49 protein-coding genes, 1 other RNA gene and 3 pseudogenes are annotated in these 50,257 nt (G+C 65.1%); 25 read left to right on the plus strand and 28 right to left on the minus strand.

Annotated features, from left to right (window positions below; all coding sequences use genetic code 11):
• Window positions 1-27: 27 nt before the first annotated feature.
• From V8324_RS06660 to V8324_RS06685, 6 genes are all read right to left on the minus strand, one after another.
• Window positions 28-585: a F0F1 ATP synthase subunit B gene (locus V8324_RS06660; RefSeq protein ID WP_336419147.1), complete on the minus strand. Its 558-nt coding sequence runs from the start codon at window positions 583-585 to the stop codon at window positions 28-30.
• Between the two features lie 4 nt (window positions 586-589).
• Window positions 590-1,111 carry a F0F1 ATP synthase subunit B' gene (locus V8324_RS06665; protein WP_336419148.1) on the minus strand — a complete coding sequence of 174 codons (522 nt, stop codon included), beginning with the start codon at window positions 1,109-1,111 and terminating at the stop codon, window positions 590-592.
• An 86-nt stretch (window positions 1,112-1,197) separates the two neighbouring features.
• Window positions 1,198-1,434 carry a F0F1 ATP synthase subunit C gene (locus V8324_RS06670; protein WP_336419149.1) on the minus strand — a complete coding sequence of 79 codons (237 nt, stop codon included), beginning with the start codon at window positions 1,432-1,434 and terminating at the stop codon, window positions 1,198-1,200.
• An 86-nt stretch (window positions 1,435-1,520) separates the two neighbouring features.
• The gene (locus V8324_RS06675) at window positions 1,521-2,279 is read right to left on the minus strand and encodes a F0F1 ATP synthase subunit A (RefSeq protein WP_336419150.1); all 759 of its coding nucleotides are present in this window, start codon (window positions 2,277-2,279) and stop codon (window positions 1,521-1,523) included.
• The gene (locus V8324_RS06680) at window positions 2,269-2,610 is read right to left on the minus strand and encodes an AtpZ/AtpI family protein (RefSeq protein ID WP_336419151.1); all 342 of its coding nucleotides are present in this window, start codon (window positions 2,608-2,610) and stop codon (window positions 2,269-2,271) included. The genes V8324_RS06675 and V8324_RS06680 overlap by 11 nt, the downstream gene beginning before the upstream one ends.
• Window positions 2,611-2,811: 201 nt before the next feature.
• Window positions 2,812-3,225: a universal stress protein gene (locus V8324_RS06685; RefSeq protein ID WP_336419152.1), complete on the minus strand. Its 414-nt coding sequence runs from the start codon at window positions 3,223-3,225 to the stop codon at window positions 2,812-2,814.
• A 176-nt stretch (window positions 3,226-3,401) separates the two neighbouring features.
• Between V8324_RS06685 and V8324_RS06690 the strand changes: the two genes are divergently transcribed.
• Together V8324_RS06690 and V8324_RS06695 are read left to right on the plus strand one after the other, a co-directional pair.
• Window positions 3,402-3,749 (plus strand): ArsR/SmtB family transcription factor, encoded by a 348-nt coding sequence (locus V8324_RS06690; RefSeq protein WP_336419153.1) that lies wholly within the window; start codon window positions 3,402-3,404, stop codon window positions 3,747-3,749.
• Complete coding sequence (locus V8324_RS06695) at window positions 3,739-4,713, plus strand: glycosyltransferase family 61 protein (RefSeq protein ID WP_336419154.1); 975 nt, start codon at window positions 3,739-3,741, stop codon at window positions 4,711-4,713. The genes V8324_RS06690 and V8324_RS06695 overlap by 11 nt, the downstream gene beginning before the upstream one ends.
• Before the next feature lie 8 nt (window positions 4,714-4,721).
• On the opposite strand, the gene V8324_RS06700 is transcribed toward V8324_RS06695, so the two are convergent.
• Window positions 4,722-5,603 carry a LysR family transcriptional regulator gene (locus tag V8324_RS06700; protein ID WP_336419155.1) on the minus strand — a complete coding sequence of 294 codons (882 nt, stop codon included), beginning with the start codon at window positions 5,601-5,603 and terminating at the stop codon, window positions 4,722-4,724.
• Between the two features lie 350 nt (window positions 5,604-5,953).
• Here V8324_RS06700 and ffh point away from each other — a divergent pair, with 350 nt between their 5' ends.
• From ffh to rpmE, 9 genes are all read left to right on the plus strand, one after another.
• Window positions 5,954-7,444: a signal recognition particle protein gene (ffh, locus tag V8324_RS06705; protein ID WP_336419156.1), complete on the plus strand. Its 1,491-nt coding sequence runs from the start codon at window positions 5,954-5,956 to the stop codon at window positions 7,442-7,444.
• 88 nt (window positions 7,445-7,532) lie between these two features.
• Window positions 7,533-8,093 carry a GNAT family N-acetyltransferase gene (locus V8324_RS06710; protein WP_336419157.1) on the plus strand — a complete coding sequence of 187 codons (561 nt, stop codon included), beginning with the start codon at window positions 7,533-7,535 and terminating at the stop codon, window positions 8,091-8,093.
• Between the two features lie 42 nt (window positions 8,094-8,135).
• The gene (locus V8324_RS06715) at window positions 8,136-8,432 is read left to right on the plus strand and encodes a chorismate mutase (RefSeq protein WP_336419158.1); all 297 of its coding nucleotides are present in this window, start codon (window positions 8,136-8,138) and stop codon (window positions 8,430-8,432) included.
• A gap of 66 nt (window positions 8,433-8,498) precedes the next feature.
• A complete protein-coding gene (gene rpsP / locus V8324_RS06720) occupies window positions 8,499-8,852 on the plus strand; it encodes a 30S ribosomal protein S16 (RefSeq protein ID WP_336419159.1) in 354 nt (117 codons plus the stop codon).
• A gap of 18 nt (window positions 8,853-8,870) precedes the next feature.
• Complete coding sequence (gene bluB / locus V8324_RS06725; RefSeq protein ID WP_336419160.1) at window positions 8,871-9,500, plus strand: 5,6-dimethylbenzimidazole synthase; 630 nt, start codon at window positions 8,871-8,873, stop codon at window positions 9,498-9,500.
• A gap of 49 nt (window positions 9,501-9,549) precedes the next feature.
• Window positions 9,550-10,059, plus strand: a complete 510-nt coding sequence (gene rimM / locus V8324_RS06730) for a ribosome maturation factor RimM (RefSeq protein WP_336419161.1) — start codon at window positions 9,550-9,552, stop codon at window positions 10,057-10,059.
• Window positions 10,056-10,859, plus strand: a complete 804-nt coding sequence (gene trmD / locus V8324_RS06735) for a tRNA (guanosine(37)-N1)-methyltransferase TrmD (RefSeq protein ID WP_336419162.1) — start codon at window positions 10,056-10,058, stop codon at window positions 10,857-10,859. Before rimM ends, trmD begins: the two co-directional genes overlap by 4 nt.
• A gap of 261 nt (window positions 10,860-11,120) precedes the next feature.
• Entirely contained in the window at window positions 11,121-11,504 is a 384-nt protein-coding gene (gene rplS, locus V8324_RS06740) for a 50S ribosomal protein L19 (protein WP_336419163.1), read from the plus strand.
• 11 nt (window positions 11,505-11,515) lie between these two features.
• Window positions 11,516-11,737, plus strand: coding sequence for a 50S ribosomal protein L31 (gene rpmE / locus V8324_RS06745; RefSeq protein WP_336419164.1), 222 nt, complete (start codon window positions 11,516-11,518; stop codon window positions 11,735-11,737).
• 381 nt (window positions 11,738-12,118) lie between these two features.
• Here the strand turns inward: rpmE and V8324_RS06750 are convergent, their stop codons facing one another.
• On the minus strand, window positions 12,119-15,574 hold the full coding sequence (locus tag V8324_RS06750; RefSeq protein WP_336419165.1) for a chromosome segregation SMC family protein: 3,456 nt from the start codon (window positions 15,572-15,574) through the stop codon (window positions 12,119-12,121).
• Between the two features lie 200 nt (window positions 15,575-15,774).
• Here V8324_RS06750 and V8324_RS06755 point away from each other — a divergent pair, with 200 nt between their 5' ends.
• Window positions 15,775-16,248 carry a GNAT family N-acetyltransferase gene (locus V8324_RS06755; RefSeq protein ID WP_336419166.1) on the plus strand — a complete coding sequence of 158 codons (474 nt, stop codon included), beginning with the start codon at window positions 15,775-15,777 and terminating at the stop codon, window positions 16,246-16,248.
• 12 nt (window positions 16,249-16,260) lie between these two features.
• On the opposite strand, the gene V8324_RS06760 is transcribed toward V8324_RS06755, so the two are convergent.
• The gene (locus tag V8324_RS06760; RefSeq protein ID WP_336419167.1) at window positions 16,261-16,644 is read right to left on the minus strand and encodes a hypothetical protein; all 384 of its coding nucleotides are present in this window, start codon (window positions 16,642-16,644) and stop codon (window positions 16,261-16,263) included.
• A 139-nt stretch (window positions 16,645-16,783) separates the two neighbouring features.
• On the opposite strand from V8324_RS06760, the gene V8324_RS06765 reads away from it, so the two are divergent.
• Together V8324_RS06765 and V8324_RS06770 are read left to right on the plus strand one after the other, a co-directional pair.
• Complete coding sequence (locus tag V8324_RS06765) at window positions 16,784-17,551, plus strand: FadR/GntR family transcriptional regulator (protein WP_336419168.1); 768 nt, start codon at window positions 16,784-16,786, stop codon at window positions 17,549-17,551.
• 185 nt (window positions 17,552-17,736) lie between these two features.
• Window positions 17,737-19,209: a D-alanyl-D-alanine carboxypeptidase family protein gene (locus V8324_RS06770; RefSeq protein WP_336419169.1), complete on the plus strand. Its 1,473-nt coding sequence runs from the start codon at window positions 17,737-17,739 to the stop codon at window positions 19,207-19,209.
• A 61-nt stretch (window positions 19,210-19,270) separates the two neighbouring features.
• Here V8324_RS06770 and ccoS read toward each other — a convergent pair whose 3' ends face one another.
• From ccoS to ccoN, 8 genes are all read right to left on the minus strand, one after another.
• On the minus strand, window positions 19,271-19,429 hold the full coding sequence (gene ccoS / locus V8324_RS06775; RefSeq protein WP_336419170.1) for a cbb3-type cytochrome oxidase assembly protein CcoS: 159 nt from the start codon (window positions 19,427-19,429) through the stop codon (window positions 19,271-19,273).
• 3 nt (window positions 19,430-19,432) lie between these two features.
• On the minus strand, window positions 19,433-21,616 hold the full coding sequence (locus V8324_RS06780; RefSeq protein ID WP_336419171.1) for a heavy metal translocating P-type ATPase: 2,184 nt from the start codon (window positions 21,614-21,616) through the stop codon (window positions 19,433-19,435).
• 3 nt (window positions 21,617-21,619) lie between these two features.
• Window positions 21,620-22,075 (minus strand): FixH family protein, encoded by a 456-nt coding sequence (locus V8324_RS06785; protein ID WP_336419172.1) that lies wholly within the window; start codon window positions 22,073-22,075, stop codon window positions 21,620-21,622.
• Entirely contained in the window at window positions 22,075-23,508 is a 1,434-nt protein-coding gene (gene ccoG / locus V8324_RS06790) for a cytochrome c oxidase accessory protein CcoG (RefSeq protein ID WP_336419173.1), read from the minus strand. The genes V8324_RS06785 and ccoG overlap by 1 nt, the downstream gene beginning before the upstream one ends.
• Before the next feature lie 256 nt (window positions 23,509-23,764).
• Entirely contained in the window at window positions 23,765-24,700 is a 936-nt protein-coding gene (gene ccoP, locus V8324_RS06795; protein WP_336419174.1) for a cytochrome-c oxidase, cbb3-type subunit III, read from the minus strand.
• Window positions 24,700-24,900 carry a cbb3-type cytochrome c oxidase subunit 3 gene (locus tag V8324_RS06800; protein WP_336419175.1) on the minus strand — a complete coding sequence of 67 codons (201 nt, stop codon included), beginning with the start codon at window positions 24,898-24,900 and terminating at the stop codon, window positions 24,700-24,702. Before V8324_RS06800 ends, ccoP begins: the two co-directional genes overlap by 1 nt.
• A 13-nt stretch (window positions 24,901-24,913) precedes the next feature.
• Entirely contained in the window at window positions 24,914-25,639 is a 726-nt protein-coding gene (ccoO, locus tag V8324_RS06805) for a cytochrome-c oxidase, cbb3-type subunit II (protein WP_336419176.1), read from the minus strand.
• A 14-nt stretch (window positions 25,640-25,653) separates the two neighbouring features.
• Complete coding sequence (gene ccoN, locus V8324_RS06810) at window positions 25,654-27,261, minus strand: cytochrome-c oxidase, cbb3-type subunit I (protein ID WP_336419177.1); 1,608 nt, start codon at window positions 27,259-27,261, stop codon at window positions 25,654-25,656.
• 214 nt (window positions 27,262-27,475) lie between these two features.
• Here ccoN and V8324_RS06815 point away from each other — a divergent pair, with 214 nt between their 5' ends.
• Window positions 27,476-28,315 (plus strand): universal stress protein, encoded by an 840-nt coding sequence (locus tag V8324_RS06815; RefSeq protein ID WP_336419178.1) that lies wholly within the window; start codon window positions 27,476-27,478, stop codon window positions 28,313-28,315.
• A gap of 238 nt (window positions 28,316-28,553) precedes the next feature.
• Window positions 28,554-29,702, plus strand: a complete 1,149-nt coding sequence (locus tag V8324_RS06820) for a pilus assembly protein TadG-related protein (protein ID WP_336419179.1) — start codon at window positions 28,554-28,556, stop codon at window positions 29,700-29,702.
• An 83-nt stretch (window positions 29,703-29,785) separates the two neighbouring features.
• On the opposite strand, the gene fnrL is transcribed toward V8324_RS06820, so the two are convergent.
• Window positions 29,786-30,532, minus strand: coding sequence for a transcriptional regulator FnrL (gene fnrL, locus V8324_RS06825; RefSeq protein WP_336419180.1), 747 nt, complete (start codon window positions 30,530-30,532; stop codon window positions 29,786-29,788).
• A gap of 68 nt (window positions 30,533-30,600) precedes the next feature.
• Between fnrL and hemN the strand changes: the two genes are divergently transcribed.
• A complete protein-coding gene (hemN, locus tag V8324_RS06830) occupies window positions 30,601-31,956 on the plus strand; it encodes an oxygen-independent coproporphyrinogen III oxidase (RefSeq protein WP_336419181.1) in 1,356 nt (451 codons plus the stop codon).
• Window positions 31,957-32,031: 75 nt separating this feature from the next.
• Here hemN and V8324_RS06835 read toward each other — a convergent pair whose 3' ends face one another.
• The 5 genes from V8324_RS06835 to V8324_RS06855 all read right to left on the minus strand — a co-directional run bounded on the left by V8324_RS06835 (window position 32,032) and on the right by V8324_RS06855 (window position 39,221).
• Entirely contained in the window at window positions 32,032-33,636 is a 1,605-nt protein-coding gene (locus V8324_RS06835; protein WP_336419182.1) for an ABC transporter ATP-binding protein, read from the minus strand.
• Entirely contained in the window at window positions 33,633-34,742 is a 1,110-nt protein-coding gene (locus tag V8324_RS06840; RefSeq protein WP_336419197.1) for an ABC transporter permease, read from the minus strand. Before V8324_RS06840 ends, V8324_RS06835 begins: the two co-directional genes overlap by 4 nt.
• Window positions 34,743-34,842: 100 nt before the next feature.
• The gene (locus tag V8324_RS06845; protein ID WP_336419183.1) at window positions 34,843-35,934 is read right to left on the minus strand and encodes a microcin C ABC transporter permease YejB; all 1,092 of its coding nucleotides are present in this window, start codon (window positions 35,932-35,934) and stop codon (window positions 34,843-34,845) included.
• 18 nt (window positions 35,935-35,952) lie between these two features.
• Window positions 35,953-37,893 carry an extracellular solute-binding protein gene (locus V8324_RS06850; RefSeq protein ID WP_336419184.1) on the minus strand — a complete coding sequence of 647 codons (1,941 nt, stop codon included), beginning with the start codon at window positions 37,891-37,893 and terminating at the stop codon, window positions 35,953-35,955.
• Window positions 37,894-38,057: 164 nt separating this feature from the next.
• Window positions 38,058-39,221 (minus strand): c-type cytochrome, encoded by a 1,164-nt coding sequence (locus tag V8324_RS06855; protein ID WP_336419185.1) that lies wholly within the window; start codon window positions 39,219-39,221, stop codon window positions 38,058-38,060.
• Between the two features lie 134 nt (window positions 39,222-39,355).
• Between V8324_RS06855 and V8324_RS06860 the strand changes: the two genes are divergently transcribed.
• The gene (locus V8324_RS06860) at window positions 39,356-40,198 is read left to right on the plus strand and encodes a prephenate dehydratase (protein ID WP_336419186.1); all 843 of its coding nucleotides are present in this window, start codon (window positions 39,356-39,358) and stop codon (window positions 40,196-40,198) included.
• A 10-nt stretch (window positions 40,199-40,208) separates the two neighbouring features.
• Here the strand turns inward: V8324_RS06860 and V8324_RS06865 are convergent, their stop codons facing one another.
• Genes V8324_RS06865 through nudC form a run of 3 tightly spaced genes read right to left on the minus strand, consistent with a single transcriptional unit; the run spans window position 40,209 to window position 42,515 of the window.
• On the minus strand, window positions 40,209-40,988 hold the full coding sequence (locus V8324_RS06865) for a transglutaminase-like domain-containing protein (protein WP_336419187.1): 780 nt from the start codon (window positions 40,986-40,988) through the stop codon (window positions 40,209-40,211).
• A 42-nt stretch (window positions 40,989-41,030) separates the two neighbouring features.
• Window positions 41,031-41,498, minus strand: coding sequence for an SRPBCC family protein (locus V8324_RS06870; RefSeq protein WP_336419188.1), 468 nt, complete (start codon window positions 41,496-41,498; stop codon window positions 41,031-41,033).
• A gap of 45 nt (window positions 41,499-41,543) precedes the next feature.
• The gene (gene nudC / locus V8324_RS06875; protein ID WP_336419189.1) at window positions 41,544-42,515 is read right to left on the minus strand and encodes an NAD(+) diphosphatase; all 972 of its coding nucleotides are present in this window, start codon (window positions 42,513-42,515) and stop codon (window positions 41,544-41,546) included.
• 321 nt (window positions 42,516-42,836) lie between these two features.
• Between nudC and V8324_RS22350 the strand changes: the two are divergent.
• From V8324_RS22350 to V8324_RS06890, 3 genes and pseudogenes are all read left to right on the plus strand, one after another.
• Window positions 42,837-44,513 (plus strand): annotated as a pseudogene (locus tag V8324_RS22350) (bifunctional 2',3'-cyclic-nucleotide 2'-phosphodiesterase/3'-nucleotidase); the annotation flags it as partial.
• Window positions 44,514-44,718: 205 nt separating this feature from the next.
• Window positions 44,719-44,815, plus strand: an RNA gene (ffs, locus tag V8324_RS06885) — signal recognition particle sRNA small type.
• A 77-nt stretch (window positions 44,816-44,892) separates the two neighbouring features.
• Window positions 44,893-45,060: a hypothetical protein gene (locus tag V8324_RS06890; RefSeq protein ID WP_336419191.1), complete on the plus strand. Its 168-nt coding sequence runs from the start codon at window positions 44,893-44,895 to the stop codon at window positions 45,058-45,060.
• A gap of 417 nt (window positions 45,061-45,477) precedes the next feature.
• Here the strand turns inward: V8324_RS06890 and V8324_RS06895 are convergent.
• Window positions 45,478-45,688, minus strand: a pseudogene (locus V8324_RS06895) (IS110 family transposase); the annotation flags it as partial.
• 40 nt (window positions 45,689-45,728) lie between these two features.
• A pseudogene (locus V8324_RS06900) lies at window positions 45,729-45,857 on the minus strand (DUF6647 family protein); the annotation flags it as partial.
• A 12-nt stretch (window positions 45,858-45,869) separates the two neighbouring features.
• On the opposite strand from V8324_RS06900, the gene V8324_RS06905 reads away from it, so the two are divergent.
• From V8324_RS06905 to V8324_RS06920, 4 genes are all read left to right on the plus strand, one after another.
• The gene (locus V8324_RS06905) at window positions 45,870-46,016 is read left to right on the plus strand and encodes a hypothetical protein (protein WP_336419198.1); all 147 of its coding nucleotides are present in this window, start codon (window positions 45,870-45,872) and stop codon (window positions 46,014-46,016) included.
• A gap of 178 nt (window positions 46,017-46,194) precedes the next feature.
• A complete protein-coding gene (locus V8324_RS06910; protein WP_336419192.1) occupies window positions 46,195-46,371 on the plus strand; it encodes a hypothetical protein in 177 nt (58 codons plus the stop codon).
• A 229-nt stretch (window positions 46,372-46,600) separates the two neighbouring features.
• On the plus strand, window positions 46,601-46,948 hold the full coding sequence (locus tag V8324_RS06915) for an HNH endonuclease (protein ID WP_336419193.1): 348 nt from the start codon (window positions 46,601-46,603) through the stop codon (window positions 46,946-46,948).
• A gap of 972 nt (window positions 46,949-47,920) precedes the next feature.
• Window positions 47,921-50,065 (plus strand): WD40 repeat domain-containing protein, encoded by a 2,145-nt coding sequence (locus V8324_RS06920; RefSeq protein WP_336419194.1) that lies wholly within the window; start codon window positions 47,921-47,923, stop codon window positions 50,063-50,065.
• Window positions 50,066-50,257: the final 192 nt, after the last annotated feature.

Here is a 50,257-nt window from a genome sequence, read left to right on the forward strand (position 1 = left end):
CCTTTGCCGCATTCCCTGGAACGGCACTCAGTGCAGCTTGGCCCTGACCTCGTCGATCGCCGAGTCGATCAGCGCGTTGCGGTCCTCGGCGGTCATCTGCTTGGTGATCACCTGCCGCGCCGCTGCGACAGCCACCGAAACGGCCTGGTCGCGGATGTCACGCACCGCGCGCGCCTCGGCGCTGGCAATCTGGTCTTCTGCGGCCTGCATCCGCCGCTCGATCGACCGCTGGATGTCTTCCTTGGCCTCTTTCGCGGATTGCTCAGCCTCTTCCTTGGCTTGCGCCACGATCCGGTCGGCCTGCGCCTGAACGTCCCTCTGCTTCTGCTCGAAGCTTTCCAGAAGCTCTTTTGCCTCCTTGCGGATCTCGCGGGCCTCGTCGAGTTCGGAGCGGATGCGCTCTGCGCGCTCGTCCAGCTTGCGGCCCAGCAGACCGGGCACCTTGTAGTAGACGAGCACCCCGATAAACAGCAGGAACGCTATCAGGACGACGAAGTCGGTGTTGGACAGCGAAAAGAACGCGCCCTCTGCCGCCCATGCGGGGCTGGCGGCGCCAAGTGCTGCAAGCGTCAGCATCGGTCTCATGGCGCTATCCCTTCATCTGTGCGGCGACGGCGGCCTCGACCGCCTTGTCGTCGGGTTTGCCGCCCATGGCGACCACGATCTCGCCGGTCGTGTCGCGGGCGACCTCGCGCACGCTTTCGATGGCCTCTTCGCGGATCTCGGCAATCCGCTTTTCTCCCTCGGCGGTCTTCTTGGCGATCTCTTCATCGGCCTCGGCATTGGCCTTTTCAAGATCCGCCTTGATGCCCGCCTTTGTCTCGGCAATGATGCTCTGCGCCTCGGCGCGCGCATCGGCGAGGGCTTTCTTGTAAGCCTCTTCCGCCTCGGCGGCCCTGGCTTTCAGATCCTCGGCCGCGGTTAGATCGTTGGTGATCGTCCCCTGCCGCTCGGCCAGCACCGACGCGATGCGCGGCAATGCGACGCGCGACAGGATCAGGTAGATCGCGACGAGGGCGACCAGAAGCCAGAAGATCTGGTTGCCGAAAGTCGTCGGATCTAGCTGGGGCAGCCCTTGGGCGGACTCGGCCCCTTGCGTTTCGGTCGCCATGGCGTCCTCCTCGGGGAATGTTCCGGTCAGACCGGGGAGCCGCGCAACGCCGCCCCCCGACCGCAGGGATCAAGGATGCGCCTTGCTCAGACCGCGAACATCAGCAGCAGCGCCACGAGGAACGAAAAGATCCCGAGGGCTTCCGCGAACGCGATGCCGATGAACAGCGTGGCGGTCTGGCCGGCCGCCGCCGAGGGGTTGCGCAGCGCGCCGGCGAGGAAGTTGCCGGCCACGTGGCCCACACCGATGGCCGCGGCGCCCGAACCGATGCCTGCGAGGCCGGCACCGATATATTGACCCAGTTGTGCGATATCGCCTTCCATGAGATGTCTCCTTGGTTTGGAATTGGCAGTGTCAGAGGTGATCGTGCGGCGCGCGAGGACCGCGCGCCGGTCGTGAAACTTGGCCGTCAGTGATGCGGGTGAAGCGCATCCTTGAGATAGACGCAGGTCAGGATGGTGAACACATAGGCCTGGATGAAGGCGACCAGCACCTCCAGCCCGTACATCGCGACGACCGCAAGGATCGACAGCGGCGCGATCAGCGCGACTTGGCTGAAGCCCGCGAAGACCTTGATCACGGCGTGCCCGGCCATCATGTTGCCCGCCAGACGCACGGAATGGCTTACCGGGCGCACGAAATACGAGATGATCTCGATGATCGCGAGCACCGGGCGCAGCGGCAGCGGCGCCGACTTTACCCAGAAGATGCCGAGAAACGCGGTGCCGTTCTTCACGAAGCCAAGGATGGTGACCGCGAAGAACACCATCAGCGCCAGCACGGCCGTGACCGCGATATGGCTGGTGGTGGTGAACGCCATCGGCAGCAGCCCGAGGAAATTCGCGAAGACGATGAACATGAACAGCGTCAGGATGTAGGGAAAGAACACAAGCGCATCCTTGCCCGCGACATCCTCGACCATCTTGCGCACGAAGTCATAGGCCAGTTCGGCGACCGACTGCATGCGGCTCGGGATCGTGGCGCGTCCGCTGGTGCACAGCACCAGCAATGCGAACACCGCCAGAACCGTGATGGCCATCCACAGCGTCACGTTGGTCAGCGTGAAGATGCCGACCGCCCCGTCGCCGAAAAGCGGTTGCACCAGAAACTGGTCCATCGGGTGGAATTCCAGACCGCTTCCGTCGGCCCCTTGCGCGTCAGTCGCCATCCTTGTCCCTCTCATCCGCGCCCGTGTCGGGCGTTTCCGCGTCTTTCTGCATCTCGGCGGCGCTGCGCATCATCGTCTTGATGCCCGCGGCGAAGCCGAGCAGGGTGAATATCACGAGGAATATCGGCATTGTCCCCAACAGCAGGTCCAGACCGTATCCCATGCCGAAACCGATCATCAGACCGGCCACAAGTTCTATCACCATCCGCCAGGCGTGTTGCGCCTGCGAATAGTGCTCTTCCTGATGGGGTTTCTGCGCGTCCTTGCCGCGAAGCCTGGCCAGCCGCTCTTCGAGCTTCGCCATGTGATCGCTGGGGTCGGGGTCGGACACGCGTGCACCCTCTTCGGAAGTTGCGCCGTGGCTATGTCGCGCGGCCGTCCGAGTCAAGGCCCCGCGGCGGCGCGCGGGCCCGCGCGCAAGTCGTTGAAAGATATTTATTTTATGGAAGGGCTGGCCCGTCGCGTCGGCGGCGTGACCTGTCCCGGCCCACGGCCGGGACGTGCCTGTCATGTTCAACCCGATGGTTGAGCGTCAGCGCACCACGAAGACCGACACCTTGGCGTGCTGCGCGATGTAGCCGCCATGCGAACTGAAGATATGCTCGAAGAAGCCGGGCTCATGGCTGGCCATGATCACGAGGTCGGCGCCGATCTTCTCGATCCCCTTCATCAGTTCCGAGGTCGTCTCGACCGCCGGGTCATGCGCCATCAGCGGATCGGCCTTGACCGTCACGCCGTATTTCTCTCGCAGCTCGTCTGCGAAACCCTGCAACTGGTCGCCGAATTCGCGCGGCGTGTGGCCTAACTGATTTGGCAGCTCGCCGCCGACGCTGACCACGTCGATACTGGCACCGTAAAGCTTGGCGATGTCGCCCGCCACGTCGAGCGCCTTTTGCAGGGTTTCCTTGTGGACCAGGTCGACGGGGACCATTATCTTCGAAAACATGTCTTTTCCTTTCGCGGTTTCCGGTGTCGCATCAAACGCTAGCCTGTTCAGCCTGCCATCGCTTTGCCCCAGATCAAACCCCTTTTGCGGCGCAATGCCGGCAAAAACCGCCCCAATTTCCGCGCACTGGCGGGATTGCCGTTGACGCACCGCGCACGCTCGGGCTTATGAGGCGCATGGACAAGGCCCGCGCTCTCGACACGGTTTTCGCAGCCCTCGCCGACCCCACCCGGCGCGCGATCCTGTCGATGCTGCTGGAAGACGACATGGCGGTCACCGATGTCGCCGCCCCGTTCGAGATGAGCCTCGCGGCGGTTTCCAAGCATCTCGGCATCCTCAGCCGCGCCGGCCTGATCAGCCAGGAGCAGCGCGGCCGCCTCAAGTGGTGCAAGCTGGAGCCCGACGCGCTGCGCGACGCCTCGATCTGGATGCAGGGCTTTGGCCAGTTCGAGGCGGTGCATCTCGACGCGTTCGAGCGGTTCCTGCAAGCCGAACTGCCCGGCGACCGGCCGGATGACGGCTGACGCGCACGGCCTTCCCGCCGCCGCCATCACTCTTGTCCCCGGCGCCACCATCGTGCCGATGCGCGGCCCCGGCGATCCCGCCTGCGGCGTGATCGACGAGGAGGGCGCACCCGTTCCCGCCGCCCGCACGCGGCTTTCCGGCCACCGCGTCACACCGGATCCAGCACCGCCCGACGAGGCGATCACCCACCTGCCCGGCCGCTGGCTTTACGCCGGGGTCGGACGGCACCATTTCGGCCATTTCCTGATGGAGGCGACGCCGCGGCTCTGGGCTCTCGACCACCTGTCGTCGCGGCCCGACGGCATCCTGCTGATCCCGATGGCCGGTCGCGACATAGCGGCGGTGCTGCGCCGCCGTCTCGGGCCGCTGCTGACGGGGCTGGCGCAGGGCCTGCCGATGCACCTGGTCGAGACGCCGACACGGGTGGACGCGGCGGTGGTGCCCACGCAGGGCTTCGGCCATCTCGACTGGTCGCACGGAACGCCCGAGGCGCGCGCCTACATGCGCCGCCACGTGCCCGCCATCGCCCCCGAGAGACCCCGCACGGGCCCGGGTGCCGCCAAGCTCTACCTCTCGCGCCGCCGGCTGAAGAACCCCTCGCAACAGGTCCCCGGCGAGCACGGGATCGAGCGCTGGATGTCGCGAGCGGGCTTCGACATCCTCCATCCCGAACGACTGTCTGTCGCGGAGCAGATCGCGCGCTACCGAAACGCAAGCATGATCGTCGGTCCCGACGGCTCGGCCTTTCATCTCGCGGCCTTCGCGATGCCGCGCGGCGCGCGGGTGGGCCTCATCCAGCGGCGCACGCGACAGCCTGTCTTCGAGGCCATCGCACGCCAGTTGACCGGCTTCGCCGATGCCGATCTCTGGACCAGCGCCGCGCTGTCGCAGAGCGCGGATGCGGGCGACGCCGCCGCGCTGCAGCGCCTGCGCAGTGATCTTCGCGAGGCCGGGTTCCTGTGACCGCGCGCTCAGTCGTCCTGCCACCCACGCGCCCGCGCCTTCAGGAAGGACAGCAACGCCTGAACCTTGGTGGTGCGGTGCAGATCCATATGCGTGACCAGCCATAGCGGCGCCGCCCAGTCGGTGCGCGGCGGCATCACCTGCACCAGCCCCGGCAGCGCCTTGGCCTGCAGTACCGAGGTGAAACCGATCCCCGCCCCGGCGAGGATCGCGTCGCATTGGGCATGCACATCGCCGCTGCGAAACACCATCGCGTCGGGGGGCACGGTGTCGTGCAGCCAGCGCAGGAAGGGCGCACGCGTCTCGGGGTCGTCGCCACCGACGAAGCGATGCGCGCCGAACTCCGTGCTGTCGGCCGGCAGCCCGTGGCGCGCAACATAAGCTTCGCTGGCGTAGAGCGCGAAATCCTGCCGGAAGAACGGCTGCACCACGTTGTCGGGCTGATCGGGCACCGCGCCCGCCCGTATCGCCACATGCGCCTCGCCGTATTCCAGCCGGAACAGGCGCTCTCCGGTCAGGTAGCGCACCACGAGGTCAGGATAGCCCTGCTGGAACTCGGCCAGTGCGGGCGCCAGCAGATGGCTCAACCCGCCGATCGAGGTCACGACCAACTCGCCCGAGACGTCCTTGCCGCGCCCCTTGATCCGCCCGGCCAGCTGGCTGAACTGCTCGTCGGTGGTCTGCGCCACGCGCAGCAGGTCGGCGCCGGCCTCGGTAGCGGTATATCCGCGCGCGTGGCGCTGGAACAGCTTGACGCCCAGGCGGTCCTCCAACGCGTCGATGTGACGGATGACGGTCGCGTGATGCACGCCCAGCACCTCCGCCGCGCCGCTCACGGTGCCCACCCGCGCGACATGATAGGCGGTGCGCACCTCGTCCCAGTTCTCCATTGCCGCCCGCCTCGCATTTCCTGAAGACCGGCGCCTGCCGGTCTGTTCCGACACCGGATCTTGGCGGCATCCTAGGATGTTTCACGCACATCGCAACCGCCCAGCAAACGTAAACCTTGCGTCCCCGAAGCCCCTGCCTTCAACGCGGTCACGCCGCGGTCACGGCTCGCTTGACACCATTCCGGCGCCGGCGTACACGGTTGTTCATCCCGGAGGCGACCCGCGTCCGGTCCCGGGCGCGGTCCGGGATCGCCCCCCGTCAGCGCGTTGCGCCCACGGGGGCATTTATCGTTTGAACCGTCGCCCCCATATCGGGCGGCAGACAACCACCGGCGACAGGAGCCAGAGTGATGTTTGAAAATCTGTCCGAACGCCTCTCGGGTGTCCTCGACCGGCTGACCAGGCAGGGCGCGCTTTCCGAGGACGATGTCAGGACCGCCCTGCGCGAGGTGCGCGTCGCGCTGCTCGAGGCCGACGTGTCGCTGCCGGTGGCCCGCGATTTCATCAAGCGCGTCGAGAAAGAGGCCACCGGACAGGCGGTCACCCGCTCGGTCACACCGGGCCAGCAGGTCGTCAAGATCGTGCATGACGCGCTGATCGACACGCTGCGCGGGCCGGACGACCCGGACGCGCTGAAAATCGACAACCCGCCCGCGCCGATCCTGATGGTCGGCCTGCAGGGCTCGGGCAAGACCACCACCACCGCCAAGCTCGCCAAGCGCCTGCGCGACCGCGACGGCAAGAAGGTGCTGATGGCGTCTCTCGACACCAACCGCCCCGCGGCGATGGACCAGCTCGCCATTCTCGGTCGGCAGATCGGGGTCGACACCCTGCCGATCGTGAAGGGCGAGGATCCCGTCGCCATCGCCAAACGCGCGAAAACTCAGGCCAGCCTTGGCGGCTACGATGTCTACATGCTCGATACCGCGGGCCGGCTGCATATCGATTCCGAACTGATCGCGCAGGCCGTGGCGGTGCGCGACGTGGCCAACCCGCGCGAGACGCTGCTGGTGGTCGACGGGCTGACGGGGCAGGACGCCGTGAACGTCGCCACCGAATTCGACGACAAGATCGGCGTCTCCGGCGTGGTGCTCACCCGGATGGACGGCGACGGGCGCGGCGGGGCGGCGCTGTCGATGCGCGCGATCACCGGCAAGCCGATCCGCTTCGTGGGCCTGGGCGAAAAGCTCGACGCGCTCGAGATCTTCGAGCCGGAGCGCATCGCGGGCCGCATCCTCGGGATGGGCGATATCGTGGCGCTGGTGGAAAAGGCCCAGGAAACCCTCGAGGCAGAGCAGGCCGAACGCATGATGCGCCGCATGCAGAAGGGCCAGTTCAACATGAACGACCTGCGCAGCCAGCTCGAACAGATGCAGAAGATGGGCGGCATGGAAGGCCTGATGGGGATGATGCCCGGCATGGGCAAGATGGCCAGGCAGGTGCAGGATGCGGGCTTCGACGACACCGCGATCAAACGCCAGATCGCCCTGATACAGTCGATGACGAAAAAGGAACGCGCCAACCCCGCCCTGCTGCAGGCCAACCGCAAGAAACGCATCGCGCGGGGCGCGGGCCAGGAGGTGTCGGATCTCAACAAGCTGCTGAAGATGCACCGCCAGATGGCCGACATGATGAAGAAGCTCGGCAAGAAGGGCGGGCGCAACTCGCTCAAGCAGGCGCTCGGCGGCATGATGGGCAAGGGCGGCGCCGGCATGCCCGACATGAACGACCCCCGCGCGATGGAAGAGGCGGCCAAGGCCATGGGCGGCCGGATGCCGGGCGGCATGGGTGGCGGTTCGTCGCTGCCCCCGGGCCTGTCGGGATTCGGCAAGAAGAAATGACCATGATCTGTGCCCCGGCTTCATCTTTCACTAAATACTCGTCCGCGACCGCGACCGCGCCACGGGCCGCCCGGCCGGGGGTGTCGTGATGCCGCTGACCAACGCCCCTCTCCTCGAATCCCGAAGCGTGACCCTGCGCGGGCCGGAACCCCGCGACATCGAACCGATGATCGCCTTTCTTCTGGACCAGGACCGCGCGGCGGGCTTCGGAGCGGCGGCGCATCGCGGCGACGCGTGGCGCTGGTTCGCGCTCAATGTCGGGCACTGGCACATCCACGGCTACGGCTATTTCACGATTCAGGACCGCGACACCGGCCGGCCCGCCGGCATCACCGGCATCTGGAACCCCGAAGGCTGGCCCGAGCCGGAACTGGGCTGGGTGGTCTTCGACGGGTTCGAGGGGCGCGGCATCGCCCACGAGGCCGCGCTGCGTGCGCGCCGCTACGCCTACGAGGATCTCGGGATGCGCACGCTCACCTCGAACATCGTCCCCGGCAACACCCGCTCGATCGCGCTTGCCGAACGTCTGGGCTGCTGGTTCGAACGCGAATACGACAACATCTCGATGGGCCGCGATTACCTCTACCGCCACCCCGGCCCCGAAGGCCACGGCCCGGATGACGACGGCTCCGTCGAGGCCTACGCATGAGACATCACCGCGATCCGACCGCCCAACCCGGGGGGATGCAAGTTGACTGACCCCGCCACCCGCGCCGCCACCCTTCTGGGCGAGCATCGCCAGAGCATCGACCGGCTGGACGCGATCCTCGTCTTCACGCTGGCCGAGCGGTTCAAGCATACCCAGGCCGTGGGCCGGCTGAAGGCCGAGCACGACCTGCCGCCGTCCGATCCGGCGCGCGAGGCCGCGCAGATCGAACGTCTCGAAGAGCTTGCGCAAGCGGCGGATCTCGACCCCGAGTTCGCCCGCAAGTTCCTGAATTTCATCATCGCCGAGGTGATCCATCATCACCAGCGGCACCAGTCGTAGGACGCACGGCCCCGGCCCGGCGCCCGATCCAAACCCGATCCCTCACGCCATCAAAGGAGATACCCAATGGCCATGAAGATCCGCCTCGCCCGTGCAGGCTCCAAGAAACGCCCGTTCTACCGCATCGTCGCGGCCGACAGCCGGATGCCGCGCGACGGCCGCTTCCTTGAAAAGCTGGGCATCTACAACCCGCTTCTGCCCAAGGACAGCGAAGAGCGCGTCAAGATGAATGTCGAGCGCATCAAGCACTGGCTCGATCAGGGCGCGCAGCCGACCGACCGGATCAGCCGCATGCTGGAGGCCGCCGAGGTGCTGCCCAAGAAAGAGCGCGCCAACATGAAAAAGGCGGTTCCCGGCAAGAAGGCGCAGGAACGCACCGAGAAACGTGCCGCCCGCGCCGCCGAGGCCCCGGCCGAGTAACCGGGCGGAGCACCGGGAATGTCGATGTTTTCCGAAGGCTTCCAGGCCGATCTGCGCGATCTCATGCGGTGGCGGCGCGACGTGCGCCGCTTCCGCACCGATCCCGTGGACGCGACGCTGTTGCGCGATTGCCTCGACACTTTCATGCTGGCCCCCTCGGTGGGGCTGAGCGAGCCGTGGCGCGTGGTCGAACTGCGCTCGGCCACGGCGCGCGCCGCCGCCCTCGACAATTACCGCGCCGCCAATGCGCGCGCGCTGGCCGGCTATTCCGGCGACACCGCGCGGCTTTACAGCAGCCTGAAGCTTTCAGGCATGCAGGACGCACCGGTGCAACTGGCGGTCTTCTGCGACGAGAGTACCGACAAGGGCGCGGGCCTCGGCGCGCAGACCATGCCCGAGATGCGGCGCTATTCCGTGGTGGGCGCGGTCACCCAGTTCTGGCTGGCCGCCCGCGCGCACGGCCTCGGCGTGGGCTGGGTGTCGATCCTCGACCCCGATGACCTGGCGCGCGCCCTAGAGATTCCCGACGACTGGGCGCTGGTGGCCTATCTCTGCGTGGGCTGGCCCGAAGAGACCAGCGACACCCCCGAGCTTGAACAAGCCGGATGGGAAACGCGCCGCGCCTCGTTGCCCGTCGAGGTGCGCTAATGCATATGCCATTCTGCTTGCGAAGCGCGCATCGCCTCGCGAGGCCCGCGTGACCGACAACACCCTGATCTGCGTCGGCGCACTTGCCGGCGCCTTCGGCGTCAAGGGCGAGGTGCGGCTCAAAAGCTTCACCGCCACGCCCGAGGATATCGCCGGCTACGCGCCGCTTCTGTCCGAGGACCGGGCGCACCGCTTCGACGTGACCCTCACCGGCCAGACCTCGGGCGCGCTGACCGCGCGGCTCTCTGGCGTCGCGACAAAGGAACAGGCCGACAGCTTGCGCGGCACGCGTCTTTACGTGCCGCGCGATCGCCTGCCCGCCTTGCCCGATGACGAGTTCTACCACGCCGATCTTGTCGGGCTCGAGGTCTTCGACACCGGCGGCACGCCGCTTGGCCGGGTGCACGCGGTGCTCAATCATGGGGCGACGGACCTGCTGGAACTGCACGCGCCCGGTCAGTCCGAGACGGTGCTGCTGCCCTTCACGCGCGAGGCCGTGCCGACCGTCGATCTCGCTGCGGGCCGGATCATCGCCGACCCGCCCGAGGGGCTGACATGACCGACAAAGCCAGATCCCACGGCACCAAATCCATCCGCGCCACCCTGCAGCCGCGCGAGTTGATCTCGCCCAACCGCGAACGCGCCGACACATGGCGCGCTCAGGTCATCACGTTGCTGCCGCAATCCTTTCCCGGAATCCTGGGCGAAAGCCTGACGGGCCGCGCGCTGAAGGACGGGCTGTGGACGCTCGATGCCATCGACCTGCGCCCGTTCGGCGAGGGGCGGCATCGCAATGTCGACGATACGCCGGCCGGCGGCGGTGCGGGCATGGTGCTGCGCGCCGATGTCATGGACCGCGCCATCGCGCAGGCGCAGCGAACGGCGCCGGACAACGCGCCGCTGATCTATCTCAGCCCGCGCGGGCAGCGCTTCGATCAGGCGATGGCGCAGCGGCTGGCGGACGGGCCGGGCGTGACGCTCATCTGCGGCCGCTTCGAGGGCCTCGACGAGCGGGTGATCGAACATCACGGCATCGAAGAGGTCTCGCTGGGGGATTTCGTCATGACCGGCGGCGATATCGCGGCACAGGCGGTGATCGACGCCTGCGTGCGGCTGCTTCCCGGCGTTCTGGGCAATGCCGCAAGCGCGCAGGACGAAAGCCATTCCAGAGGCCTTCTGGAGCATCCGCACTACACCCGGCCCGCCGAATGGCAGGGCCGGCGCATCCCAGAGGTCCTGACCTCGGGCGATCACGCGCGGGTCGCAGAGTGGCGCCGCGAGATGTCCGAAAGGCTGACCGCCGAGCGCCGGCCGGATCTTTTGGAAAAACACCTCGCCACGACGCGCAAGACGCCTTGATCCGGGCTCCGAACTCGCCTATACGCGCAGCGTTCGGGGCGGTGCGCCGTGCCGGGCGTGCACGCAATGGCGGCCCCGTCGCAGGATCTTCTTCGGTCCACCGCGATCGCCGGATGCAACGACGCGAAACGAGAAGACGACCCTGAACCTCTGGCGGGCGCCCCTCTATCTTCGGGGACGGACCCGGAAGAAGACCAAGAGCTCTCTGGGACGCGACATGAAATTTGCGGCGCGAACCGCAATCAGTTCAGGAGACCAGCGATGGATATTATCGCGCAACTCGAGGCGGAACAGATCGCCTCGCTCGGGAAGACAATTCCCGATTTCAAGGCCGGCGACACGATCCGCGTCGGCTACAAGGTGACCGAGGGCACGCGCAGCCGGGTGCAGGCCTTCGAGGGCGTGTGCATCAGCCGCAAGAACGGCCACGGCATCGCCGGATCCTTCACCGTCCGCAAGATTTCGTTCGGCGAAGGGGTGGAGCGTATCTTCCCGCTCTATTCGACCAATATCGACAAGATCGAGGTGATCCGCCGCGGCCGCGTCCGCCGCGCCAAGCTCTACTACCTGCGCGAGCGTCGCGGCAAGTCCGCCCGCATCGTGGAAGACACCACTTACAAGCCCCGCAAGTTCAAGTCGACCTGAGGACTGGCACCATGAAAAAGAACATCCACCCCGATTACCACGTCATCGACGTGAAGATGACCGACGGGACCATCGTGCAGATGCGCTCCACCTACGGGGCCGAGGGCGACACGCTGTCGCTCGACATCGACCCGTCGGTGCACCCGGCCTGGACCGGCGGCACCTCTCGCCTGATGGATGCCGGCGGCCGCGTCTCGAAGTTCAAGAACAAGTATGCCGGCCTCGGTTTCTGAAGATCCGCCCCCCGTGCGACACCGCGAACGCCGCTCCTGACCGGGGCGGCGTTTTGCATTGGGTGGCGAAGCCCGCTTTACTATTCGCTAACAACTTGGCAATATCTTCACCATCCGAAAGTCGTTTTCAGTCTGACAACCGAAAACGTGACCCTGCGAAGCGGTAACTTCGCAGGGTCTTTTCTTTCTCAGGAACGTTACAGCCCCATCAAAAGCCGGATTACCGTCACCAGCAGCGTCGTCGCTGCAAGAACAATCGTCCATTTCCGAAAGTCATTATCACTCAGCCTGATCACCTCCTTCCGCTGAAATGGCATGCAAGACCATTTCAACTTAACAACAAGGTGAAGAAAAGGTAAAAATGGGATCGTTGCGGCGATCTTACGCCACCATCGCTTCGGCCTTGCGCAGATCGACCGAGACAAGCTGGCTGACGCCCTGCTCGGCCATCGTCACCCCGAACAGGCGGTCCATCCGGCTCATCGTGACGGCGTGGTGCGTGATGATCAGGAACCTTGTGTCGGTGCGGCGGCACATCTCGTCCAGCATGTCGCAGAACCGCGTCACGTTGGCATCGTCGAGCGGCGCGTCGACCTCGTCGAGCACGCAGATCGGCGCCGGGTTGGCGAGAAACACGGCGAAGATCAGCGCCAGCGCGGTCAGGGTCTGCTCTCCCCCCGACAGAAGGCTCAGCGTCGACAGCTTCTTGCCCGGCGGCTGGCACATGATCTCGAGGCCCGCCTCGAGCGGATCGTCGCTCTCGACCAGCGCCAGCTTCGCCTCGCCGCCGCCGAAAAGATGCCGGAACAGCATCCCGAAATTGGCGTTGACCTGGTCGAAGGCGGTCAGCAGCCGCGCGCGCCCCTCGCGGTTGAGGCCCGCGATGCCGCCGCGCAGCGTCTTGATCGCCTCTTCCAGATCGGCCTTTTCGGTGCAGAGGCTTCCATGCTCGGCCTCGACCTCGCGCGCGTCTTCCTCGGCGCGCAGGTTGACCGCGCCAAGCGCCTCGCGCTGGCGTTTCAGCCGCGCCACGTCCGTTTCGATGCTGTCGGTATCGGGCATACTGTCGGGATCGACGCCAAGGCTTTCGAACAGCGCCTCGGGCGTCAGCTCGAGCACCTCGTCGATGCGCGCCGCCGCCTGGTCGCGGGCCTCGCGCGCGGCCTCGACGCGGGTCTCGGCGCGGGCGCGTGCCTCGCGTGCCTCACCGGCGCGGCGTTCCGCGTCGCGTTCGTCGAGCGCGGCCTGCCGCGCCGCCCCTTCCGCGGCCGACAGCGCATCCGCGGCGGCCGCGCGCCGAGCCTCGCCCCGGGTGATCTCGGCGCCGAGATCGGCACGCTTGGCGGCCAGCGTGTCGGGGACATCGCGCGCCTCGGCCAGTTCCGCCTCGGCCTCGTCCTTGCGCGCGATCAGTTCCGTGCTGCGCGTCTCGGCGGTCTCCAGCCGGCGGCGCCAGCCGCCGATCTCCTTGGCGATCTCCCCGGCGCGGCGCTCCCGGCGCTCGCCCTCGCGGCGCAGCTCGTCGGCAGTCGAGCGCCTGGTCATCATCGTCATGCGCGCCGCCTCGACGGTCACCTTGATGTCGTCGAGCGCGCCGCGCATCGCGTCCAGATCGCCCAGCCCCGCCAGCGCCGTCTCGGCCTCGGCGAGGGCCGCGCGCGCCGCCGTCGCCTCGTCCTCGTGACGGCTGACCGAAAGCCCCAGCTGGTCCAGCCGCGACTGCGCGAGGTTGCGATCCGCCTCAGCCCGGCTGAGCGCGCGATTGGCCTCGTTCACGGCGGTATCGGCAGCGCGCCGCGCCTCTCGGGCCGCGCGATCCTCGGCGCTGCGTTGCTCCAGTGTGGCGCGCAAGTCGTCATGCGCGCGCGCCGCCGCCTCGGCGCGGGCCTCGGCATGCTCCAGTTGCTGCCGAAGCTCTTGCAACCGGTTGAGCTGTTGCAGACGCAGCGCCGCGGCGCTCGGCGCGTCCTCGGCGCGGGCGCGCAGACCGTCCCACCGCCAGAGATCGCCGGCGAGGCTGACCAGCCGCTGACCGGGCTTCAGATGCGCGTGCAGATGCGGCGCGTCGACGGCATCGACCAGACCCACCTGCCCCAACCGGCGCGCCAGCACATCGGGCACCGTGACATGCGCGGCAAGCGGCGTGACCCCTTCGGGCAAGGGCTGCGGCGCGGAATAGTCCGGCAGCAGCGCCCAGCCAGACGGTCCGTCCACGGCGACCTCGGGCGCGCGCAGATCATCGGCGAGGGCCGCGCCGAACGCCGTCTCGTAGCCCGGCGCAACCTGCACCGCATCGAGAACCTGTGCGCCCTCTTTGCTGTCACGCGCAACCAGCCTGGTCAGCGCCTTGACCTCTGCGCGCAGTGCGCCGGTCTCGCCCTCGGTCTCGGACCGGGCGGCGCGGGCGTCGGCCTCAAGGCCCTGCGCCTCGATCAACGCGGCACTCGCGGCTTCCAGCGCGGTCTCGGCGGCCTGCGCCGCGGCGACGGCGCGCGCTTCGGCCTCGGTGGCGGCGGCGTGATCGGTCCGGGCCTTTTCCAGCGCCGCCTGCGACTGCGTTTGGGTGCTGCGCGCGCGCTCGGCCTCGGCCTCGCTGCGCGCTACGGTCTTGCGATGGTCGTCGATCAGGCGTTGCGCGGATTGGTGCCGCGCCGACAGGCGCGCCATGTCCTCGGTCATCTGACCCAGATCCGCCTCGCGCTCCTGCAGGATTTGCGCGGCCTCCTCGGCCTCGGATTGCGCGGCGGAAAGACGCTCGTGATGGCCTTGTGCCGCCTCCGCCAGATCCGCCGCCTCGGCCTCGAGCCGGGTGATCGTCTCGCCCGCATCGCGGTTAAGCCCCGTCTCGCGGTCGATGTCGCGGGCCAGCTGCGCGATGCGGCCCTCCAGCGTCGCGATCCGGTCGCGCGCCGTGCTCTCCTGCTCGGCCAGCGTGTCGCGCTCGACCACCAGCCGCTGCAGGATCGCCGCCGCGATCGCCTCTTCCTCGCGCGCGCCGGGAATGGCCTCGTCCGCGCTGACCCGCAGCTCGGCGGCCTTGCGCGCGGCGGCCTCGCTGCGCGCCACCTCGGTGGTGCAGGCACGCAGATCCTCGCCGGCCGCGGCATGGGCAAGATCGGCCTCCTTCCAGCGGCGGTAGAACAGCATCCCTTCGGCCTGTCGCAATTCCTCGCCGATCTGGCGGTAGCGCGCCGCCTGCTTGGCCTGCCGCGCCAGCTGCGCCAACTGGCTGGCGAGTTGCTCGACCACGTCGTCGACCCGCGCGAGATTGGTTTCGGCGGCGCGCAGCTTCAGCTCGGCCTCGTGGCGCCGCTGGTAGAGGCCGGAAATGCCCGCCGCCTCTTCGAGTACCCGGCGTCGCGCCTTGGGCTTGGCGTTGATCAGTTCCGAGATCTGCCCCTGCCGCACCAGCGCCGGCGAATGCGCCCCGGTCGAGGCATCGGCGAACAACATCTGCACGTCCCGCGCGCGTACATCCTTCGCATTCACCTTGTACGCGCTGCCCACATCGCGGGTGACGCGGCGCACGATCTCGAGGTGGTCGGCATCGTTGAACGCCGCCGGCGCAAGGCGGTCGGAATTGTCGAGATGCAGCACGACCTCGGCGAAATTGCGCGCCGGGCGCGAGGCGACGCCGGCGAAGATCACGTCCTCCATCCCGTCGCCGCGCATGGCGGTGGGGCGGTTCTCGCCCATCACCCAACGCAGCGCTTCCAGCAGGTTCGACTTGCCGCAGCCATTGGGGCCGACCACGCCGGTCAACCCGTCGGCGATCATCAGATCGGTGGGATCGACGAAGCTCTTGAAGCCGGTCAGCCTGAGTTTGGAGAACTGCACGCACGCCCCTGGAGCCAATGAATCGTTGAACGTGAGTTTGGTCGCGGCGGCACCTGCCTGTCAATGGCCAACCACAGGATATGGGGCAAAATGCGCAGGCGCCCGCAGGATATTGCAAATATGGTGGGGCTACGGGCGCTTGTTTGTCGCGACGGGGCTGCTAAGCTGGCGTCTTTATCGTTGTTTTGAGAGGCATCGCCATGCGCGCATCGCACGCCGAGGCATCCTATCGGGTCACCCCCGCCGACCCCACCCATCCAGGGCCATCCGGGCTACTTGCGCAAAGCCACGCTCTGATGCAATCGCTCTATGCGCCGGAGGAAAATTTCCAGCTCGACCCGGATGCGCTGCGCGCGCCCGATATCCGGTTCTTCGCCGCGTTCGACGAAACGACCTGCCTCGGCATCGGCGCGCTTGCGCTGCGCGAGGGCTATGGCGAGGTGAAGTCGATGTTCGTGGCCTCGGCCGCGCGCGGTCGAGGCGTGGCGGATGCCCTCTTGCAGCGTCTCGAATCCGAGGCCCGGGATCGTGGGCTGACGGCCCTCAAGCTTGAAACCGGGGTAGGTCTGGACGCGGCGCACAGGCTTTATGCGCGCAACGGCTTCGTCCGGTGCGGGCCGTTCGGGGCCTATCCCGAGGCCCCGGCCTCGGTTTTCCTGGAAAAGCTATTGTGACCCCCCCACGGATCATGGGCCGTAGGGGCGGCAGATCAGATCTTCCTCGCCCTCGCCCAGATCCTCGACCGCGCAGGTGAAGCTCGGCTGCGGGCGCGGTGGCGAACCTGCCCCGCAATCAAGCTGCGCGATCATCACCGCCTGGTCGCCGCCAAGTCGTGCTGCGCGACAGCCGCTGACCGCCTCGATCGCCGCCACGGCCCGTGGCAGCACCGCCGCCGGGCGCGGCGCCCATTCCGGGGTCAAGCGGATGGCCTGGGCCCAGAGACCCGCGACGCGCACGTCGAACACGCTTTGACCCACCTCGACCCGCACCGGCGGGACGCCGTGAAACCGCGGCCCCGGCGTGTTGCAGGCGGCCAAGGCGGAGCACAGGAGAAGGGCAAGACAGCGCATGGCGCATATTGATCCGCGCAGGGTTAAGAAACCTTTTCACCGGTCCAGATCCGGCGTGAAAAGCCCGCGCCACGCATCCCGGTCTTGTAGGGATCCGTCTCTCGCCGTATCCTTCGAGATGCAGCTCAGGGATAAGCCGATGCCGTTTCAGCCCGTGACCCCGGAACGTTTGCCAGCGGCCGTAACCCGGCAGATCGAGAAGCTGATCCTGCGCGGCATCCTGCGCCCCGGCGAACGCCTGCCCGCCGAACGCGAGCTTGCAGAGAAGTTCCAGGTGTCGCGCCCGTCGGTGCGCGAGGCGGTGGCGGACCTGCAGGACAAGGGCCTGCTGACGACCCGCGCCGGGGCGGGCATTTACGTGGCCGATGTCCTTGGCAGCGCATTCTCGGACGCGCTGATCCGACTGTTCGCCGATCACGACGAAGCGGTCTTCGACTATATCAGCTTTCGCCGCGACCTCGAGGGGCTGGCAGCCCTGCGGGCCGCGCAATACGCCTCGGAGACGGATCTGAAGGTTATCGGCAAGCTGATGGAAAAGATGGAGGCCGCGCATCGCAAGACTAATCCCGCGGACGAGGCGCGCCTCGACGCCGAATTTCACATGGCGATCATCGAAGCCAGCCACAACGTCATCATGCTGCACATGATGCGCTCGATGTTCCAGCTTCTGCGCGAAGGGGTGTTCTACAACCGCCAGGTGATGTTCAAGCGGCGCACGACGCGGGGGGCCCTGCTCGATCAGCACCGCGCCATCAACGCGGCGCTGCAGGCGCGCGACCCGGAGGGGGCCCGGCGCGCGGTCGAGGATCACCTGAGCTATGTCGAACGCTCTCTGGCCGATCACCAGAAGGCCGAACGCAACGAGATGGTGGCGCGGCAGCGGTTCGACCATGAGCGGTCGCGCTGACGTGTACATCTTGTAGGTGTCGGCGCATGGCTGGCCGGGACACGCAAGATGTATCGCTTGACTTTTCTTCAAATACCGAAATGCCTTTTGGATTAGTGCTTTATGCAAAAGCATTTATGTGCTACAACTAGATAAAAGGTCAGTCGGAAAACCGGCGGCGCGAGGCAGTGAAAAAGAGCAGATCTATGAAAAAACGGGACAGTGTGCCGGCCCGGATCGGGCTGGTCATGATCGCGGTGATCGGGTTGTGCGCCCTGTTGCCGCTTCGGGCCGAGGCCGCGCCCTATGCGGGCTACGTGATCGACGCGCGCAACGGCAAGGTGCTTTATTCCAACAATGCCGAGACACGGTTGCATCCGGCCTCGCTGACCAAGATGATGACGCTTTATATCGTCTTCGAGGCGGTCGAGAACGGCGAGATCGGGCTCGACGACAGGGTGACGATCTCGCGCAACGCCACCCGAGAGCCGCCAAGCAAGCTTGGCCTGCGGTCCGGACAGAAGATCGCGCTGCGCTATCTCATCCGCGCCGCGGCGGTGAAATCTGCCAACGATGCCGCAACAGCACTCGCCGAGGCGATCGAGGGATCGGTGGAACGTTTCGCGCAACGCATGAACCGCACCGCGAAATCGATGGGCATGCGGGATACCACCTTCAAGAACGCCCACGGCCTGACCCAAAGCGGTCATCTGTCGACCGCGCGCGACATGACGCTGCTGGGCCGGCAGCTGTTTTATGATTACCCGCAATATTACAACCTGTTCTCGCGGATCTCTGCGGATACGCAGGTAAGGACGGTTTATCACACCAATCGGCGGATGCTGCGCAGCTATCGCGGTGCCGACGGGATCAAGACCGGCTACACCCGCGCCGCGGGCTTTACCCTCGTGGCCAGCGCGCAGCGCGGGGGCGAGCGTATCATCGCCACGGTGTTCGGCGGCAAGTCGACCGCATCGCGCAACGCCAAGGTCGCGGAACTGCTCGACCTTGGGTTCCGCAAGGCGCCGTCTCGCGTCGCCGTCGCCCGGCCCGCGCGCCCCGCCTATCTCGGCAAGATCGGCACCGGCACGGTGCGGATCGCCGCCGGGGCCGAGCGGCCCGCGTTGGCGGCGCGCACGCGCCGCGCCGCCGTCGCGGCCGCCGTGACGCGAAGCCTGCGCCCGATGCCGCGCCCCGGATCCGAAACCGCGCCGGTGCTGGTGGCCGACAGCGACGGGATAAAGCGCGCGCTTCTTGCGGCGCAGGAGACGGCGGAAGCCGCCGGCCCGAACACACCCGTCGAGGTGGCGCAGGGCAGTGCGGGATCGGAGCTCGCCAAGGTAAGACCGGTGGTGCGCGATCAAGCCGCGGAGGCCAGCATAACGCAGGCCGTGCAGGCCGACCCGGTACAGGAGGTTGTGCGCCGTGTCTCGACCTCGGGCGGGCGGCATTGGGGAATCAATATCGGCCGCTACCCGACCGAGTACAAGGCACGCCAGGTGCTGCTTCAGACTGCGCTGACAGAGATGGCCACGCTCGACGACAGCCTGCGCAAGGTGGTCAGACGCCCGACCGGGTTCGACGCGAACTTCATGGGCATGACGCGCGATGGCGCCGATCTGGCCTGCCGCCGGTTGCAAGCCAAGCAGATCAGCTGCTTCATGATCGGGCCGGGCTGACGGGCCCGTCGAAGGTCCGATCCGAGCGCCCGGTTCGAGGCTTGAGCCCTGACATCACGACTCAGGGTTTCGGGTGGTCGTCCCAGTCATCCGAGAGGATGCGGCGGGCGTCGCCTTCGGGGTCGTCGTATTGGTTCGACTTGACCGAGTATATGAAGGCCGCGAGCCCGAGCCCCCCCAAGGTCAGCGAAATCGGGATGAGATAGGTGAGGATGTTCATCGCTTACCTCAATCGCAGTGCGTTCACTGACACGGTAACCGAACTGAGCGACATGGCCAAGGCCGCGATCAGCGGCGTGGCGAACCCGGCCACCGCGAGCGGCACGGCGATCACGTTGTAGATGGTGGCGATGCGGAAATTCTCGGTGATCCGGCGGGTGGCGGATTGCGCGGTCGTGCAGGCCGTGCCGATGGTCGACAGATCGTTGCCCAGCAAGACGATATCGGACGCCACCCGCGCCGCGTCGAGCGCCGAGGCCGGCGAAATCGACACATGCGCCGCCGCCAGCGCCGCGGTATCGTTGAGCCCGTCACCGACCATCAGCACGCGGGCGCCCTCCTGCGTGAGCGCCTCTATGCGGGCGGCCTTGTCGGCGGGCAGCGCCTCGGCGATCCAGTCGCAGATCCCCAGATGCCGCGCCAGCGCCGCGACCGCCGGCGAGGTGTCGCCAGACATCAGGATCACGCGCTTGCCCTGGCGGGTGAGCGCCGCGACGGCGTCCTCGGCGCCGGGGCGCAGCGCATCGGCGAAGGTGAAGGCGACGGGCGGCTGTTCGCCGATCTTCAGAAACGTCGCAGTTTCCGACAGGCCGCCGGCCCCAGTCCAGCCCGCGCGTCCCAGCCGCACCTCGCGCCCCGCCGCGATGCCTTTGGTACCGTATCCGGGGACTTCGGTTACGTCGTGGATCTCGGCCGGCGCGATGCCGGCCGCGCGCGCGGCCTCGCAGATCGCGCGGGCCAACGGATGCGACGAGCCTTGCGCCAGCGCCAGTGCCACCTGCACCGCCTCGGGCTGGAGCGTATCGAGATTGGTCAGGCGCGGCGTGCCGGCGGTCAGTGTGCCGGTCTTGTCGAAGACCACCGTGTCGACCTGCGCAAGCCGTTCCAGCGCCGTCTCGTGCTTGATCAGCATGCCGCGCCGGAAAAGCCGCCCCGAGGCCGCCGTGGTGACCGCCGGCACCGCCAGCCCGAGCGCACAGGGACAGGTGATGATCAGCACCGCCGCTGCGATGTTGAGCGCGGTGCGCATGTCCCACGTGTAGAGATACCAGCCCAGGAAACTGAGCCCGGCAAGGATATGCACACCCGGCGCGTAAAGCTTCGCCGCGCGGTCGGCCAGCGAGGTGTAGCGCGAGCGCCCCGATTCCGCGATCGCCACGAGGTCGGCCATGCGGTGCAACGATGTATCCGCGCCGACGGCGGTGGCGCGCACTGTCAGCGGCCCGGTCAGGTTGACCTCGCCCGCGCTGACCGCCTGCCCTTCCCCGGCGAAGACCGGAAGCGTCTCGCCGGTCAGCAAGGAGCGGTCAAGCTCTGACGTGCCGGACACGATGACACCATCGACGGGCATCCGCCCGCCCGGCGACACCCGGATCACGTCGCCCACGGCGAGGTCCGAGACGTTGACCTTGGCGTCGCCCGCCTCGGTCACCCGCGTTGCGCGCGGCACTTCCAGCGCTGTCAACTCCTCTGCGGCCGAGCGCGCGATCGCCCGCGTCCGGTGATCGAGATACCGCCCCGCCAGCAGGAAGAACGTCAGCGCCAGCGCCGCGTCGAAATAGGCATGCGCGCCCGAAAGCGCCGTTTCCCACAGCGAGGTGACGATCGCCAGCACGATGGCCAGCGTGATCGGCACATCCATGTTGAGCCGCCCCTGCCGCAGCGCCGCAGAAGCGTTGCGAAAGAACGGCATCCCGGAAAATGCGATCGCCGGTAGGGTGATCGCGGCGGAAATCCAGTGGAACATGTCGCGCGTCGCGGCCTCGGCCCCCGACCAGACAGACACCGACAGCAGCATCACGTTCATCGCGGCAAAGCCCGCCACCGCGAGGCGCATCAGCAGATCGCGGCCGGCGCGGTCGGTCGCGGTGGCGTTCAGCGTACCGGGATCAAGCTCATGCGCCGCGTATCCCAGCCCCTCGACCAGCGCGCGCATCTCTTCGGCCGTCACCTCGGGCGCGGCCTCGATGCTGGCGCGCTTCAAGGTCAGGTTGACGCGCGCCGAGATCACCCTTGGGTCGGCGTCGAGCCCGCGCTCGATCTTGGAGATGCAGGCCGCGCAATGGATCGTCGGCAGCGACAGGGCGATCTGTGCACGCGGCAGATCGCGTACGGCCTGGGCTTGCGCCGCGGGCGCGGCAGCGCAGGCCGGACAGGCTGAGGGCGCGGGGCGCATGGGGGCGGTCATTGCCTAGTCCTTGTGCAGCACGACGCGTTGCTCGAAAAGCGTGCCGTCCTTTGCGCGCGCCGTCATGCGGACGTTCCAGTTGCCCCCGGCGAGCGCCACCGGCGCGACATAGGCGGTGCCGTCGAAGCTGAAATCGGGCGTCTGATCGTCCTGCACATGCGTGGCGCGGCCGACCGTCGCGTCGAGGTCGGCGACGGCGACCGGCCGGCCCGCCTCGTCGGTGATGCGCAAGATCAGAAGGCCGCCGGTATGATCGGCCCTGACGGTCCAGCCAAGCGCCTCTTGCGCCGCCTTGCGGTCGTCGAATTCCTGGCTCGCGACATAGGAATTGCTGACCTCCAGCCCAGGAAAGGTGCGCAGCGCCGACACAGCCAGCACCAGGTTGACCCCGATGATCACGCCGAAAGCCGCCACGAATCCGATCAGCACATGCTTGCCGGTGATCTCGCGTCCTGCCATCAATCGCCCTTTCCGTTGAAGACCGTGTCCTTGTAGCTGCGCTCGCCGTTCTGCGTGTCCTCAATCCAGAGCCGCACCTCCGTGCGGTCGGACTGCGCAGGCTCCGATCCGGCGGGGGCGATCAGGTAGACGCGCTGCAACTGCATCTCGTCGGCGGGCACGGTGATCGAGCTGTAGGGCGTGCCCTCGATCTGCAGTCGGATCGCCGGGTCACCCTTCACCGACATGTTGAAGCGCCGCTCGTCGCCGTGCATGTTGCGCAGCCGCACCTCGTAGGTGTTGCGCACCGATCCATCGGCCAGAGTGACATAGGTCGGGTTGCGTACCGGGGCCACCGTCATGTCCATGTCCGAACGGATGAACAGCGCCACGACAAGGCCGACGCCGACCAGCGCCCACAGCGTCGTGTAGAGCACCGTCCGCGGTCGGAAGACGTGTTTCCAGACCGGTTTCGGCGGATGGCCCGCGCGCTCGCGCTGCTCGTCGGTCAGCGCCATGTAATCGATCAGGCCCCGCGGCTTGCCGATCCGTTCCATCACCTCGTCGCAGGCGTCGATGCAGAGCGCGCAGGTGATGCATTCCATCTGCTGGCCGTCGCGTATGTCGATGCCAACGGGGCAGACATTGACGCAGGCCATGCAATCGATGCAGTCGCCCTGCGGCGCGCCGTTCTTCACCTCTTCGGAGTGCTTGCGCGGCTCTCCGCGCCATTCGCGATAGGCGACGGTCAGCGTGTCCTCGTCCATCATCGCCGCCTGGATGCGCGGCCACGGGCAGGCATAGATGCAGATCTGTTCGCGGGCGAAGCCGCCGAAGAAGAAGGTCGTCGCGGTAAGGATGGCGATGGTGGTATAGGCGATCGGGTGCGCGTTCAGCGTGAAGAGCTCGCCCAGCAGTGTCGGCGCATCGGCGAAATAGAACACCCAGGCGCCACCCGTGGCCACCGCGATCAGCAGCCATGTCGCCCATTTCACCAGCCGCAGCCTTATCTTGCGCATGTTCCAGCCCTGCCGGTGGAGGCGCAGGCGGGCATTGCGGTCGCCCTCGATCCAGCGCTCGACGGTGATGAAGAGATCCGTCCAGACGGTCTGCGGGCAGGCATAGCCGCACCAGACCCGGCCGAGCGCGGAGGTGAAGAGGAAAAGCCCCAGCCCCGCCATGATCAGCAGACCGGCGACGAAGTAGAATTCGTGCGGCCAGATCTCGATCCAGAAGAAGAAGAAACGACGTTCCGCGAGATCCAGCAGCACGGCCTGGTCGGGCAGGTTCGGACCGCGGTCCCAGCGGATCCACGGCGTGATGTAGTAGATCCCCAGCGTGACGATCATGATCGCCCATTTGAGGTTGCGGAACGAGCCGCGGACCTTCTTGGGAAAGATCGGCTCGCGCGCGGCGTAAAGGGAAGGGGGCGCGGTCGGCTGGGTGTCGCTCAAGGCACGTCTCCGGTATGCTGAACATATTGGGCCGAGGTTTCGCAGGACCACTGCCGACGGGCCTTGACCTGCATCAATTGATGAATCCTTGACCTATCATTTCGGATCGGCTCATCCCTCACGGCCCTGCTTATCAACTAAGCTTTCGCACCCGCGCGGCGCAGCCCCTGCGACATTCCGTCTCTCCGGCGGCTCGGGGTCTCTCAGAGAGCCCTTTGCCCCCGGTCGAACGGCGTATCCCGGCCCGCGGGAGCGATTATTCGCCACCGCCAAGCTGATGGACGTAGACGGCCACCGCGCGCACCTCGGCCTCGGACAGACGCACGTTCCAGGGGGGCATGACGCCGTAGCGGCTGTATCTCACCGTCTCCGTGATCGTTTCGTAATCGCCGCCGTATAGCCAGATCTGATCGTTGAGTGCCGGGGCACCGAGATCCGTGTTGCCACTGCCATCTTCCATGTGACACGCTGCGCAATTGTTCATGAACAGTTCCTCGCCCGCCGCAGCGGCCTCGGAATCGCGGGGCTCGCCGGACAGCGACATCACGTAGTTGACGACCTGATCGATTTCCTCGTCCTCGAACATGTCGTCATAGGCCGGCATCTGCGAATAGCGCGCGTCGGGGTCGTCCTCGTTGCGGATGCCATGCGCGATGGTGTACCGGATCTCGTCAAGGGTTCCGCCCCACAGCCAGTGATTGTCGAGCAGGTTGGGATAGCCACCCGCCTGCACGCCCGCCGCGCCCGAGCCGTGGCACTGCGCACACCATGTCTGGAACACCGAGGCGCCCGCCGAAACGGCGTAATCGTTCAGATCGGCGTTATCGGGTATCGCCGTCAGATCGGCCGACACGAGCCGTTCGTTGATCTCGGCGTTGGCGGCCTCGGCTTCTTCGATTTTCTGTGCCACGTTTGAGCGCGTCGACCAGTCCTTGTAGCCCTCTGTCGCGCCCTGCACCAGAGGCCAGGCCGGATACGCGATGACGTACCAGATCCCCCACACGATGGTCGCGTAGAAGATCCAGAGCCACCAGCGTGGCATCGGGTTGTCGTATTCCTCGATCCCGTCCCAGGAATGGCCTGTGGTCTTGGGCTCTGCGGGCTTGCCCCGGCGCCGGTTCTTGGGATCCGGGTAGTGGCGCTCGGCCGGCTTGATCTTGTTGTCCGGCGATTTGTTCTTGTCGGATACCATCAGCGGTCCTCCTCGCCCTTCTCGCCGTCTTTGTCGGGAGCGGGCCTGTCTTCATGACGGAACGGTATGTTGGACGGGTCTTCGTATTTCTTGCGCGCGCCGGGGCGGAACACCCACGCCACCACGCCGATGAAGAACAGGAACAGCACCAGCAACATCCAGCTATCGGCGAATTGGCGCAGCATCGAATAGGTTTCCATTGCCTTGCCTTCCTTAACGGCTGGGATCCGGGGTGAAGGTCGAGAAATCGACCAGCGTGCCCAGCATCTGCAGGTAGGCGATCAGCGCGTCGGTCTCCGAAATCCCCGGCTGCCCGTCGAAGTTGCGGGTCTGTGCCTTGGGATAGCGCGAAAGAAGACCGTCGTGATCGGCATCCGGATCGGCCTGCGCGCGGAAATCGGCGCGCGCGTTATCGATCATTTCGTCCGTATATGGCACGCCGACAAACGCGTCGGTACGTAGCCTGTCTTCGATATACGTGGCGTCGAGGATCCGGTTTTCAAGAAACCCGTATTTGGGCATCACCGATTCCGGCACCACCGATTGCGGATCGCGCAGGTGGTCGACATGCCAGTCATCCGAATAGCGCCCGCCAACGCGCGCCAGATCCGGCCCGGTGCGCTTGGACCCCCACTGGAACGGGTGGTCGTATTTCGATTCCGCGGCGAGGGAATAATGCCCGTAGCGCTCAACCTCGTCCCGCATCGCGCGAACCATCTGGCTGTGACAGACGTAGCAGCCCTCGCGCACGTAGACATCGCGGCCGGTCAGTTCCAGCGGCGAATACGGGCGCATCCCCTCGACATCCTCGATCGTGTTCTCCAGCCAGAATAGCGGGGCGATCTGCACGATCCCCCCGATGCTGACCACCAGGAAGGCGAAGATCGCAAGAAGGGTGATGTTCTTCTCGAGGATCGCGTGCTTGTCCAGAATTGCCATCTATCCGGACCTCCTTATTCAGCCGGGACTGCGCTGTTCACGGGCGCAACGGCCGGCGAACGTTTCACAGTCATCCAGAGGTTGTAGACCATGATGATCGCCCCCGACAGGTAAAGCACCCCGCCCAGTCCGCGCACCACGTACATCGGGAACTTGGCCGCGACGGTATCGGCGAAGGAATTCACCAGAAAGCCGTTGGCGTCCACCTCGCGCCACATCAGGCCCTCCATGATGCCGGTCACCCACATCGAGGCGGCGTAGAGGATGATCCCGATCGTCGCCAGCCAGAAATGCCAGTTCACCATGCTCAGGCTATACAGCCGCTCGCGATTCCACAGCTTGGGCACGAGGAAATAGAGCGCGCCGAAGGTGATCATGCCGTTCCAGCCAAGCGCGCCGGAATGCACGTGCCCGATCGTCCAGTCGGTGTAATGGCTCAGCGAATTGACCGCGCGGATCGACATCATCGGCCCTTCGAAGGTGGCCATGCCGTAGAACCCGACCGAGATCACCATCATGCGTATGATCGGGTCGGTGCGCAGCTTGTCCCAGGCCCCCGACAGCGTCATCAGCCCGTTGATCATCCCGCCCCAGGACGGCATCCACAACACGATCGAGAACACCATGCCGAGAGTCGTGGCCCAGTCGGGAAGTGCTGTGTAATGCAGGTGGTGCGGACCGGCCCAGATATACAGGAAGATCAGCGCCCAGAAGTGGATGATCGACAGCTTGTAGCTGTAGACCGGGCGTTCCGCCTGCTTGGGCACGAAATAGTACATCATGCCAAGGAACCCGGCGGTCAGGAAGAAGCCGACGGCGTTGTGCCCGTACCACCATTGCGTCATGGCGTCCTGCACGCCCGAGAAAAGCGCGACGGATTTCGATCCGAAGACCGAGACCGGAACGCTCAGGTTGTTGACTACATGCAACATCGCCACGGTGATGATGAAGGCCAGGTAAAACCAGTTGGCGACGTAGATATGGGGCTCGCGGCGCTTGACGATGGTCCCGAGGAACACCGCCAGGTAAGACACCCAGACGACCGTCAACCACCAGTCGGCGTACCATTCCGGCTCGGCATATTCGCGCGACTGGGTCGAGCCCAGCACATACCCGCTGGCGGCGAGCACGATGAAAAGCTGGTAGCCCCAGAACACGAACCACGCGAGATTGCCGCCCCAGAGCCGCGCTGCGCTGGTGCGCTGCACCACGTAGAACGACGTCGCGATCAGGGCGTTGCCGCCGAAGGCAAAGATCACGGCCGACGTGTGAAGGGGCCGCAAGCGGCCGAAATTGAGATATCCCTGCGCCCATTCGAAATTGAGCTGCGGAAAGGCAAGCTGAAACGCGATCCACGTGCCGGCGAGAAAGCCGACCAGCGCCCAGAGACAGGTCGCGACCACTCCAGCACGGACCACGCCGTCCATGTATTCGCCCGACAGGTCGCCCTGTGGCGCGACCGGCTCATCGGTGTTGCGCAGCACCCACAGGAAAAGCCCGCCGGCGACAAGCGCCACGGTCAGCGCATTCACCAGATAAGCGAGATCGCGCGCGTAATTGGCAGCGATCAACGCGCAGAGCGTGATCACACCAAGCACGATCAGCTTGATATAGTTCGTCATGTTGCGTTCCTTCGTCTCTTGTCACACCTGCCGCGCCGGCCGGCTCCCCTGACCGCGGTGATCCCGTGTCCCATGGCGGCTCCAGCATCGCGGATCCTTGATCTGTGTCAATAAAGACCCGACCGGAAGTTGATCCGCGTCAAAGCACCACGGGGCAACTGTCCCTTATGCTCGTGTTCAAAGCAACAAGGCAACTCCGCTGAAGGATCGCGACATGACGTTCAAGACCATCTTCACCGTTCTGACAGACGAGGCGCTCGTCGAGGAAACGTTGACCCACGCCACCGCGACCGCGGCAGCGCATGATGCGCATCTGGAGGTGCTCTGCCTCGGCGTGGATCGCAGCCAGTCGGGATACTACTACGCCGGCGCAAGCGCCATCGTGCTGCAGGAAACCATCTCCCGCGCCCAGGACGAGGCCGAGGCGATCGAGACGCGCGCCCGCAAGATCCTCGGCGAGGGCAACCTGCGCTGGAACACCGAAGCCGGCGTCAGCCAGCTCGCCGATCTGGGGCGTCACGTCGCCGCACATGCGCGGTTCTCGGACATGGTCGTGCTGCCGCAGCCCTATGGCGAGGGGCGCGGCGCAGAGCTCGAGCCGGTCACCGAATCGGCGCTTTTCGAGGGGCGCACCCCGGTGCTGATCGCCCCGGCGGATTGCCGGCCTGTGCCACGCCCGTCGCGTATCCTGCTGGGCTGGAACGAAAGCAGCGAGGCACTCGGTGCGCTGCGTGCGGCGCTTCCGTTGATGCGCGCGGCGGACGTGGTGCATGTGGTGGTGATCGACCCGCCCAGTCACGGACCCGAACGCTCGGATCCCGGCGGCGCGGTGGCGCAATATCTCTCGCGCCACGGCGTCAAGGTCGAGGTCGACGTGCTCGCGAAAACCCTGCCGCGGATCTCGGACGTCCTGATGCGCCACGCGGGCGACATGCATGCCGACATGGTGGTGATGGGCGCCTACGGCCATTCGCGCTTTCGCGAGGCGATCTTCGGCGGCGCCACTCGCTACATGCTGGAGAATGCGACCCTGCCGGTCTTCATGGCGCATTGATCGCTACGCCGGGACAGTCACGGGCCGACCCGAAAGACGCCGCTCATGTCGGTGAGAAATTCCTCGAGTTTTAGGGAAATTGGCCGAAGATTTCTTGGGGACATGCGCAGGCATTAATCCCGTCTTAATAAACTTCGCGCTGCATGATGGGTGAGGTTGGCGGGGCTAGGTCCCGACGACTGCTCTGACTGGAAGGAGCGGGCAAGTGAAGATAGGCAGGATCCCGAGGATGTCCGGAATGTCGCAACGGCTGATGGCCGACACGAAAGGCGGCGTCGCGATCACCGTCGCCTTGTCTCTTCCGGTCATCCTGGGATTCGGCGCCCTGGCGGTCGAATACAGCACAGCCCTTCTGACCAGGGCAGAGAACCAGCGCATTTCCGATATCGCGGCCTATGCCGCGGCCTCGGAGTACAAAAAGAACGTGTCCGCCGATCCGCAGACCCGCGTCGCCGCCGCCAATACCGCGGCAGGATCGGTGGCCACCCTGAACGGCGTGTCAACGGGGGTAACGGTCAGTTTCGACGACCCGGCAAACGCAACGCATGTCGACGTGGTCATCACCGAGGACAAGCCGATCCTGCTGTCACGACTGGTAAGTCGGATCGACAGCCTGACCATCAACACCACGTCGCGGGTGTCGCTGGCCGAGGCCGGCGGTTTCAAGGCCTGCCTTGTCGCTCTCGACCCTTCGGCAGCGACCGGCGTACGCGTGGATGGCAGCCCTGCCGGGGCCTATGACCTCACCGGTTGCGGGATCGGCGCGAATGCCGAAATCGCCGTCAACGGCTCGGCGGCCATTCCCACCAAATGTGCTGCGCCAAGCTTCAAGAAGGCCAATTCATGCGACGAGGAGACCCAACAGAGCGGATTCACGGATCCGTTCGCCGGTGTCACCAACTGGCCGTACAACGCATCCGATGATGCAGTGTGCGACTTGACCGGCAAGTTTCCCGACGATTTTCTGGCCAAGGGTGGCGGCAAAGGTGGAAAGAACGGCGAGGAAACGCTTGAACCAGGGGTGTTATGTGTGACCTCCGCGCCGAAGAAGAACTTCGGCTCCGTCGCGTCCGACGTGGATGGCAGCGGGAACACCCTAATCATTGCGGCTGACGTGGATTTCACGATGCGGGGCAATGCAACCCTTTCCATCAAGCCTCAGGAAAGCGGCGCCCTGGCCGGGGTTGCGATCTACGCGCCCGGCTCAGAGGTTGATCTGGGCGGAACGCCGGATTTCTCGAAACATGGTCTGGGATGTCTTGGTCTCGTGGCTGGATCCTGGAGGTTCGGTGGCAACGTGACGGTAAACGCCGAATGCGCCAAGGACGACATCAATTTCGACGCGGCCGGGATTGGTGCGGGCGATCGCCCCCGCCTCGTGCGGTAGGATCCGGCCAGCCCATGAACGATTATGCAGGTTCGGGCACCCCTCCGCCGGCCTGATCCCGCCCCGCTCTCCCGGTAGGCGTCTCAGGCCGGCAGGCCGCCATCGCTGTCGTCGCCTGCCTCTTCCAGCAGGCGGTTGAAATCCGGGATCGTCACCCGCCGCTTGCCTTCCAGCGAGATCACGTTGTCTCGCTTGAGCGCCGAGATCTGGCGGCTGACCGTCTCCAGCGTCAGACCGAGGTAATCGGCCATAGCCTCGCGCGTCAGCGGCAGATCGACGGTAAGCGGCCCGCGGCGGCCCTGCATGCCGATCGCCGCGTCGCGCCGTGCGATGATCGCGATCAGCGACGCGATCTTCTCGCGCGCCGTCTTGCGCCCGAGCACCAGCATCCATTCGCGCGCCGCGTCCAGTTCGTCGAGTGTCATCTCCAGAAGCCGCTGCGAGATATGCGGCGTGCGCACCATCATCTCCTCGAACGGCTTCTTGCGAAAGCAGCACATCACGATATCGGTGGTCGCCACCACGTCATAGGCGGCGCAGGCCCGCCCCGGACGTCCGACAAAGTCGCTGGGCAACAACAGCCCGACCATCTGCCGTCGTCCATCCTCCATTGTCTGGGTCAGCGTGGCGATACCTGTGACCAGCGATCCGACGAAGTCCATCCTGTCGCCCGACCAGATCACCGTCTGGCCGGCCTCGAACCGCCGATAATACTTGATCTGGTCGAGCTTCTCGAGCTCGTCCGCCTCGCAGCGCGCGCAGACCGCGCGATGACGGATCGGACACTCGCTGCATTCGGGCGGCATCTCAAACTTGGGATCGTTCAGCATCGGCACGTCTTTCGCGATTTTTGATCTGGGTCAAGGAACGGCACCCGCCTGTTACGCAGGGTAGACACATGAACACGCAAACACAATTCGGCAAGCTGGGTCTCTTCGACGCCAAGGTTCCCCGCTACACGAGCTACCCGACCGCGCCGCATTTCAACGGCGCCGCAGAGCCCACGCAACTTAGCACCTGGATCGGATCCGTACCAGAGGGCGCGCATATATCTCTATACGTGCATGTCCCGTTCTGTCGCCGACTGTGCTGGTTCTGCGCCTGCCGCACGCAGGGCACGCAAAGCGACCGGCCGGTGCTGGCCTATCTCGACACGCTGAAGGCTGAGATCGCCATGCTCGGCCGCGCCCTGCCCCGCGGCGTGCGCCTGTCGCGGCTGCATTGGGGCGGCGGTACGCCCACGCTTCTGCAACCCGGCATGATGGAGGACTTGGCCGGTGCCATTCGCGACATCGCGCCTTTCACCGAAGACACCGAGTTCTCGGTCGAGATCGACCCGAACGAGATCGACGCACCGCGTCTCGATGCGCTGGCCGCGGCCGGCATGACGCGTGCCTCGATCGGTGTGCAGGATTTCGACGAAGAGATCCAGAAAAGCATCGGCCGCATCCAGGGCTACGACATCACCCGCAGGGCCGCCGACGAGATTCGCGCACGCGGCGTCTCCAGCCTCAACGCCGACATCCTCTACGGTCTGCCTTACCAGACCGGCGAGCGGATCACCGAAAGCGTGCAGAAATTGCTGTCGCTCGATCCGGATCGCGTGGCGCTTTACGGCTATGCGCATGTGCCGTGGATGGCCAAGCGCCAGCAGATGATCCCGTCCGAGGCGCTGCCGACCCCGCAAGAGCGGCTGGCGCTGTTCGAGACCGCGCGCCGCCTGTTTCTTTGGGACGGCTACGACGAGATCGGGATCGATCATTTCGCCACCCGCGCCGACGGTCTGAGCATCGCGCAGAAGACCGGTCGCTTGAGACGCAATTTCCAAGGCTATACCGACGATCAGGCCGACGTGCTGATCGGTCTGGGGGCCTCGTCGATTTCGCGGTTTCCGCAGGGCTACGCGCAGAATGCGTCCGCGACCGGCGCCTATACCGCGGCGATCCGCGACGGGCGGTTCGCCACCGCGCGGGGGCATGTATTCTCGGACGCCGACCGGCTGCGCGGGCGGATGATCGAGGCGCTGATGTGCGACTTCCGCATTGATGCCGCCGAGATCACCCGCGATTTCGACATCTCGCCCGAGGCGCTTCATGCCCTGCTGTCGGAGGTGGATCAGGCCTTTGACGGCCACCTCAACCTAGACGAGGACGGGCTGAGCATCCCGCGCGCCGCCCGACCCCTGACACGCATGATCGCACGAGCTCTGGATACCTACGAGATGAGCGAACAGGGTCACAGCTCAGCGATCTGACCGGACTGCCGCTGTCGATCCCGTGTTTCTTCTGGCCCGAAATATCCCAGGGATGCGGGGCAGCGCCCCACCAGTTCAGCCGGCATCGGGCGTGTCCCGCCCCTCCAGAGATGCCTCGAGCAGCGTTTGCGCATAGGCCGTCTGCGGCGCGGTGAACAGGGCCTCGGCCGTGCCCGCCTCGACGACATCGCCATCCTTCATCACGATGACTCGGTGGCTCATCGCGCGCACCACGTGTAGGTCGTGGCTGATGAACAGGTAGGCAAGCCCATATTTCACCTGCAGATCGCGCAACAGATCGACGATCTGCACCTGCACCGTCATGTCCAAGGCACTTGTCGGCTCGTCCAGAACCACCAGCTTGGGGCGCAGGATCATCGCGCGGGCGATCGCGATGCGCTGTCGCTGCCCGCCTGAGAACTCGTGCGGGTAGCGGTCCATCATGGCGGGGATCAGGCCCACCTCGGCCATAACCTCGGCGACCAGCTCGCGCTCTGGGCGGCCGTCGGGATTGCCATGCACGCCCAGCCCCTCGGCGATGATCTGCGCGGCCGTCATGCGTGGGCTGAGGCTGCCGAACGGATCCTGGAAGACGATCTGCATTTCACTGCGCCGCTTGCGCAATTGCCGCGTGGACCAGCCATTCACATCCTGGCCGACAAAGCTGATCCGGCCCTCGGACGCGACCAACCGCATGATCGCCAGTGCCAGCGTGGTCTTGCCCGACCCGCTTTCGCCGACGATGCCCACGGTCTCTCCGGCGCGCACGCTCAGCGTGGCGGCGTTAACCGCCTTGACGTGGCCGACCGTACGCTTCAGCAATCCCTTGTGGATCGGAAACCAGACGCGCAGGTCTTCGGTCTCGGCCACCACCGGCGCGTCACCACGCACCGGGGCAGGCACACCTACCGATTGGGCACTGAGCAGCTTTTTCGTGTAGGCGTGTTGCGGCGACGCAAAGATCGTGTCCACGGGTCCCGCCTCGACGATTTCGCCTTCCTGCATCACGCAGACCTTGTCGGCGATGCGCCGCACGATCCCGAGGTCGTGGGTGATGAACAAAAGCCCCATCCCCTCGTCGCGCTTCAGCGCGCCCAGAAGATCGAGGATCTGCGCCTGGATCGTCACATCCAGCGCGGTTGTCGGCTCGTCGGCGATCAGGATGTCAGGCTTGTTGGCCAGCGCCATGGCGATCATCACCCGCTGGCGCTGCCCGCCCGAAAGCTGATGCGGATAGGCGTTCAGACGGCCCGCTGCCTCGCGGATGCCGACGCGCTCCAGCAGATCCACGATGCGGTCGCGAGCGGGCTTGCCAGTGAGACCCTGGTGCAGTTCAAGGCTTTCGCGCAACTGCTTTTCGAGCGTGTGCAGTGGGTTCAGTGACGTCATCGGCTCCTGGAAGATGAAGCTGATATCGTTGCCGCGCACCTGCCGCAGCCGCTTGTCGCTGGCGCCGATCATCTCCTGGCCGTCATAGGTGACGCTGCCGGTCACCTCGGCAGCCCCCCCCAGAAGCGACACGGTGGAGAGCGCGGTGACGGATTTGCCCGACCCCGACTCGCCAACCAGCGCCACGGTCTCGCCGCGATCGAGGCTGAAGGACACGCCCTTGACGGCCGGGATCACCCGCCCGTCCTGCCGGAACCCCACCGCCAGATCGCGCACTTCGAGCACACTCATTGAAAGGTCTTTCTGGGATCGAACGCGTCTCGCACCCCCTCGAAGATGAACACCAGAAGCGATAGCATGATGGCGAAGGCGAAGAACGCGGTGAAGGCCAGCCACGGCGCCTGCAGGTTCTGCTTGGCCTGCAAGGTCAGCTCGCCAAGACTGGGCGACGAGGACGGCAGACCGAAGCCCAGGAAATCGAGCCCCGCCAGAAGCGAGATCGTCCCGGTGATCACGAAGGGCAGCATGGTCAGCGTCGCGACCATCGCATTGGGCAGCATGTGCCGGAACATGATCGTCAGGTTGCCGACGCCAAGCGCCTTGGCCGCGCGCACGTATTCGAGGTTTCGCGCGCGCAGGAACTCGGCGCGTACCACGCCCACCAGCGCCATCCAGCCGAACAGCACGGTGATCACCACCAGCAGCCAGAAACTGCGCGGCAGGATCGCGAAGAGAATGATGATCACGTAAAGCTGCGGGGTCGAGGCCCAGATCTCGATGATCCGCTGGAAGAAGAGATCGGTCTTGCCACCGAAATAGCCCTGCACGGCACCCGCGAAGATCCCGATCACCGACGACAGGAAGGTCACGATCAGCGTGAACAGCACCGACAGCCGGAACCCGTAGATCACCCGCGCCAGCACGTCGCGCTTGGTGTCGTCGGTGCCCAGCCAGTTCTGCGCATTGGGCGGCAGCGGCGCAGCCCCGTCGCGGTCCACGGTGGTGTCGTAGCTGTAGGGAATGATCGGCCAGATCGCCCAGCCCTCACTGATCTCGCTGCCATCCACGACACCGTCCTCGGCATCGGCCATCACGCCTTCGGGGTCGTCGAAACACGTGTCCAAGCCGCCCGAGACGATCAGGCATTGCACCTCGGGGTCGCGGTAGATCGCCTCGGTCTGGAAATCGCCGCCGAACGCGGTCTCGGGATAGAACTGGAAGATCGGCGCGTAGAACTCGCCGCGATACTGGATCAGGATCGGCTTGTCATTGGCCACGAACTCGGCAAACAGCGTGATGGTGAAGATCACCGAGAACACGATCAGCGACCAGAAGGCCCTGCCGTTGCGACGGAAATTGCGCCAACGGCGCTGGTTCAGCGGCGACAGCCGGAACATACCGGGGTTTCTTCTCGCCTCGAACACCTCGGGGGCGTCGTCACCTTCCGGCGACGGGGGCAGCGCCCCCTCGGCACGGTCGTGATCATCGCGCATCGCCTCAGCCCTCGCGCTTTTCGAAGTCGATCCGGGGATCGACCAGCACGTACATCAGGTCGCTCAGGATCCCGACCACAAGACCGATCAGGCCGAACAGGAACAGCGTGCCGAACATCACCGGGTAATCGCGCCCCACGGCGGCCTCGAAGCCGAGACGCCCCAGCCCGTCGAGGCTGAAGATCGTCTCGATCAGGACCGAGCCGCCGAAGAACACTCCGATGAACACCGCCGGGAAGCCCGCGATCACGATCAGCATGGCGTTGCGAAAGACGTGCCCGTAAAGCACCCGGCGCTCGCCCAGACCCTTGGCGCGGGCCGTCATCACGTAATGCTTCTTGATCTCGTCGAGGAAACTGTTCTTGGTCAGAAGTGTCAGCGTCGCGAACGCGGAAATTGTCGAGGCCAGCACCGGCAGCGCGATATGCCACAGGTAGTCGAGGATCTTGCCCCCCACGCTCAACTGATCGAAATTGTCCGATGTCAGGCCGCGCAGCGGGAAAAGCTGGAAATAGCTGCCGCCCGCGAAGAGCACCAGCAGCATGATCGCGAACAGGAAGGCCGGGATCGCGTAGGCGACGACGATCAGCCCGCTGGTCCAGGTGTCGAACCTCGTGCCGTCGCCCACGGCCTTGCGGATCCCCAGCGGGATGGACACCAGATAGGCGATCAGCGTGGACCACAGCCCGAGGCTGATGCTGACCGGCATCTTCTCGAGCACAAGATCCAGAACGTCGATCTTGCGGAAGTAACTCTCACCGAAATCGAAGCGCATGTAATTCCACATCATGTTGACGAACCGCTCCAGCGGCGGCTTGTCGAGGCCGAACTGCGCTTCCAGTTCGGCGATCAGCTCGGGCGGCAGACCGCGCGCGCCTTCGTACTGGTACTCGCTGCCCGATCCGCCCAGATCCTGCCCGGTATCCGACCCAGCCCCCGAGAAGCTTTCGAAGACGTTGCCCTGACCTTGCATGTTGGCGATCATCTGCTCGACCGGGCCGCCGGGCACGAACTGCACCAGCAGGAAGTTGATGACCATGATCCCGAAAAGCGTCGGCACGATCAGCAGGATCCGCCGCAGGATATATGCGCCCATCTCAGCCGGCCCCTTCGGTCACAGCGCGCCCGCGTCGCGCAGCGCCTGTGCCTTGTCCACATCATACCACCAGAAATCCAGCACGCCGGTGGCGTATTCGGGCAGCGGATCAGGATAGGTGTACTGGTCCCAATAGGCGACCCACGACTCGTCGAGATACCATGTCGGGATCATGAAGAACTCGTAGCGCAGCGCCCGGTCGAGCGCGGTCAGCGCCACGTCCTGCGCTTCCTTGCTGCCGGATTCCAGCGCCCGGTCGATGATCGCGTCCACCATGGGGCTGGCCAGCCCGGCCGGGTTGAACAGGCTGAACGCGGCCTCTTGGCTACCATAGCGCTGATGCAGGCCGGTGCCGGCCTCAAGGAACGCGACATAGCTGTCATAGATCAGGTCGTAATCGCGGTCCCGTTCGCGCGAGGTATATTGCGCGGCGTCGATCTTGTCGAACCGCGCCTCTATCCCCATCAGCTTGAGGTTGCTGACGAAGCTTTCGACCACTGCCGACATCGTGGCGGAGCCCGACGCGGAAATCGGGATCTCGATGCGAAGCGTCTCGCCGGCGGCGTTGCGCCTTATGCCGTCATCGCCCACCGGCCAGCCGGCCTCGTCCAGCAGCCTCATGGCTCGGCGCAGGTTGCGCCGGTCGTTCAGCCGGTCGGGGTCGGAACTGTGCGCGCGCACTGCGGGTTCGATCAGCATCTCGTCGGGCACCGGCGCGTCCAGTGATTTCAGCAGCTCCAATTCCTTGCCCTCGGGCACGCCCTCGGCCTGCAGATGCGTGTCCTGCACAAAGGAGTGGCGCTGCTCGAACAGCCCGTATTGTAGCGACTGGTTGGTCCATTCGAAGTTGAATCCAAGCGCTATGGCACGCCGCACGCGCTTGTCCTGCAGCTTTTCGCGCCCGAGGTTGAACACGAACCCCGTCGGCGTGGGCGGCAGGCCGTCGGGCAGCGCCTCTGTGACGACATGACCCTGATTGGCCGCCGGGAAATCATAGCCCGTGGCCCATGTCTTGGAATTCCCCTCGGCGCGAAAGGTGTAGATGCCGGCCTTGAACGCTTCGAAGGCGGCATTGTCGTCGGCGAAATACTCGATCCGGATGCGGTCGAAATTGTGCCGCCCCTTGTTGATCGGCAGATGCCAGCCCCAGTAATCGGGGTTGCGCTCGTAGACGATGCTGCGGTTCACCTCGGAACTCTTGACTTGGTAGGGGCCCGATCCGGGCGCCGCCTCAAGGCGCGGCTCGTCCAGCCGCGCGCCTGTGTCTTCGTACCATTTGCGCGGGAAGACCGGCGTCGCGCCGACCTGGTCGATCAGCGATCGGCGCGAAATTCCAGTCGCGAAGGTGAACCTGACCCGGTGATCGTCCAGCGCCTCGGCCCCGGTCACCCGGCGCTTGACCGCCTCGGCATAGGATTGCAGCCCCTGCTCCAGGAAAAGGTTGTGCGAGAACACGACGTCATGCGCGGTTACCGTGGTGCCATCGGCGAACCGGGCCTCGGGGCGCATATGGAAAATCACCCAGGTCTTGCCGGCGTCGTATTCCAGCGTTTCGGCCAGCAGCCCGTACTGTTCGTTGTAGCGGTCGCCCGGCAAAGGCTCTCCGGTCGCCTCGGACCCGCCCAGCAGGCTTTCATAGACCATCCACGAGAGCCGCCCGGCCCGGCCCTTGCGCGAATAGGGATTCATCGAATCGAACGTGCCCGGCGCGTAAAGCGAGATCTCGCCCCCCTTCGGTGCATCGGGGTTCACGTAGTCGAAATGCGGATAGTCGGCAGGATATTTCAGATCGCCAAAGAACGAGTACCCGTGCGAGGTGATGATCGCATCATCACCCTGTGCGGCGGCGCGCCAAGGCCTGATCGTCGAAAACAGCGGTGCTGCCAGCAACGCCGTGGCCCGCAGCAAAAGCGATCGCCGGCTGACGCCTGTGTCGGGCTTGCGGGTCGGTCCGGTCATGTCATCCTCCTGCTGCCGCGCCTTGACTGAAAGCTGGCGCTTTTCTCTTCACTGGCAAGCTACGGAGAGCGGTCGGACTGTTCAAGCACAGATGAATCCGCGTAAAGGCCTGAAACCGCCACCAACGATAGCAGGCAGCGGCGGATGGCAGCGTGCCCTGCGGATCAGTTGCCGACGCTTTGCAGATACGCCATCAGGTTGGCGCGATCTTGCTGGTCCTTCAGGCCCTGATACCCCATTCGGTTGCCCGGCGCAAACTCGCGCGGATTTTCGATCCACGCGCTCAGCTTGTCGAGGGTCCAATTGCCATCGAGCCCCGCCAGCGCGTCCGAATAGTTGAACCCGTCGACAGAGGCGATGTCGCGTCCGACAACACCCACTAGATGCGGACCGACGCCGTTGCGCTCGTTCTCGATCTGGTGGCAGGCCTGACATTGACGGTAGATCCGCTGACCCGCATCCATATCGGCCGACGCGACCATCTGCGCGAACTCCGAACCGCCCTCGTCTGTCGCGGCTTCCTCGCTCACGCCCTCGTCCGATGCGGCTTCGTCGGTGACAGCCTCGTCGGTCGCACCTTCATCGGCGCCAGCCTCGTCGGTCGAGGCCTCCTCTGTCATGCCCTCGTCGGCTGTGGCTTCGTCGGCATCGGCTTCCTCGGTTGTGCCCTCATCGGTGGTAGCTTCGTCTGTGGCAGCCTCTTCGGTCGAGCCCTCATCGACTGCAACTTCATCCGCGACGGCTTCCTCGGTCATACCTTCATCGGCCGCGGCTTCGGCCCCGGAAGCCTCCGTGTCGGCGGCGGCGATCTCGATATTGTCCTCACCGTCGGACTCGTCGAGATAGGCAATCAGATTGACGCGATCCTCAGGCTTCGAAAGCCCGGCATAGCCCATGCTGGTGCCCGGCGCGTAGCCAGCGGGATTTTCGAGAAACGCGTAAAGCTCTTCGGCGGTCCAGACATCGGCGGCCTCGCTCAGCGCGCCGGAATAGTTGTAGCCATCCACCGAGCCGACCTCGCGGGCCACCACACCATAAAGATGCGGCCCGACGCCGTTCTCGCCGTCTTCGAGCATGTGACAGGCCCGGCACTGGTTGAACACGCGCTCGCCCTTCGACGGCTCTGCCGAGGCGAACATCTGCGCCAGATCGGGATCTTCCTCCGCCGGTTCCTGCTCGGCCTCGTCCGCGCCGGTGTCGATCACGTAGCCTTGGGCATGATCGTCGCCGTGCCCACCCGTGGAATAGATCGCCTCTGCGGCCCAGCCTCCCAGCAGGAAGACGAGCAGCGACCCGCAGAGGGCGCCAGCGGACTTTGTCAGTGTCATCGTGTCGAACATTGGCTCGCTTTCGTTGGCTCCTTTAATTGGCGTTGTATCTAGCCGCTTCCCCTATCGCCTTGCAAGGTGTAGTTTCCGCGACCAATCGCCCGTCATTCCCACCTCCCGAGAGATGACCCATCATGCGCAACGCGATCGCCTTCCAGGGAGAGCTTGGGGCCTATTCCCATCAGGCCTGCCACGACACCCATCCCGGGATGGAGCCCCTGCCCTGCCGCACCTTCGAGGATGCCATCGCGGCCGTTCGCGAGGGGCAGGCGGATCTGGCGATGCTGCCGGTCGACAATTCCACCTTCGGGCGCGTGGCCGACATCCATCACCTGCTGCCCGAATCGGGGCTGCATATTGTCGACGAGGCCTTCGTGCGGGTACATATCAACCTGCTGGCGCTGCCCGGCGTGCGCCTCGACCAGATCGAAAGCGCGGTCAGTCACACCATGCTGCTGGGCCAGTGCCGCGCCTTTCTGGAACGCCACGACATCCGCCGGGTGACCGCCGCCGACACCGCCGGCGCGGCGCGCCATGTGGCCGAGACGGGCCGGCCCGAGCTTGCGGCGCTGGCCAGCGATCTGGCCGGCGAGATCCACGGCCTCGACGTGATCGCCCATCACATCGAGGATCAAAGCACCAACACCACGCGGTTCCTCGTAATGGCGCGCGAGCCGGATTTTGCCCGCCGCGGCGGCGACGGGATGATGACCACGCTGGTCTTCCGCCTGCGCTCGATCCCCGCGGCGCTTTACAAGGCGCTTGGCGGCTTCGCGACCAACGGCGTCAACCTGACCAAGCTCGAAAGCTACATCCTCGACGGCAATTTCAACGTCGCGCAGTTCTATGCCGATATCGAGGGCCATCCCGAGGACGCGCCCGTCGCCCGCGCGCTGGACGAGCTGGATTACTTCACCTCGGACATCACCATCCTCGGCGTCTACCCGGCCGACCCGCGCCGCTACGAAGGTACCTGAGCCGTGGCGACTACGGCGTCAGGCGCATCACGCTGACCGACTGACTGACCAGCCACGCCTCGGCCCAGGTTTCCATGAAGGCGACGTCGCCCGCATCGCGGCCCGCGCCGATCACCGCGGCGCCGTCGCTGCCGCTCATGCCGGTCGCGTCCACCATGTGCCACGCGCCCTCCAGCCAGACCTGCGCGACGGCGTGAAAGTCCGGCGGATCGACGTCCGGCGCGTAGCACGACACGTAGCGCGCCGGAATGCCCGACGCCCGCGCCAGCGCGCAGACGACATGGGCATAATCGCGACACACCCCCTCGCGGGTGACGAACGTGTCCTGCGCCGTGGTGGTAGCGGAACTCGACGGCACGTAGCACAGCTTGTCGGCCACCCAGTCGCGGATCGCGGCGACTTTGCGGCCGCCGTCGAGCCCGCCGAAGCGCCGCACGGCGAAGGTCTGGAACAGATCCGACGGGCAGAACCGCGAGGAGCGCAGGTAGCTCAGCGCCTCGCCGGACAGCTCATGCACGGGCGTCCGTCCAAGCTGTTCCAGCCGCGGCGCGGGGCGCGTCACGTCCACCGTCCCGCGGTAGCGCAGCCGCAATTCGCCACCCTCCACCCGCGCCCAAGTACGGTGGCCCAGCCCGGCCTCGCCATCTACCCGCCTGATCTCGGCCTGCGCGATCTCGAGATGATCCTCGATCACGGTCTGGCCGGCGACGCGCGCGGCCTCCAGTACCAGCAACACCATCGGGTCGCCACCCAACCGGTACTGCATCCGCACATCGATTCCGAAATGCATGTGCGCCGTCCTTTCCCCAGGGCCCCGCTGCGCAGGACGGGATCACGCGTGGCTCTTGAAGCGATCCTCAACATCGATGGCGAACTCGGCCACGCGCAGCCGGAATCGCCGCGTCAGATTGCCGCGCATCAGCTTGATGGGCTGCATCATCACCCGTCCCGCAAGGCCCTGCGCCTCGAGCGTCAGAGCGACGGTCAGCCGCGTTCGCCCTTCAGGCAGTGCTGCCAGATCGACCTGCATGCGCCCGGTGATCGCCGGCGATCCAAGATCGAGCGCGATGGCGCGCGGCGGATCATGCGCGACCACTTCAAGATCAAGCTCGCGCCGGCGCTCGCGCAGGAGGAAACTCGCCTGCCAACGCATGCCGATACCCGGCGCGGGCAGCGTGTTGGTACGCCGCACCTCTGCGCCGCGCCGGCGCGCCGCGCGCTCGAACGCCGCGAAATCGGTGACCTCGCCGAACACCACCTCGATCGGGGCGCCGATATCCTCGCTGGTAGTGAAGTTCATCCGCGCGTCTTCCCGCCATTGGCGCCTGCCATGAGCAGTTTCCCTTCAATCCAGCCTGTCGGCAAGCCAGTTCTGCAACAGGAAATGCGCGATCGCCCCCTTGCGGGCAGGCAGCAGACCGGGATCCTCGCCCGCGAAGGCCGCAAGCATTACCTCGCGGCTCACCCAGCGGGCCGCCTCGATCTCGTGCGGATCGACGGTGATCTCGCGGCTCAGCGCCTCGGCGTGACAGCCCAGCATCAGCGAGGCCGGAAACGGCCAAGGCTGGCTTGCAAGATAGGCGACTCGCCCGATCCGAACGTTCACCTCTTCGGCGACCTCGCGGCGCACGGCGGCCTCGATCGTCTCGCCCGGCTCGACGAACCCCGCGAGCAGCGAATACATGCCTTCGGGCCAGCCCGGCGATCGCCCGACAAGTACCGAGTTGCCATGCGTGACCAGCATGATCACCACCGGATCCGTGCGCGGGAAATGCCGCGCACAGCAAGCGTCGCAATACCTCTGCCAGCCGGCGTTGATCATCCGGCTTTGGGCGCCGCATTGCGCACAGAAGCGATGCGACCGGTGCCAGCCGAACAACGCCTTTCCGGTCGCCGCGAGTTCCGAGTCGCGCGGCGTCAGAAGGGTCATCACCCGGCGCAGATCGGCAAAGGCGCTGCCTGCGGGCAGATCGGGATGCACCTGGTCGGCGGCATCGAGAAAGGTGTCGGCCGGATCGCCGGTCCAGCCCGCGGGGACCCAGTCGGAAATGTCCTGCGCCAGGATCAACGCGCCCGTCGCGTCGCGCCCGAGCAGCAGCCGCGGCCCGGGATGACGCGCCAACACCGGATGCGCGCAGGGCACGCATATCACCCGGTCGAGCGTCCCCGACGCCACCAATGGCTTGCCCTGCCAGAAGACCAGCGAGCGGGCATGCCCCTGCGCCACGGCAGCGTCGATGGCGGCGGTATCGCCGCGCAGCGTGTCGGCGCGATCCAGCCCCGAGCCTCCGAACGTCACCTGTTCCGCCTTCCGCATCGGGGCCTCTTTCTGGCTGTCGTCACCCAGTCTCGTTCCTTCACTCCGCTTTCGAGGCGGGGAATGCAAGATCCGCGCCAGGACAAGCGGGATCCGCTGTCGTAGAAACGCCACAACCCGCCGCATTAACCACCGTACGCTCCCACGTTACTGTTGCTAATTCAGAAACAATTGGCAACGCTTGCCCGGTGCCCGAATTCCGGGTCACGTGTGAAGAGTTCAGTAAACCAAGGCCCTGTTTTGACCGATTCCATACCGAGTGCCCAGACCGGCGATGTCAGCCCGGCGACCCTTCACTTGCGTGTTCTCGCAACCTCGGACGTGCATGGCCATGTCCTGCCCTTCGACTACTTCACCAATGCCGAAAACCGCCCCCACGGTCTGGCCCGGATCGCCACGCTTGTGCGCCGCGCCCGCGTCGAGGCCGGTGACGAGAACTGTCTTCTGCTCGACAATGGCGATTTCCTGCAGGGCACCGCGCTCAGCGATCTGACACCGCAACCCGGTCAGGGATGGCGTGGGCAACACCCGGTGCTGCGGGCGATGAACAAGATGGGCTACGACGCCGCCACGCTCGGCAATCACGAGTTCAATTTCGGTCTCGACTGGCTGCGCGGCGCGCTGCGCGAGGCCGAGTTTCCCCTGACCTGCGCCAACGCGGTCACGCGGCGCGGCGTCACGCCGCTCGAGGACACAACATTCGTGCCGCCCTACATCGTCCTGACCCGCCGGGTGCGCGACGCCGCCGGTACGGCCCACACCCTGCGCATCGGATTGATCGGGCTGACCCCGCCACAGATCACCACATGGGACCGCGCCCATCTGACCGACCGGCTGACGGCGCGCGACATGCTCGACTGCGCGCGGGCCTGGGTCCCGGTGATCCGCGCCAAGGGCGCGGACCTGGTGATCGCGCTGGCCCATACCGGCATCGGCACCGACACGGATCCGTCGCGGCCAGAGGAGCGGATGCAGGAGAACGCGGCGCGCGCGCTCGCGCAGATCCCCGGCATCGACGCGATCATCGCCGGGCACAGTCACCGCACCTTTCCGGGGGCCGATCATGCCGCCATTCCCGGCGCCGATAACGATCGCGGTACGCTGTGCGACGTGCCCTGCGTGCTGCCGGGCTTCGGTGGCTCGCACCTTGGCCAGCTCGACATCGACCTGACTCGTCGCGAGGGACGCTGGCAGGTCACGTCGCATCACGCCCGGCTGCATCCGACCGAAGGGGTCGCGCCCTGCCTGCGCCTCGTCCGGTCGCTGGGTCGCGCCCATGCACACACGGTCAAGCTGGCCGACCGCGTCCTCGCCCGCACGTCGCAGCCGATCCACAGCTACCTGTCGCTGGTACGCAACGGGCTTGCCACCCAGATCGCCAACGACGCGCAGCGCGCGGCCCTCCAAGACGCGCTGCGGCAGACCCCCTATGCCGACCTGCCTGTGCTGTCGGCATCGCCGGCCTTCAAGACTGGCGGGCTGGGCGGGCCGGAGAATTTCACCGACATCCCGGCCGGCGCGTTGAAGATGCGCAACATCGTCGATCTTTACGGGTTTCCCAACACGCTTTGCGGTCTGCTCGTCACGGGCACGGATCTGCGCGACTGGCTGGAGCGGTCGGCGATCTGCTTCAACAGGATCATCCCCGGGCGCCCGGGGCAGCGGCTGCTGGACTGCGACATGCCGGGCCACAGCTTCGACGTGATCGACGGGCTGGGCTACCGCATAGACCTCACCCGGCCGGCGCGGTTCGACGCCGCCGGCCAGGTGGTCGCACCGCAGGCGAACCGCATACGGGATCTGACATACAGGGGCCGACCGGTCGGCGATAACGACCGCTTCGTGATCGCGACCAACAGCTACCGCGCCTGGGGCGGCGGGCCGTTCCGCGCATTCGCCATGCACGCCCTCGTCCATTGCGGCGAGCGTCCCGTCCGCGACCTGATCGTCGATCACGTCAAGGGGCAGGGCATGCTCACGAAACGGCCTCGCGACACGTGGGGATTCATGCCCCTGCCCGGCACCCGTGTCGAGATCGAGACCGGTCCCGGCCTGCGCGCCTATCCAGACGACATCACCGCCTTGGGCGCCATCGATCTCGGGATCGGCCAATCTGGGTTCCTTCGGCTGCGCATCCCGCTGGGACGCTGCAACAACAGGGCAGCCCTTGCGAATCCCGTATTGGGGGCGTATGTCATGCTTCGAGAGGTTGGTGCGGGCAAGCTCCTCGCCAACCCGGTCAGATCCGGAAGGAAGCAGCCGTAACGAGCCTAGCTTGGGTCGTTGTCCAACCTCTCACCCTTATATCCCAATAAGCGATTGACAACGAATATACCTCTTGCAAGCAAGACCGTGTGACCGTTTAAAGGTTACAGCGTTGGTTACAAGGGCCGATGGGCATGGCGAGAAAGTCAGGCACCCGGTGGATCTCAGCGGGCCCTGCCATGCCCGGCTGGGGGTGCCGACAGGCCTGCGGGGTCTCATCAACTGGACCGGGCGGCGCAGCCGGTGGGGTGGCGACTACCGGCAGGCGAGCAGCGTGTGATCTGGTGCCACCGCAAAGCCTCAACACCAGATCGCCCTTGCCAAGCAGAAGGACGGTGCAGGCAAGGCGAAGACCGGCCTGGCCCGTTAGCCTCTGGTACCTGACCGGATCGCTGCGAGCCATTGCATGCAGCGGCTGGCCCGCGACGATGAACTCCGCAATGATCCAAGCTGGCCATCAGTGGTCATTTATGATCTTTTTGTGCAGCGACTACACGAGGCTAGTGCAAGCAAGGTCGACGATGCGCAGGCCGATCTGGTTGGTGCGCAGATCAAGCGTTTCCGCGCCGTTGGCGATCTCGACGCAGACCATGGCAGCAATCAATGGCGGGGGATCGTCCTTGCCCTTTTCGGGTCAGAGCGCAAGGCACTCGAACGGGTGGCAAGGCGCGACGAGGGCGATTTCACCGGAACCTCTGGCGCGCCCGTCAGCATCCTTCGCGTCGGTCTTGTTCGGTGCCATGTCGAGCACAGCCTTGGCATGACGCGCGTCAATGCAGATCGCCGGTCGTCCTCTGGCGCTGAGTGCGTGATAGAACCACACAGACAGCGGACACGTCTCGGAACACGACACGCTTCACCGCCGGCGCCCGTTTGCGAATGAGTGCCGCAATTGCCGTCGGATCGGTGATGGACAAGTTCGTGAAGCAGGACACTCACGTCTTCGGCGTCACGCGGGTCCCATGGTCTGACAAGCAGGATCTCGGCTTGCCCGAGGTCGTAAAGACCGCGGAGACGACCCCGCTGAAAACTTGACGTCGCGCTGTGCCGGGCTCTGGCTTCGGCTTCGCTGACCATGCGAATGCGGGGATGGAGAACGGCGTTTCCCTGAACGAATTGATGGACACGCTGGCCGCAGAATCGTTTGCCCCGACACAACGCGATGCGGCGCGCGGCAAAGGCAACGCGACCCGCAAAAGGCATACCGGCAACAAGCCGCCGTTGAGCTTTCTGTAGAGGGACTTTCTTGGCTTGGCGAAAGGCTTCAGGCGGCGTTCGACAAGCATGGTACGGTGCCCCAAGACACGCTCCATCAGCTGGACTGGCCGGTGCTGCCGGATCTCTCGCCAGAAGGCGGTGGCTGACCATAGGCATCAACCTCGTTATCGCCGTCACCGACGGGGACTGGTTCGAGATGCTGCGGGGGCAGCCGGACCTCGACGAGGTGAATTTCTGGGCGCCGTCGGCTGCCAACTTTCGCGCACTTCAGCCGGGTGAGCTATTCCTGTTCAAACTGCATGCGCCGCGCAACTTGATTGTGGGCGGCGGCATCTTCGCCTACGCCAATGCGCTCCCGTGTTCGCTGGCCTGAGAAGCCTTTGGCGAGGCGAACGGAGTTCGGTCGGCGCAAGAGATGACGTGCCAGAATCGCCAAGTATCGCCGTATCGATCCAGACGACCGTAGTGACTTTCACATCGGTTGCCGCATACTGACCCAACCATTCTTTTTCGAAGATTGCGATTGGATACCTGTCCCTGACAGCTGGTGTCGGAATATTGTGTCTTTCAAGACCTACAACACCACCAAAACAGAGGGTCTGATGCTTTGGGATGCCGTCAACGATCGCATTCAGCGTTCGCTGGTGCCGGGCTTGGCAGAACCTGCAGAACGCTGGGGCGAACCGCAGCTGGTTCAGCCGCGCTTGGGACAAGGCGCATTTCGAGTTCTTGTCACGGACATTTATCGGCGGCGCTGCGCCGTCAACAATGAGCGAACTCTACCAGCGTTGGATGCTGCGCACGTCCGTCCTTATGCACACGGTGGCGCGCACGAAGCGAGCAACGGGCTTCGGCTCCGGCGGGATGTCCACAGCTTGTTTGACGCGGGGTATGCGCGCGCAGGATCTGCTGTCCGCATCCGTAACAACGGTAGCACCGAGCTATTCTGACGGTGAAAGTTCGATCTGTGTTCCGTCTCGCAAATGCCACTGGTATCGAAGTGTTCAACTGCAACCTCGGAAAAAGAAATCTATTTCATGCAGTTGCAAGATGTTCACCAAATCGGCCCAGTCACGAGGTCCAGAGAAAATCGGCTCTGAGAGAGCGCTTTCGGGCCTCTTGGCACCGGAGCCAGTGCTCAGCCTGATCCGTATAACCCTCCGAAAGAACGAGAAAATCCGGCCGCAGCCGGATAGGGAGAACGCTTTCGCAGGGGCAAGTGGCGGAGGGGGTGGGCCTGAAAGACAACCTTCTCCACCCTCTAAGCTATTGTTTTAATTTCTGCGACTGGTGGTTTGGATCGTCATTTGGTTCAGTCGCGACTGGCAGGAACATGGCTGGACCAGTGTGTCCGCAGCCTACACTCCATGGGCTGCCGTCGTGTCAAGGTATGCGAGGGACGCTCCCACCACGGCCATCGTGCGATCCGACGCGCGTGCAAAAGCTGCTTTCATTCGAAAATCCTTGCCAGAGGATGCCCTGGACGGCAGCATCACCCTCAACGAGGTCCCTCTTGAGAAAGATGGGGGCACTCGTCAGCCAAGAAGGTTAGGTGGACAGCTGAACAAGCCGTATGAGAAGCTGGAGATGGGCGACGAACACGACCAAGATAAGGATCAGGAGGTCCACAACGCTCGGGAGAGCGACAGGGGCCGACACATGGGCTTTGATAGGCCATGAGCGATACCGAGGGCGACCCAGTAAACCCCGAGGAATTGATTGGACTTGGCCAAGTTTATTCGGAACAGCCGGATCGATGCACCGGATAGTGAGGGCTTATCAACGCTGCGGGTCGTTGACCGCGAAAAAGTGCAACCTCTAAAATGATATAAGAACATGCAGGAAGATTGATTATGCCATTTTCTTTAATCAAATTTTCGGTATTTCGACCAGCTTCTGCGCGGAATGCATTCCAATCATTCATGATCGCAATGAGCACCTTTTGTCTCTCGGCTCTGGTAGCCTTTCCCCAGACAGGCGCGGCTCAGTCTCGGGACGCAGCGCAAAACGCGATAGATCGTCTGGCGAGGGGGGACCGGATCGGCGCGATTGCAACGGCACTGCAAGCAATCCCGGATGATTCATCACTGGCAGGCGCAGAGTTGATCGAGGCGACATGGCGTGCAGTGCATTCAAGATCAATTGTTGTGGATGACAACAGGCCCTACACCGCTGCCGTCGATCCCAGCGGAACGCGAATGCTGTTGGCAAGTGCTGAAGGCTTCACGGGCGATCTTGCCAGCCATGCACCAGCCAGCCTTGTTGATCTATCGACCGACACGCTCCTGGGCCAAGCGATCCCAGCACCAGAGATCGACTCTGAAATGATGCAGCGTCAATCGCATTCGATCGGTTTCTCGCCGGATGGGCGTTTTGCTTCAATCATGATGATGTCGCGGAATGCGGTGATCCTGCTTGACGCACGCGACGGCCAGCGCCACGCGTTGCTGGAGGCACCGGGGCCGGATTTTGGAATGACCACGCTCATTTTCCCCGTCGGTTTTTCGCCCGATAGCACACGTTTTGCCGCCGGCGGCCCGCTAGGTCTTTTCTTTTGGGACACCACATCTGGGGAGTTGGTTAATCAATTTACATTTCCGCCTGCCAGCGACGGTACGATGGTGATGCCGATGGCGTGGGGTCCAAATGAAGAAATTTATGGCGTGAGGGGTGATCAACAAAACGAAGCTGAACTGATCGTGATAGAGAATGGAACGGTTCGGGTTATGAATACTGGTCTATCCGCCGCTTCCTACCGGTTGCACATCTCGCCAGACGGTAAGGTTCTTGCGATCGACAATCACGCGTCAACAGAGCTCTTTGACACTGAAGGAAACCCGCTTGCCTCTCTCCCGCCATCCCGCACCGGAAGGTTTGTACGCGGCGGAACCGCCTATGCAGTCTACAACCTCCAGGAAATGGGAACCACTGCGGCAGCGACCCTTCGCGTCTTCACCTTGAATGGCCAGGAACTTGACCCGCAGCCCTCGGATTACGGCGGATTTGACCATCACGTGTTCTCGCCGGAAGGCAAGATTCTGGGCAGTTCGATCTGGGGAACACCGGTGACGTATGTGGGTCAGGCAATGAACAACGCGCAAGAACTGACCGATTTGGCGCGCTCCCTGGTGCCACAAGGATACATTCTTGAGACAACCGCCGCATCAACTGCGTCAGACAGTGCAACACCGGACCCCATTCTGATGTCGCGTCAATTCGCCTTTGCGGCCGATGCGGCACTTGGCACAGGAGGCAGGGCCGGTGCAATTGTCGCGGCTCTCAAAGGGCTGCCGGGTGACCCGACCCAGAGCGATTTTGAGATGTTCGAAGACGCGCATCTGATGTTGTTTCGTGCGGTGGCAGCCAGAACATTGCGCACCGCGCTGGATTTTCCAGCGGGCGCGGTCGTTGATCCGACAGGCCAGCGTATGGCTGTTGCCGCGTACCAGCCCGGCTTGAAGCCCGGACCCGTTTTTCTGCTCGACACCCGCGACGGAAATCGAGTGGCCGACCTTACCTTGCCCGACGGGCCTGCGGTCCTCGTGCATCCGTCGAATCATACACCAAACTACGCGCCAGATGGGACAATCCTTGCCATCATGCCGTCCGTCGGTGGGCAAATGCATCTCTTCAATGGCCAGACCGGCGCATATATTCGTCCCTTGGTCTTACCGGGCGCCGCCTACACACCTTTTTATGGTTTCGCGGATATTGGCTTCTCGTCGGATGGACAAAGCTATGCTGCTGTTAGTGATGGCAGCTTGTACATCTTTGAGGTTTCAACGGGTAATCTGCTCCTTCAGCGGACATTGCCAAGTCGATACGGGTTTGTGCCCGTGGGATGGGGATCGCGAGGCGGTTTGTTCTTTTCCAGTATACCAACCGTTGAGAATGCAACAGCACAAATCCTGCGCTTTGAGAACGGGTCGTTCCAGAAGCATTTCGACATTTTCGACGCGTCCGGCCGCCCGGCGAACTCCGTCCTTATTTCAGGTCCCTTCTCGATCTGTGTGGGTTGGCGGGCTCACCGAGGCTTGAGCGGGCGCTACATTTTGTGCGTCCGGTAGGCGCGGCCGGCGCGTAGACCTCACCCATCGCAGCGACGGACGCGCCGGGCGATGTTGGCCTGCACGTAGTCTTTGAGTAGCCTTCGGCCGTTCTGAGCGATGGAGGGCGGAATGGAGCCGGAGACGAGCCTTTTCACGATGGCGCTTGGGCTGGAGGCGCCGTGGTATGTCGATGATGTGGCGTTTGACGCG

The organism is Roseovarius sp. D22-M7, from assembly GCF_037083785.1.
Lineage (GTDB): Bacteria > Pseudomonadota > Alphaproteobacteria > Rhodobacterales > Rhodobacteraceae > Roseovarius.

Coding starts and splice junctions, on each gene's coding strand:
- ccoP (WP_336419174.1), bottom strand. CDS start 24,700: ATGGTATCCGACAAGAACAAATCGCCGGACAACAAGATCAAGCCGGCC.
- V8324_RS06670 (WP_336419149.1), bottom strand. CDS start 1,434: ATGGAAGGCGATATCGCACAACTGGGTCAATATATCGGTGCCGGCCTC.
- V8324_RS06765 (WP_336419168.1), top strand. CDS start 16,784: ATGCCGTTTCAGCCCGTGACCCCGGAACGTTTGCCAGCGGCCGTAACC.
- V8324_RS06800 (WP_336419175.1), bottom strand. CDS start 24,900: ATGGAAACCTATTCGATGCTGCGCCAATTCGCCGATAGCTGGATGTTG.
- trmD (WP_336419162.1), top strand. CDS start 10,056: ATGACCGACAAAGCCAGATCCCACGGCACCAAATCCATCCGCGCCACC.
- V8324_RS06870 (WP_336419188.1), bottom strand. CDS start 41,498: ATGAACTTCACTACCAGCGAGGATATCGGCGCCCCGATCGAGGTGGTG.
- V8324_RS06675 (WP_336419150.1), bottom strand. CDS start 2,279: ATGGCGACTGACGCGCAAGGGGCCGACGGAAGCGGTCTGGAATTCCAC.
- V8324_RS06815 (WP_336419178.1), top strand. CDS start 27,476: ATGACGTTCAAGACCATCTTCACCGTTCTGACAGACGAGGCGCTCGTC.
- bluB (WP_336419160.1), top strand. CDS start 8,871: ATGTCGATGTTTTCCGAAGGCTTCCAGGCCGATCTGCGCGATCTCATG.
- ccoS (WP_336419170.1), bottom strand. CDS start 19,429: ATGAACATCCTCACCTATCTCATCCCGATTTCGCTGACCTTGGGGGGG.
- V8324_RS06920 (WP_336419194.1), top strand. CDS start 47,921: ATGATCGCAATGAGCACCTTTTGTCTCTCGGCTCTGGTAGCCTTTCCC.
- rpmE (WP_336419164.1), top strand. CDS start 11,516: ATGAAAAAGAACATCCACCCCGATTACCACGTCATCGACGTGAAGATG.
- V8324_RS06820 (WP_336419179.1), top strand. CDS start 28,554: ATGTCGCAACGGCTGATGGCCGACACGAAAGGCGGCGTCGCGATCACC.
- fnrL (WP_336419180.1), bottom strand. CDS start 30,532: ATGCTGAACGATCCCAAGTTTGAGATGCCGCCCGAATGCAGCGAGTGT.
- V8324_RS06770 (WP_336419169.1), top strand. CDS start 17,737: ATGAAAAAACGGGACAGTGTGCCGGCCCGGATCGGGCTGGTCATGATC.
- V8324_RS06855 (WP_336419185.1), bottom strand. CDS start 39,221: ATGACACTGACAAAGTCCGCTGGCGCCCTCTGCGGGTCGCTGCTCGTC.
- hemN (WP_336419181.1), top strand. CDS start 30,601: ATGAACACGCAAACACAATTCGGCAAGCTGGGTCTCTTCGACGCCAAG.
- ccoN (WP_336419177.1), bottom strand. CDS start 27,261: ATGACGAACTATATCAAGCTGATCGTGCTTGGTGTGATCACGCTCTGC.
- V8324_RS06660 (WP_336419147.1), bottom strand. CDS start 585: ATGAGACCGATGCTGACGCTTGCAGCACTTGGCGCCGCCAGCCCCGCA.
- V8324_RS06690 (WP_336419153.1), top strand. CDS start 3,402: ATGGACAAGGCCCGCGCTCTCGACACGGTTTTCGCAGCCCTCGCCGAC.
- V8324_RS06665 (WP_336419148.1), bottom strand. CDS start 1,111: ATGGCGACCGAAACGCAAGGGGCCGAGTCCGCCCAAGGGCTGCCCCAG.
- V8324_RS06915 (WP_336419193.1), top strand. CDS start 46,601: ATGCTTTGGGATGCCGTCAACGATCGCATTCAGCGTTCGCTGGTGCCG.
- V8324_RS06685 (WP_336419152.1), bottom strand. CDS start 3,225: ATGTTTTCGAAGATAATGGTCCCCGTCGACCTGGTCCACAAGGAAACC.
- V8324_RS06760 (WP_336419167.1), bottom strand. CDS start 16,644: ATGCGCTGTCTTGCCCTTCTCCTGTGCTCCGCCTTGGCCGCCTGCAAC.
- V8324_RS06710 (WP_336419157.1), top strand. CDS start 7,533: ATGCCGCTGACCAACGCCCCTCTCCTCGAATCCCGAAGCGTGACCCTG.
- V8324_RS06845 (WP_336419183.1), bottom strand. CDS start 35,934: ATGGGCGCATATATCCTGCGGCGGATCCTGCTGATCGTGCCGACGCTT.
- ffh (WP_336419156.1), top strand. CDS start 5,954: ATGTTTGAAAATCTGTCCGAACGCCTCTCGGGTGTCCTCGACCGGCTG.
- V8324_RS06835 (WP_336419182.1), bottom strand. CDS start 33,636: ATGAGTGTGCTCGAAGTGCGCGATCTGGCGGTGGGGTTCCGGCAGGAC.
- ccoO (WP_336419176.1), bottom strand. CDS start 25,639: ATGGCAATTCTGGACAAGCACGCGATCCTCGAGAAGAACATCACCCTT.
- V8324_RS06755 (WP_336419166.1), top strand. CDS start 15,775: ATGCGCGCATCGCACGCCGAGGCATCCTATCGGGTCACCCCCGCCGAC.
- V8324_RS06850 (WP_336419184.1), bottom strand. CDS start 37,893: ATGACCGGACCGACCCGCAAGCCCGACACAGGCGTCAGCCGGCGATCG.
- V8324_RS06865 (WP_336419187.1), bottom strand. CDS start 40,988: ATGCATTTCGGAATCGATGTGCGGATGCAGTACCGGTTGGGTGGCGAC.
- V8324_RS06860 (WP_336419186.1), top strand. CDS start 39,356: ATGCGCAACGCGATCGCCTTCCAGGGAGAGCTTGGGGCCTATTCCCAT.
- rplS (WP_336419163.1), top strand. CDS start 11,121: ATGGATATTATCGCGCAACTCGAGGCGGAACAGATCGCCTCGCTCGGG.
- V8324_RS06905 (WP_336419198.1), top strand. CDS start 45,870: ATGGAGAACGGCGTTTCCCTGAACGAATTGATGGACACGCTGGCCGCA.
- rpsP (WP_336419159.1), top strand. CDS start 8,499: ATGGCCATGAAGATCCGCCTCGCCCGTGCAGGCTCCAAGAAACGCCCG.
- V8324_RS06695 (WP_336419154.1), top strand. CDS start 3,739: ATGACGGCTGACGCGCACGGCCTTCCCGCCGCCGCCATCACTCTTGTC.
- V8324_RS06840 (WP_336419197.1), bottom strand. CDS start 34,742: ATGTTCCGGCTGTCGCCGCTGAACCAGCGCCGTTGGCGCAATTTCCGT.
- V8324_RS06785 (WP_336419172.1), bottom strand. CDS start 22,075: ATGGCAGGACGCGAGATCACCGGCAAGCATGTGCTGATCGGATTCGTG.
- V8324_RS06700 (WP_336419155.1), bottom strand. CDS start 5,603: ATGGAGAACTGGGACGAGGTGCGCACCGCCTATCATGTCGCGCGGGTG.
- V8324_RS06910 (WP_336419192.1), top strand. CDS start 46,195: ATGCTGCGGGGGCAGCCGGACCTCGACGAGGTGAATTTCTGGGCGCCG.
- V8324_RS06780 (WP_336419171.1), bottom strand. CDS start 21,616: ATGACCGCCCCCATGCGCCCCGCGCCCTCAGCCTGTCCGGCCTGCGCT.
- nudC (WP_336419189.1), bottom strand. CDS start 42,515: ATGCGGAAGGCGGAACAGGTGACGTTCGGAGGCTCGGGGCTGGATCGC.